Here is a 54,333-nt window from a genome sequence, read left to right on the forward strand (position 1 = left end):
CCCCCGAGCGGCGGGCGCGGCGGGCCGCCAGCAGGCTCAGCTCGCGGAACATCTGGCGCTGGGGCGCAGGCTGAATGCAGTCCAGCGCCGCCGTGACGTGATGCACGGCGCGGAACAGGATCTCGTTGCCCGCCGCCTGACGCGCCGACTCCGCCAGCAGGCTGGCGGTGGTGAGGTGCAGCCGGCTGCGCTCGGCGTTATCCAGCAGGGCAAAGGCCGCCTCCTGTACCCGGTCGTGAGTAAAGGCATAGCTCCCGGCGCTGAGGGTGATCAGCTGCGCCGTCACCGCCGGGTGCAGGGCATAGCGGATCTCCGCAACCGACATCGCCACCACCCGGCAGACCATCTCCAGCTCACCGCTGCCGCCGAGGCAGGCGATGCTGCCCAGCAGCAGCTGGGTCTCTTTCGGCATCTCCTCCAGCTGCTGCAGTACCAGCGTGACCACGTTTTCGGTGTAGTGCCGGGTGCGGATAGCGTGCAGATCGTAGTGCCACTTATCCTGATATTTGTTGTGCGTTACCAGCCCGTCGTCGACGATGCGGCGGAAGAACTCATGGACAAACAGCGGGTTGCCGCCGGTTTTTTCGTGGATCAGCCCGGCCAGATCGAGGGTGCTGGCCGAGCGGGTATGGAAGATATCCGCCAGCCAGCGCGACACCGCCTTCACCGACAGCGGCTCCGGGCGCAGTTCGGTGGTATTGCTTGAGGCCAGATGCAGGCTCGCCAGCTGATGATGCAGAGCGCCGTCCGGCAGCGAGCAGGCATCCCGGTGCGCCACCACCATCAGCAGCGGCACGGCGCTGGCGTGGGTCAGCAGGTACTCGAGGATTTGCAGGCTGGCGGGGTCGATCCAGTGGATATCGTCCAGCAGCAGCACCAGCGGGCAGCCCGCGCTGGCGAAGGCTTTCACCAGCGCCAGCACCATATGGCTGAAGCGCGCCCGGGCGTCGATGGAGAAAGTGTCGCTGGCGACGCGCGGCTTGTTCTCCAGCAGCAGCCGCAGCTCCGGCACCAGGCTGACGGCCAGGGATTCGTAGCCCTCCAGCTCGCGCGACAGGCGGATCTTCCACTGGGATACCTCCTCCGCCGACAGCCCCAGCAGATGCAGCACCAGGTTACGAAACGCCGAGGTGAGCGCCGCGTAGGGCAGCGTGGGGGAGAACTGATCCACCTTGCCCACCGCCAGCAGCACGCTGCGGTGTTGCAGGGCCTTCAGCCCCGAGGCGATCAGCGAGGATTTACCGATCCCCGACGGGCCGCTAATCGCCACAAATCCGGCGATGGCATCGCGATTAACCCGCTCAAAGGCGTGGAGCAGATCCGCTGCCTGCGGATGGGCGGTGTAGAGCGTGTCGGTGAGATGAAACGCCGGGGAGCGATCCTGCAAGCCGGGGGTAAAGGCGGCGATCTCCCCGTCATCGCTCAGGGTCGCCTGGCAGCGGCGCAGATCGGCAATCAGGCCATCGACGGTCTGATAGCGGTTCTCCGGTTTTTTCGCCAGCAGCTTGAGGACGATAGTCGAGAGCATGGCAGGCACGCCGGAACAGACCGCGCCGGGCGCGCGGGGTTCGGAGGCGATATGGTAGTGCGCCCACTTGCCCTGATCCTCACCCCCCAGCTCAAACGGCAGGCTGCCGGTAAGCAGCTCGTAAAGCACCACGCCGAGGCTGTAGAGATCGCTGCGGCTATCCACCGCGCGATGGGTGCGGGTGGTGTGCTCCGGCGACATGTAGGCGGGGGTGCCGCCCACCACCGCCAGCCGGGATTGCTGGATCTCTTCCGAGGTGCCGGACGACAGGCCAAAGCCCCCCAGCCGACAGCGGTTGTCATCGTGAATAAAGATGTTGCCGGGCTTGATATCCCCGTGCACCAGGTTGCGCAGATGCATCAGGCGCAGGGGCAGGCTGATGCGGATCGCCAGCTCAAGAAAGCTCTGGATGCAGGCCATCGGCGCGCCAACGATGCGCGTCAGCAGCACAAACGAAAAGGGGGCATAAACCAGTGCAAAGCGCCCGTGGTACTGCGTGCTGGCCACCGGGCGGATGGCCCAGTCGTCGCTCAGGTACTCCCGCAGGGCAAACTCGTTGCGCAGCAGGCGCGTTGCGCTGGCCTCTTCTTCATCGCTCACCCCGGTGGCGATAATAAACGACCCGCCGGAAGTGGGCAGGCGGGCATTCAGCCAGCAGAGGCTCCCCTCCTGCCCTAACGGGGTAAAAATGACGTCTTCTTTAAGCACAAAAGCCCGCCCTTCCGCTAAATTTTCGGGGGCAGGCCAGCGTGCAGGCAGCGATGGGTTGTTCATCCACGTTCCTTCTTTTTCTTAATTAATGGTTCTCGTGGGATCGGTTGTGCAGGTGTTGTCAGGTGGCGAGCGCGCGCTGAATGTGCGCCAGCAGCACATCGACATTAATCGGTTTGCGCAAAAAAACAACAGCGCCATGTTCAACAGCGTAGCGTTGGATGTTTTCATCCGCATGACCGGAGATAAAAATAAGCGGCGGCGGCGAGGGGGCGATAAGGTGCAGTTTGTCGAGCATCTCGAGACCGGTCATCCCCCGCAGGCGGATGTCGGCGATCACCAGCGCCGCGTCTGTCAGCGCGGTGGGGTGGCTGAGAAACCCCTCCGCCGAGTCGAAGGCTTCTGTGGCGTAGCCCTCCGACTGCAGCAGGTTGCTTAACCCGCTGCGAACAGACCGTTCATCATCAATGATGGCTATGCGCTGCGGCATGCTCTCTTTCCTCAAACGAAACGTGATTAACCCTCGCGGCCGTCACCGGGACGGGGTGGAGGCGGTGTACCGCTGATTTTGGGGACGCATTCGTGACGAAACCACGCCATCGTCAGCTGACGGCGGAACAGACGGCGGCCAATCGGGATCAGCTGTTCGCCCACCAGCATGCCAAACAGCCCCAACAGGGCGACAACCGGCGGCGCGGGCGAGTGTACATCAATTGCGGCATAAATCACCCCTGCCAGAATTCCACAGCTCAGTGAAACGACCCAGGCTTTCATGATGACGCTCCTGTGGAGAGGGTGACGGGCGCTTTCTGCGCGGTGTCGTCAGCATGCAGAAAATGGCGGGTGGCCTGCTCACCGGCCAGCATCCCCAGCAGGCCAATCAGCGCCAGCGCGGGCGGGGCCGGAGAACGGACTTTCAGCAGCGCGTACAGCAGGCCGATTAATACGCCTGCCGCGAGGGAAATTAACCCAGTACTCATGGTGGACTCCAGAGAGGTCAGCGGCAGGCCGGATGAGGGCCCAGCCCACCGCTGCAAACTTAGCGAACCGGGGCCGGTACCGGCGCCAGGGTTTCGTGCTCGCTCGTCTGGCGAGACGGGGCTTTGTGCACCATGGTGTAGGCATAATCCACGCCCATGCCGTAGGCACCGGAGTGCTCACGCACGATATCCATCACCGCGTTGTAGGTCTCTTTGTGCGCCCAGTCACGCTGCCACTCCAGCAACACCTGCTGCCAGGTCACCGGGACCACGCCAGCCTGGATCATGCGCTGCATGGCGAAGTCGTGGGCCTCTTTCGAGGTGCCGCCGGAGGCGTCAGCCACCATGTAGATCTCGTAGTCGCCTTCCAGCATGGCGCACAGGGCGAAGGTGTTGTTGCACACTTCGGTCCACAGGCCGGACACCACCACTTTCTTCCTGCCGTTGGCCTTCAGGGCGTCACGCACTTTCTGGTCATCCCAGGAGTTCATGGAGGTGCGCTCAAGAATGTCTTTGCCCGGGAAGACGTCCAGCAGCTCCGGGAAGGTGTTGCCGGAGAAGCTCTGGGTTTCAACGGTGGTGATGATGGTTGGGATGTTGAACACGTTGGCCGCTTTCGCCAGCCCCACCACGTTGTTTTTCAGCACCTGACGGTCGATAGACTGCACGCCAAACGCCATCTGCGGCTGCTGGTCGATGAAGATCATCTGACAGTTATCGGGGGTTAACACTTCGAGTTTTGCGTTAGACATAATGGTATCCAGTGAGGTGAACAGGTGAAATTCATTTGCATCCTATGTCCCTCTGGCCCGGGAAGTAATTATCTCTTCGTATAATTAACCTTTCGTATAGTTATACGCGGGTATAGTTATACTTTGGTATAGCTATCCCTTTGTATAACTGGTTTTTTTAGGTAACCGGTTCCAATAATCCTGACATTTCCCCTCTCAGTCAGGAGCAGTTATGACTTCCTCTGCCAAAGCAGATTTGATTCTGGTAAATGGCCAGTTTCATACCGTCGATCGTGAAAATCCCCTCGCCGAAGCGGTGGCCGTGCGTGACGGCAAATTCCTTGCCGTCGGCACCGTTGCCGAGGTGATGCAGTACCACGACGAGGCCACCAACGTCGTGGATCTCAAAGGCCACACCGCCATCCCCGGCCTCAACGACTCGCACCTGCACCTGATCCGCGGCGGGCTGAACTACAACCTCGAACTGCGCTGGGAGGGGGTGCCGTCGCTTGCGGACGCCCTGCGGATGTTAAAAGAGCAGGCCCTGCGCACCCCGTCACCCCAGTGGGTGCGGGTGGTAGGCGGCTGGAGCGAGTTCCAGTTCGCCGAGCGCCGCATGCCGACCCTGGACGAGATCAACGCCGCCGCGCCGGAGACCCCGGTCTTTATCCTGCACCTGTACGACCGCGCCCTGCTCAACCGCGCGGCGCTGAAGGTGGTGGGCTACACCAAAGACACGCCGAACCCGCCGGGCGGTGAGATCCAGCGCGACGCCAACGGCAACCCGACCGGGATGCTGATCGCCCGTCCGAACGCCATGATCCTCTACGCCACCCTCGCCAAAGGGCCAAAACTGCCGCTGGAGCAGCAGGTGAACTCCACCCGCCAGTTTATGCGCGAGCTGAACCGTCTGGGCTTAACCAGCGCCATCGACGCGGGGGGCGGTTTCCAGAACTACCCGGAAGACTACGAGGTGATCGCCGAGCTGCACGACAAAAAGCAGATGACCATCCGCATCGCCTACAACCTGTTTACCCAGCGCCCCGGCCACGAGCTGGACGATTTCGAGAAGTGGACCGACATGCTCAAGCCGGGCCAGGGGACCGACTTCTTCCGTCATAACGGCGCGGGCGAGATGCTGGTGTTCTCCGCCGCCGACTTCGAAGATTTCCTCGAGCCGCGCCCGGATCTGGCCCCCGGCATGGAGGACGAGCTGGAGCGCGTGGTGCGCCATCTGGTGGAGCATCGCTGGCCGTTCCGTCTGCACGCTACCTACGACGAGTCCATCAGCCGGATGCTGGACGTCTTCGAGAAGGTGAACCGCGAGATCCCGTTCGACGGCCTGCACTGGTTCTTTGACCACGCCGAGACCGTCACCCAGCGCAACATCGACCGCATCAAGGCCCTGGGCGGCGGTATCGCCGTGCAGCACCGCATGGCCTTCCAGGGCGAGTACTTCGCCGAGCGTTACGGGATGGAGGCGGTGCGCCACACCCCGCCGGTCACCCGCATGCTCGAGACCGGCGTGCCGGTAGGACTGGGCACCGACGCCACCCGCGTGGCGAGCTACAACCCGTGGACCGCGCTCTACTGGCTGGTCTCTGGCCGTACCGTCGGCGGAATGCAGATGTACGATCACAGCGCCCGTCTGGATCGCGACACCGCCCTGATGCTCTGGACCCAGGGCAGCGCGTGGTTCTCGAACGAGCAGAGCCAGAAAGGCCAGATCAAAAAGGGCCAGCTCGCGGATCTCGCGGTGCTGAGCAAAGATTTCTTCCGCGTGCCGGAAGAGGAGATCAAGGGCATCGAGTCGGTGCTGACGGTAGTGGACGGCAACATCGTCTACGCCGCAGGCAGCTTTGGCCCGCTGGCCCCGCCTGCCATCCCGGTATTGCCGGAGTGGTCGCCGGTGGTCAAGGTGCCGGGTCATTACCGCGCCGCGCCGCCGCAGGCTGCCCGCGTGGGGATGAGCGCCGTACACCACTGCAGCGGCCCGTGCGGGGTGCACAACCACGCGCACGACTTTGCCCGCACGGCAGAGATGCCGGTGGCCGACGATAACGCCTTCTGGGGAGCGCTGGGCTGCAGCTGCTTCGCGTTCTGATCGTGATGAACTCAACCCAACCTAACCTGCCCCGGATTGACCTGGGGCTGTTCTTCCTGCGGATCGCCGGCAGCCTGCTGCTGTTGTACGTGCATGGCCTGCCGAAGGTGCTGCACTTCAGCGAAGAGCTGACGCGGATCGAAGATCCCTTTGGCTTCGGGCCGTACTTCAGCCTGATCCCGGCGATCGTCGCCGAGGTGATCTGCCCGATCCTGATCCTCTTCGGCGTGGCGACCCGGCTGGCCTGCGTGCCGATCATCGCCGTGCTGCTGGTGGCGATGCTGGTGGTGCATCCGGGCTGGTCGATTGCCGAAGGTCAGTTTGGCTGGCTGCTGCTGATTATCTTTACCACCCTTGCGATCACCGGCCCCGGCGCGTGGCGGGTCCGCTCGCGTGCCACGGAGAGATTCGCATGACCCAGGTAACCGACGCGCACGTGGAGCATCCGCCTGCTCCGACGATGTCCACCTGGCAGCCGCTGCACCAGCGGGTATTCCGCATGCTGTGGATCGCCACGGTGGTGTCCAACGTTGGCTCGTGGATGAGCGACGTGGGGATCAACTGGAGCATGCTGACCCTCAGCGCCGATCCGCTGGATATCGCTCTGGTGCAGGCGGCGAGCAGCCTGCCGATGTTCCTCTTCGCTCTGCCCTCCGGGGTGATGGCGGATATCGTCGATCGGCGTAAATACCTGCTCTTCTCCCAGGTGTGGATGTTTATTGCCGCCGCGGGGCTGGCGATCCTCTCCTTTACCGGGCACGTCACCCCGACGGTGCTGCTGGCCGCGGCCTTTCTGCTGAGCGTCGGCAGCGCCATGAGCTCGCCGCCGTTCCAGGCGGTGGTGCCGGATCTGGTGAGCAAGGCGGAGCTGGGCGCGGCGGTGGCGCTGAACTCGCTGGGGATCAACATCAGTCGCGCCATCGGCCCGGCGCTGGGGGGCTTTTTGCTCTCGCTGGCCGGCCCCTGGATGGTGTTCCTGCTCAACGCCCTGTCGGTGCTGGGCGTGGCCTGGGTGCTGTGGCGCTGGAAGCCTGCGGCCTCGGTGCAGCGCCTGCCGCCGGAGCACTTCTTCTCGGCGGTGCGCGCCGGGGTGCGCTACGTTCACGCCGCACCGGTGCTGCGTAACGTGTTGATCCGCACCGTGGCGTTCTTCGTCTTCGCCAGCGCGGGCTGGGCGCTGCTGCCGCTGGTGGCGCGTCGGGAGCTGGGCCTCGGCCCGGCGGGGTACGGCATCATGCTGGCCTGCATCGGGCTGGGGGCGATTGCCGGGGCGGTGCTGCTGCCGCGTCTGCGCCAGCGCCTGAACGCCGACCGGCTGATGGTGGCGGCGAGCCTGGTCTTTGCCCTCACCATGCTGGCCCTGGCCTTTGTGCGTCACTTCTGGGTGCTGAACCTGTTTGAGTTTTTCACCGGCTTTGCGTGGATCGCGGTGCTCTCGACCCTCAATCTTGGGGCACAGCGCAGCGCCGCACGCTGGGTGAAGGCCCGGGCGCTGGCGGTCTATCTGACGGTGTTTTTCGGTTCGATGACCGCAGGCAGCGCCCTCTGGGGCCAGATTGCCTCCCACGTGAACACCGCCACCTCACTCTGCGTGGCGACGATTGGGATGCTGCTGGCCAGCGCCACGGTGCTACGCTGGAAGCTGGAGAAAGATCCCAACCTGAACCTCGATACCAGCGGCCTGATTGCCGACGACGCGCGGGAGAGCATCCCCAACGAGCGCGGCCCGGTGCTGGTCTCCTGCGAGTATATGATTGATCCTGAAGCGGTAAGCGATTTCCTGCAGGCGGTCCACGAGCTGCGCCGGGTGCGCCGCCGCGCGGGCGCCATCAGCTGGGCGGTATATGAAGATATCGACCAGCCGGGTCTCTGGGTTGAGACCTTCCTGATGGGCTCCTGGGTGGAGCACCTCCGCCTGCAGGAGCGCCACACCATGAATGACCACCTGCTGCAAAGCCGCGTGCTGGCTTTTCATCAGGGCGATGCACCCCCGGCGACCCGCTATCTGGTGGCGCCGGTTTAAAACCTAAAACAACACTTTGAGGAAGAGACTATGGCGACGATTAAAGCGAAAGATGGCACGCAGATTTACTACAAAGACTGGGGTGCGGGTAAACCGGTGCTGTTCAGCCACGGCTGGCCGCTGGATGCCGATATGTGGGACAGCCAGCTTAACTATTTGGCCGAGCGCGGTTTTCGCGCTATCGCCTTCGACCGCCGCGGCTTTGGCCGTTCGGATCAGCCGTGGAATGGCTATGACTACGACACCTTTGCCTCGGACATCAACGACCTGATCGCCGCGCTGGATCTGCGCGACGTGACGCTGGTGGGCTTCTCGATGGGCGGCGGCGACGTGAGCCGTTATATTGGCACCTACGGTACCGATCGCGTGGCCGGTCTGGCGCTGCTGGGTGCGGTAACGCCGATCTTTGGCAAATCCGACTCTTACCCGCAGGGCGTGGATCAGTCCGTCTTCTCCGGTATTCGCGACGGGCTGCTGAAAGATCGCGCCCAGTTCATCAGCGATTTCGCTACTCCGTTCTACGGCATCAACGCCGGGCAGACGGTGTCCGAAGGCGCGCTGACCCAGACCCTGAACATCGCCCTGCTGGCGTCGCTGAAAGGGACTATCGACTGCGTGACCGCCTTTGCCGAAACCGACTTCCGCCAGGATATGGCGAAAGTCGACGTCCCGACGCTGGTGATCCACGGCAGCAACGACCAGATCGTGCCGTTCGACACCACCGGTAAAGTGGCGGCAGAGCTGATTAGCCATGCGGAACTGAAGGTGTATGACAATGCACCGCACGGCTTTGCGCTAACGCATCAGGACCAGCTGAACGAAGACCTGCTGGCCTTTGTGAAGTCGCTGTAAGGCGTTGCCCGGGGAGCGTGGCTCCCCGGTTATTCTTTTTTCCTGTCGCGTTCACACTCGTCGTTGCCGACAATACTTTTCTTCTCCTTCTCCCCTTACACTCAACTCCCTGAATACATTGCCCGGAAAGTGAAATGAACAGCACTGTCTTTGACGCATTCCGTTGCCTTAATCTGCTGGCGACAGGGAGTCGTGCTTTTGGTATTCGTGAGATTGGCCGTGAGATGGGGCTGGATCCGGCGAAAGTCTCCCGTCTGATGCAAACGCTACTGGCGCTGGAGATGGTGCAGCAGGACGCCAGGCGCAAGTACAGCCTGGGGATGGGCATCCATCGCCTCTCGGCGAACGCGATCCATAATTCGGCGTTTTATACCGCCGTGCTGGAGATGCTGGAGGAGACCGGCAGCCACTCGGTGTCGATTGTTGTGGGGGTATTAAGCGGCAAAAACGTGGTGTATCTCATTCATACCCGCGGCGGCAAAAGCATCGCCAGAGCCATCGGAAACTACGAATCTTTTCCGGTGCATGACTCGGTGATTGGCATCAAACTGCTGTCGGCCATGAGTGACGAAGAGATCGTGGCTCGCCTCGGCGTACACGATTATCAGCTGCTCAAACGCGATATCGAAGAGGCCCGGCGCCATCAGGTGTTTGGTAAAACCTTTAACGAAACGGATTACCGGATGGCCTGCATTATTCCGGGCATGCAGGCCGCCATCGCCCTGTCGAACATCCAGGGCGATAAGCTGGACATCGACAAACTACGCCATTTTCTGATCTCTGCCGCGCGCAAAATTAGCGGCTCCGCGCTCCCGCCCCTCTAGCAGCTGCGCGCAGCGCTCCGCCGTGGTGGCGACCGGCTGCCCGGGGCGATAGAGCGCACTGCCGATCCCCACGCTGTCGTAGTAGCGCAAATAATCGGCGGCGTTATTGACGTCCACGCCCCCCACCGCCGAAAAGCGCACCGGCGCGGACAGCGGGCCCTTGATCAGTTGCGGATAGTTTTCCGGCAGGGCGCTGGCCGGGAAAATCTTCAGCACGTCGGCCCCCGCCTCGCAGGCGCTGAAAATCTCGCTGGGCGTCATTACCCCTGCGCACACCCCCAGTCCCTGGCGTTTTGCCGCGTGGATCACCCGCAGATCGAGGTTGGGGGTGAGGATAAATTGCCCCCCGGCGGCGGCGCAGAGATCGACATGCTCTGGCATTAACACCGTGCCTGCGCCCACCGTCACCCCCTCGCCAAAGGCATCACGCAGCCGTTGCAGGCTGATGATCCACTCCGGTGAGTTGGTGGTGATCTCGACCGTGGTGATGCCATGATCGCGCAGGCAGGCCACCTGCTCCACGCAATCGGCAGGGGTGATGCCACGTAAAATCGCGATAATCCCGGCGCTAGCCATCATGTCGGAATACCTCATTGAGCCCGGCAATCAGCGCGGTTTCCGCCTCCAGGGTGGAACAGGGCAACCCGATGTGCTCGCAGGCCTGCTGGTAGAGGGGAAGCAAGGCGCGGCTGCCGATAAAACAGACGCGCGCATTTCCCGGGTGACCGCGCAGGATCTCGTGTCCAATCAGCAGGCCGGAGAGCCAGCTGGCGGCGCTGGCCGGGTCGAGATCCCCCAGAATGTACCGCCCGCGACAGCGGAACAGCTCGCTCACCAGCTCGCCCTGCCCGGCCTCGATCGATTGCGCCACGGCAACGCCCTCGCTGAAGGCGCTGGCGGAGGTCACCTGAGGGGGGAGCCCTTTACCCACCACCGAATGATTTAACACCAGGTGATAGAGCTCGCCGGTCATCAGGGTGCGCAGGCCCGTCACGCGCTGCTGCTGGCGGCCAATGGTCATCCATTTGCTGTGGGTGCCCACGGCGGCAAAGGTGCAGGCATCCGTCAGGGCAATGGCCCCGGCTAGCTGCATCTCTTCGCCACGGCAGACTTCGTTAGCCAGCGGATCGCAGATACCGGGTCGCAAGGTCAGCGGGTTGCTAAGGATGCCGGGCAATTCGCGGCCCTTACCCAGCAGGTCACGGAAGCTCAGCGGCAACGCCATGTAGCCCGCATCGGCAATACCAATATTGCTGCCAATCATGCCGCACAGCAACACGGGGAGGTGCGGGTCCCAGGCATCTTCCAGCCGCAGCAGCTGCTTACGCAGGATCGACGGCAATTCAGCGCGCTCGCAGGTCGCCACGCCGCAGGTGTCCTGCACGGTGCGGATCACCTGGCCGTCACGCACGCCGATCGCCCGAAAATTGCTGGTACCCCAGTCAACGGCAATGTAATTCATATCCGCGATCCAAACACCGCCAGCGGCAGCGCGTCGGTGAGATCCTGCAACTCGTCGCGGGTGACCGCGTCCAGCCGTTTGGCCGGTTCGCGCACCACGTCGGTGGTGAAGATCCCCGCCCGGTGCAGCACGGTTTTGTGGATCGCCACGCCGATACCCGGCTGCACGCCATAGCGCAGGAAGGGAAGATAGCGATAAAAGAGCGACTGCGCTTCCCGCGGGTTATGCTGCCAGGCCTGCAAAATCATGTTGATGACGTCCGGGAATTCGCAGGCGGGCATGGTGCCGATCACGCCGCGACGGAGCTCTTCGTAGAGAAAACCGGCATTCAGGCCGCCGAACAGCCCGACGCTGTCGCCCAGCGCCTGCTTCAGGGCGGTGATTTTCAGCGTGGTGGGCGGTTGCTCCACTTTGATGTACTTAATAGCCGGAAACGACTGGCACAGCGTGACCAGCGTGGCCACCGGGATGTTGACCCCGGTCATCAGCGGCGCGTCCTGAATCATGATGTCGATATCGCAGGCCGCGCAGATATCCCGGTAAAAATTGACGATCTCCTCCGGGCCGGGTTTCACCACAGACGGCGGATTGACCATCGCCACCTGAGCCCCCCAGCGCTGTATCCGGGCGATATCTTCTATCGCCACCGCAGAGGCGGCCCCCCCGGCGGCGGCCACCAGCGGCAGATCGCCGGTGAGGTTTTTCACGCAGGCGAACAGCGCCTCTTTTTCGCCCAGGGTCAGGGCATAGCCTTCAGAGGCATTGCCGAACAGCGCCAGGCCATCGATGCCCTGTTGCAGAAGGAATTTCACCAGCCGCTCAATCGAGGCGAAATCCACTTCGCCCGCTGCATCAAACGCGGTGGCCAGAATCGGTACGTTGCCTTTTAACATGTTGCCTCCATGACGGCGTCTTCATTGATTTCAATACCCAGCCCCGGCCCCTGCGGCAGCTGGTACGCCCCCTGCTGGCAGATGAGCGGCGTGGTGAGAAGTTGGTTAGCAATCTCAAAGACCGGAGGCTGATACTCCAGCATGTAGAGATTGGGGATGGCGGCGGCGACGTGCAGCGACGCGGCGATACAGGGCGCAAGACCGACGCTGAGATGCGGGGCGACCTTCAGGTTCCAGGTCTCCGCCAGTGAGGCGATATGCATCAGCTCGCTGATGCCAGTGCGGCCCACGTCCGGCTGCAGAATGTCCGCCGCCCGCTGCTCGATAAAGGGTTTGAACTGGTAGCGGGTGCGCTCGGTTTCGCCCAACGCAATCGCCACCGGGCTTTTGGCCCGCAGCTCACGGTGCCCTGCCACGTCTTCCGGCAACAGCGGCGCTTCGAGAAAACCGACGCCGTATTCGCGCAACGCCGTCGCCAGCTCGGCGGCTTCTGCCACGCTGTAATTCCAGTGGGCATCGAGGAAGATTTGCGCCTCTTCGCCCAGGGTTTCACGTATGGCCTTCACGTTGGCAATGTCTTCCCGCACGCCATAGCCCAGCGCCAGCTTGACGGCATTAAAGCCCTTCTCCTGCCAGCGTTTCGCCAGCTGACAGCGGGCGGGCAGATCCGGCTCGGGCAGCCCGGAAACATAACAGGGGATCGTCTGGCGATAAGCGCCGCCCAGCAGTTGCCACACCGGCTGGCCCAGCAGCTTGCCTTTGAGATCCCACAGGGCGATATCCACGGCGGCAAGGGCATCGATATGGTAGCCGGTGATATGGCCGCGATCGCGCATGGCATCGTACATGCGGGCGTTCAGCACCCCGCTTGAAAAAGGCGATTGCCCGATCAGCAGCGGTGCGAAGAGCTGGGTGATGAGCTCCGCAATGACCTGCGGAACCACCGGGGCCAGCGCTTCACCCCAGCCTACGCAGCCGTCGTCGGTGGTAATTTTGACCAGGCAGGTCTCCATTTTGCGCGAGTAGACGCAGCGGTACTCCGGGCGATAGTAGTAATCGCTGTCATGCCCCTCGACGCTTCCCCCGAGATAGGCCTGCTTTGGGGTGATCTTCAGCGGAAAGCATTCAACGTGACGTATTTTCATAACAACTCCGGGAACGGTTAATCCAGCACCTTGCCGGCGGTCTCTTTGGCCAGCCACACGGCAATGAATGAGATAAGCGCGGTGATCATCACGTACCACGCCGGGGAAAGCGGATCGCCGGTTAGCGAGATCAGGCTGGCGGATGCCAGCGGCGTGACGCCGCCGAAAATCGCCACGGTCAGGTTGTAGGCGATGGCGATGCTGCCGTAGCGAATGGCGGTCGGGAACAGTTCAACCATCGCCGCGCCGCAGCCGCCGTTAAACATGGCGACAAAGATGCCCAGCATGCTCATGGCCGCGATGGAGGACCCTACCGATCCCTGGCTCATCACCAGCATGGCCGGGTAAGTGAGCAGGATGAAGCCCCCGCAGCCCATCAGCATCAGCGGGCGGCGTCCCCAGATATCGGAGAGATAGCCGGTGAGCGGCATACAGACCGCGACGCTCAGTAATCCGAGCGTGGTAATGAGATAGGCGTCGGTTTTGCTGTAGTGCAAATGGGTCGAGAGATAGCCCGGCATAAAGGACTGCAGCACCCAGCTGCTGACCGCTTTGACCACCACGAAGCCGGTGCAGAACAACAAGGCGCGTGAAGAGGTGGAGAGCGATTTGCGCAGGGGCGCTTTCTCCAGCTTGCCGGTCTGTTTCAGCTTTTTAAATTCGCTGGAGTCTTCCATATTTCGGCGCATATATAGCCCGCCTAACCCCAGTGGGGCCGCCAGCAGGAACGGAATGCGCCAGCCCCAGTCGTTCATGGCGCTTTCGCCGAGCGTGTGGGTGAGAAACAGCACCAGCCCGGAGCCACAGACGAAGGCCATAAAACTGAAGTTTTCACTCCAGCAGGTGAGCGTGGCGCGCCGGTTGGGTTTGGCGCTTTCGGCCAGATAGGTAATGACGCCTGAGCTTTCACCGCCAGCGGCAAAGCCCTGCACCAGACGGGTAATCACCAACAGCACCGGGGCGAGTATCCCTACCTGGTGCCAGGTCGGCAAAATGCCCATCACGAAGGTGGAGCAGGAGGTGATGACGATGACGGTCACCAGCACCTTGCGCCGCCCTAACCGATCGCCCATCGAGCCAAAGAAGAGCCCGCCCAGCGGACGCATCAGAAAGCCAGAGCCGAAGACCGCGAAGGATTTCAGCAGCCCGATGACCGGATCGCCGCTGGCGAAGAAGTTGGTGGCGATAATCGCCGCCAGAGTGCCGTACAGCCCGAAATCAAACCACTCGATAAAATGCCCGATGCCCGCCGAGAGCATCATTTTGGTTCTGCTTTGGGCGGGCGCTTGCTGCCCGGCTGGGGCGTAATCACCTGCGAATTCAGAGTCGGTATTAGCCATATAACCTCCTGTGGTCAGGAAAGGTGTCAACAAATGTGACGTGATTGTTATAAAGCTGAGTGTAAGGAATCCGCAGAGGCTGACGAGCGCAGGATCGGGATGCGTGAGGGGAATCAAAGAAGCGTTGAGAGAAATGTTTCACATAGTGAAACAGCGGTTAAAACACTGACGCCTGCTGAGCAGGCGTCAGGCTTTTTTTAGTTTGCCGTCGCCGGGCGATCCAGCCGCTCCTCATCGTGTTCATCCACCGTGCCACTCTGGCGCTCCGCCAGCAGCCGACAAATCTCCGCATGCTTCTCCTCGGTGAAGGTAAAGCGCGACATCACCCCGAGGCGGATCAGCGAGCCTATCGCCGGCAACAGGCAGATGCCGAAGAACAGCCCCGACAGCACGCTGTCGCTCTGGGTTTGCGCCTGCGGCACATAGTCAATCAGGGTCAAAAACACGCCAATTAACCCGCCCCCCACTGCCACCGACATCTTGCCGGTAAAGGTCTGCCCGGAGAAGGTAATGGCCGCGCAGCGCTTGTGGGTGTGATACTCGGCATACTCAATGGTGTCGGCAATCATCGACGAGGTGAGGATGTTGGTCATCATCACGAACAGGGTGCTAAGGCCGAGCAGGATAAACAGCAGCGCCGTGTGCTGATAGCCGACAAACCACATCACCACGCGCACCGCGATATCCAGCCCGCACAGGATCATAAACAGCTTTCGCTTCTGCATCCGGCGCGTCAGCATCGGGGCAATCAGACACACCACCGCCGCCACAATCCCCATAATGCCAATCGCCATCTGCAGGCCGCCATCGCCCATGTTGTAGATAAAGAAGTAGATGTAGATGCCGCCCGCGACGTTATGAAACACGCAGAAAAAGAACGAGATCAGGATGACAAACAGCGGCTTGTTCTGACGCAGGTTGTGGAAGGTATCGCGCATCGTCACCTTTTCCGGGCTTGGCGGCACGCGCTCCTTGATCTGCATAAAGCCGTTGAGCATCAGCGGCAGGCCGACCAGCATCATCACCAGGGCCGCCATAAAGTAGCCTTTGTCGTTGCTGTGCTGGGCGAAGAAGGCCGCCAGCTTCGGAAAGAAGATGTTGGCGCAGGCAATCCCGGCGTTCACCCCCAGCATCGCCGCCGTCACCGCGCGGGTGCGCTGGCCGGAGTCGTTGGTCATCACCGAGGACATCGACCAGAACGGGATATCCGAGATGGCATACAGCGTTCCCCACAGAATGTACGTCACTCCGGCGTAGAGGATTTTGGTGGTCATGTCCGCTTCGATTTTATAGAACGACAGCAGAGTGACGCCGGTGATCAGCAGCGGGGCGATCAGCATAAAGTGACGAAACTTGCCGAAACGGCTGTTAATGGTGTCCATAATGCTGGCAAACAGCGGATCGTGAACCGCGTCCCATGCCCGGGCAATCAGAAAGATGGTGCTCGCCGCCAGGGCGGAGATCCCCAGCACGTCGGTGTAAAAATAGTTAATAAACGAACCCACTAAACCAAAGCTAAAACACTGACCTAAACCATAGCCAAAGTAAGACCACAACTCGCGAGACGGTATTTTCATTGTCATTGCCATAGTGCGTACCTGGTTGCCCGGCGGCTGACCGCCGGGTCGTTATTATTAGCCCTGCACGGTCAGGGCAATTTTACGAAGCTTTTGCAGCAGCGCGATTTCAGTGCGTGAGAACGGAATGCCGTTCTCCTCGAACACATCGTGGAACCACAGACGGCAGTAGTCGGCGGACTCTTTCATCACCACCGGCCACGGCAGCCAGGTCTGGGTTTTACCGCGCACCAGCCCCCACTGATAGGGTGCGACTTTCGCCATATACATCAGCGGCAGCTGCTCTTCGATGGTGCCGCCCACGTGGCGCGCCAGCCATTCGGTACAGAAGATCGGGCGGCCCAGCGTCTGCAGCTGCTGGATAATCGCCGTCATGCGGCCAGTGTTGGTGTAGGCGTGGTAGCTCACCACGTCTGACAGTTCCAGCGCGGTTTGATCCAGCGGGTGCTGATAAAAGGTCTCGCCCTCCTCTTCCGCAGGCAGACGCCACGCGCAGACCGTGAGCGGTTGGACAGGGTCCTCGTCACGCGCCCACTGGAAGGCCAGCTTCATCAGATCATGCGCGAAGGCCTCCAGTTTTGCGTCGTACAGCACCTCTTCGGTCCCGGTAGCAAAAATCCCGCGGTTGCCCGGCTCGTTGTAGAGATCCCACAGCAGCACGCGGCTATCGTCGCGGAACTGGCGGATAACATCGCGGATATAGCACTCAATCTGCGGCCAGCAGGCTGGATCGCAAACCTTGTCGCGCCCCGGACTTGCGGCCGCCTGACTGTTATGTTTCCCCGCCACGGGCGATTTTTGCGGCCCGAGATAGGGTTCATCCCCGGAAAAGCCGCAGTCGTCCATTAACGTCAGCATGGTGCTGAAGCCGTGCCTGTCGGCGATGGTCAGGAAGCGATCGATGCGCGCCATCAGGCCATCGCGGTCGTGCTCCCAGACGATAAACGGCAGGTTAATGCGCAGCGTGTTATACCCTGCATCCGCCGCCCAGCCCAGCTCGCGGTCGATGGTACTGGCATCGAAGGTCTCTTTCTGCCAGATATCGGTCCAGTTCACCGCCGTTGACGGCAAATAGTTAAACCCGCACAGCCAGCCCTGCTGCTGATACCACGCCTGCGCCTGCGGCTTGCTCCATTGCTCTTTCATCGTTGTTCCTCTTACTGATAATGTTTAGCTAATAAATATTAGCCGCAGCGGGAATGCGCAAATTGAGATGTGCAGAAAAGCGACCGCACTCACAAAGATCGCGCCTGCCCGAAGAAGAAACGTGATCGGCGGCGCTAAAGCGGGCAGTTAAGGTATGATGCGATGTCGCAAGAGGGAGAGAACGGATGAAGCGGAAAAACAAAGTCACGATGAATGATATTGCGCGTACGGCTGGCGTGTCGCAGGCGACCGTTTCCCTGGTACTCAATCAGTCCCGCAACATCAAGCTCAGCGACGAGACCCGCCAGCGGGTGATCGGCGTGGCGACCGAGCTGGGCTATGACCGCCTGCCCGCGATCCATGCCCCGCGCAACCAGGAGGAGATTGCCCTGCTGGTCAGCTCCCTGCAGAGCTACGATCCCTTTATCGATGCCATCAGTCAGGCGCGGGAAGCAGCCTGGCGCAACGAAGCGCTGCTCACCGTTTATGATTACGGCGACGACGTAGAGCTGGCCCTGAACATCATTCGCCAGCTGGAGAAGCGCAACTGCGTGGGGATTATTCTCGCCTCCCCCGTCACCACCCTGGTGGATATGACCGATTTTCAGGACTGCACCCGCATTCCGCTGGTGCTGCTGAACCAACGCGACCCGGCATCGCCGCTGCTGCCGTCATTTATCCCGGACGACTTCGCCAACGCTTTTCAGGTGACGAAACATCTTATCGCCTGCGGCGCGACGCGCATTGCCCACATCACCGGGGAAAACTGGATGGAGGCTTCCCGCCAGCGGCTGGCAGGCTACCAGGCCGCGTTGCAGCAGGCCGGACTGCCCTGCGACGACGCTCTGGTTCGCCAGACCAACTGGCAGTTCAGCGAGTCTTTTACCGCCACCAGGGCGCTGCTGGAACTGGACGCGCGCCCGGACGCCATCTTCTGCGCCAGCGACTGGCTGGCGATTGGCTGCTATCAGGCATTGACGGTCGGCGGGGTGACGATCCCGGACGATATGCTGCTGGCCGGCTACGACGACCAGAAGATTTCTGAGCAGCTCACCCCGTCGCTCACCAGTATTCAGCTACCTTACAGCGAGCTGGGCCGGCTGGCCGTGGAGTATTTGTGCAATCAGGAAGATGCCGCCACGCACGTGACCCTGGCGGGCAGGCTGAAGGTGCGGGCATCAAGCTCGCGTTAATTTTGCTCTGAGGTAAAAACCATTCCCGCATAGGGCTTCTGCCGACACGCCGCCAGCCGCCAGAGCCAGAGATCGCCGCAGGTGAGATAAGCCCCGGTGTGCCATTCGGCATGCAGGCGCAAACCGAGGAGATCGCGCCAGAAAGCGATGCTGGCCGGCAGGTTGCTGACGGCGAGGGTCAGATGGTTAAGGGCGTTGAGCATGGGGCTGGTCCTGAGTATTTGTTAACCTCACTTCTTTAGCATGTTTATCGACGTATAAACAGAAGTGCCGAGTGGCGCTGCGCTAACCCGGCCTACAAAAGCCTGCGATATTTCAATCGCGTGCATTCCCCGTAGGCCCGTGCAAGCGCAGCGCCGCCGGGCAATGCCGGTTACCCTTTTTTAGCCCAGGCGGCACGCATGACAGGAATAAATACCGGCGGGATAATGCCCATTTTGGGTAACGGCGTAGCGATCTCCACGCCCGGCGCAACCGCAAACCACTCCGTATTAAAAGGCAGTTTTTGCAGCCGATTAAGATCAAATTTTGTCGGCCAGCTTAGCCCCGCCGTTTCAAGGTGACTATCAATGACAAACTCGCCTTTGTAGACAGATTCCGTGCGGGATGTGCCGTAGACGATCAGGACGGCATGGAGATCCGGGAAGACATTCAAAATAAGGCCGGGGCGCGCTTTTGGCCCCGGATGCCCCAGATCCTCATGTTGAGGAAACTTACACCAGATAATGTCACCGATTGCCGGTAACGGGTTGTAATTATGGGTCATAAGCGTCCTGCTTATTTAAATAATGGAGAGTCCAGATCGTCCTCTGTAATGTCGAGGCCTGACAGTTTTTTGACGGCGGCGTGCTGTGTTTCGGTCAGTGGGCCATCGTCCTGTTGGTAGGCTGGCAGCACCTCTTTAGCGAGGTTGCGTAACGCTTTGTGGACTAACTCGGTCTGATTCAGGGATAGCTCTGCCATCAGACGGGCAAAGGTGTCCTCGCTGACGCCAAATTCGTTATCAACCGAACGGAGCTGGAACAGGAATTTTTTCGGCGCAGTGCGTGTTGGGGTGGGCATGATTAACCTCTCTTCTTTACAGCTATATGCAAAGTATATAGGGAGGCAGAAAAATGATCCATATAGAATGTATATATCCATACCGGCGGCAACATCACCTGATATTGCCGCCGGATAATATTAGTGCTTCACCATCACATGCCGCACTACGGTGTAATCCTCCAGCCCGTACATCGACATATCTTTGCCGTAGCCGGAGAGCTTCTGCCCGCCGTGCGGCATTTCGCTTACCAGCATAAAGTGGGTGTTCACCCAGGTGCAGCCGTATTGTAAGCGGGCGCTCATGCGGTGCGCGCGGCCCACGTCCTGGGTCCAGACCGACGAGGCCAGGCCGTACCGGGAGTCGTTGGCCCACTCCAGCACCTGCTCTTCGTCGTCGAACACGCTGACGCTCACCACCGGGCCGAAGACCTCACGCTGGACAATCTCGTCCTCCTGCTTCGCCCCGGCCAGCAGGGTCGGCTGGAAGTAATACCCGTTGCCGCCCGCCACGTTGCCGCCGGTCACCACGTGGATATGCGGCAGGGCTTTGGCGCGTTCTACCGCCTCGCTGACGCGGGTCAGATGGGCGGCGGAGCTGACCGGCCCGAGCTCGGTGGTCTCATCCTCCGGGGCTCCCATTTTCAGGCTGGCGACGGCGACGCCCAGTTTTTCCACCAGCGCGTTATAGACCTCTTTTTGGGCATAGATCCGGCAGGCCGCGGTGCAATCCTGCCCGGCGTTGTAGAAGCCAAAGGTGCGCACGCCCTCGACCACCGCGTCGATATCAGCGTCGTTAAAAACAATCACTGGCGCTTTGCCGCCCAGCTCCATATGGGTGCGCTTAATCGACGGCGCGGTATGGGAAATGATGTGCTCCCCGGTGGCGATGGATCCGGTCAGGGAGACCATCCGCACCTTGTCGTGGCCGGTCAGCGGGTCGCCGACGGTTTTACCCCGACCAAACAGGACGTTAATTACCCCGGCCGGGAAGATATCTTTGGCCAGCTCGGCCAGCTTGAGGGCGGTCAGCGGGGTGATCTCCGACGGCTTGAGCACCACGCAGTTCCCCGCCGCCAGCGCCGGGCCCAGCTTCCACGCCGCCATCATCAGCGGGTAGTTCCAGGGGGCGATGGAGGCCACCACGCCCACCGGATCGCGGCGGATCATCGAGGTGTGCCCTTCCATGTACTCTCCGGCGGCGAGGCCGTTCAGGCAGCGGGTGGCACCCGCAAAGAAGCGGAACACATCGACAATGGCCGGGATCTCGTCGTTCAGCACGCAGTGCAGCGGTTTGCCGCAGTTCAGCGACTCCAGTCGGGCGAAGGTGTCAGCGTTCTGCTCAATCACATCCGCCAGCTTCAGCAGGCATTCGGCGCGCGCTTTCGGCGTGGTCTGGCCCCACTGCCGGAAGGCGCGATCGGCGGCCTGCACCGCGGCATCCACCTGCTCCGGGCTGGCTTCGGCAATTTCCAGCAGCACCTCGCCGGTAGCCGGGTTATAGACGGGCTGCTTCTCACCTGAACCCGCAATCAGTTCGCCATTGATCAATAAGTTGTCTTGCATAGCCGACTCCATTGTTTTTATGTTCCGGGAAATTACAGAGGTTGTCCGGCGTTCAGCCGTTTTGCATGTTCAATCGCGTCATTTTCCGGCGCGTTGGAGCGCCCGAACGGACGGGCCAGCGCCATGTAAATCAGACCGGAGATCACCACTACCGCCAGCCCCACCAGCACCGTCCAGCGGTCGATAAAGCTCGCGCTCTCGGCCGGTTGCGCCAGCAGCCAGATGCCGCACAGGCCGTAGGCCAGCGCCAGGATATTGACCAGCATCCCCCAGCCGCCGACGCTCCACTCCCCGGCCGGTTTCCAGCCCTTCAGCCGCTGGCGCAGCGCCGCCAGCACCACCATCTGGAAGGAGATGTAGATGCCGATAACCGCAAAGGCGGTGATGCGCGCCAGGTTATCCGGCTGGAAGTAGACCCACACGCAGATGAGCACCGGCAGCAGGCAGCTGACGATCATCGCGTTGTCCGGGACGCTGTTTTTCGACAGCTTCGACATCCAGGCACTACCCGGCAGCATCTGGTCGCGGGAGAAGGAGAAAATCAGGCGGCTCAGCGCGGCCTGCAGCGACAGGATGCACGACAGCATGGCGATCACCGCGATGATGATAAACACCGTGGCACCGGTCTCGCCGAGGGCTTCGTTGAGGATCGCCGGGATCGGATCGGCAATTTTACCGTTGACGATATTCATCAGATTCGGGGAGGCCAGCAGGTAGCCGAGGATCGATACCATCGCCGAGATAGCACCAAAGACGATGCTGAGGATCATCGCCAGCGGGATCTTCTTGCTCGGGTTTTTCACCTCTTCCGCCACGTTGCCGCAGGCTTCAAAGCCGAAGAACATAAACAGGCCGATCAGCGCCGCGGCCATAAACGCCGGCTGGTAGCTGCCGTCTTTGGCAATTACGCCCATCGAGTCGAAGACCACCGAGAAGGGCTGCGCGCGGTGGAACAGCAGCAGGTAGATCCCCAGCGCAATCACGCTGACGATCTCACACCAGAAGCCAATGCGGGCGACCCGGGCGAGGTTTTTGGTCCCCGACATGTTGATGGCCATCATCATCAGCAGCAGCACCACCGAGGTGATCAGCATGTTGCCAGCCGAGGTCTCAAAGCCGAACAACGACCCGACGAAGGTGGCGGTGTATTCCGCCACCGAGGTGATGGTCACCACCAGCGCCCAGAGGTAGATCCAGGCGGCGATCCACGCATATTTGCGGCCCCACAGGCGGCGCGCCCAGGGATAGAGACCGCCGGTAATCGGGTACTGCGACGCCACTTCGCCAAACACCAGCGCCACCAGCAGCTGCCCGCAGGCGACAATCGGGATCCACCAGATCGCCGGAGGCCCCGCCAGCGTCACCGCCAGCGCAAACAGGGAGTAGACCGCCGTCAGCGGCGAGAGGTAGGTGAACCCGAGCGAAAAGTTAGAGATAAGGCCGATGGAGCGGTGAAATTGCTGTGTATTATCGCTATGAATTGCTTCACTTTTCTTGCCAGAAGTCTGTTCCATACGTTTATTCTCTGTGATGGGTTGAGTCGCAGGTAACACGAAACAAGGTATAGAAGAGCGCCTGAAGGCCGTACAGCATCGACTTCGCGATTTGTTAATATTTGTATGGATATGTCACGTTTTTGTTAAGGTTAACCCCCCTTTTCCGTGAGCCGCATCACTTCAGGTTTTTAAGATCCCGCCCTGGACACGCATTTTCCCCGCCATTTCGCCCGTTTTCATGCCTTCATCACAAAATTCAAACATTCCGATCTGAACAAGCCCATTTCGTCAAAATGTAGATATTTTTAATTTATGGCTACGAAATGCACTGCACTGTTCCCTGAATACTTTCTGAGAGGATTGATTCTGATGAATGCACTTACCGCCGTAAAACAGCCCGACGAGGCGTTGTCCCGGACCATCACCGGTTTCAGCATCACGACATCCGTGCAGTCTCCGCGTTTGCTGGAGCTGACCTTCTCAGCGGAGGTCACCCAGCAGTTCCTGCGGGAGGTGGAGCAGTGGCCCATTCAGGCCCTGGAGTACAAATCCTTCCTGCGCTTTCGGGTGGCGAAGATCCTCGATGACCTGTGCGGCAACCAGCTCCAGCCCCTGCTGCTGAACACCCTGCTCAGCCGCGACCAGGGCGCGCTGCTGATCGACGCCGAGGGGGTGGATAACGTCACCCAGGCCGATGAGATGGTGAAAATCGCCACCGCCGTCGCGCATCTGATCGGGCGCTCCAATTACGACGCCATGAGCGGCCAGTACTACGCCCGCTTTACGGTGAAAAACGTCGATAACTCCGACAGCTACCTGCGCCAGCCGCATCGCGTGCTGGAGCTGCACAACGACGGCACCTTCGTCGACGAAGTGACCGACTACGTGCTGATGATGAAGATCGACGAGCAGAACATGCAGGGCGGCAACTCCCTGCTGCTGCACCTCGACGACTGGGAAGCGCTGGATAAATTCTTCAGCCATCCGCTGGCCCGTCGTCCGCTGCGCTGGACGGCACCGCCGAGCAAAAACGTCGCCGCCGATGTCTTCCACCCGGTGTTTGACGTCGACCAGCAGGGCCGCCCGGTGATGCGCTATATCGACCAGTTCGTCCAGCCGAAGGATTTTGAAGAGGGCGTCTGGCTGAGCGAACTTTCTGACGCGCTGGAGAGCAGCAAAAAAATCGTCTCCATTCCGGTACCTGTGGGTAAATTCCTGCTGATCAACAATATGTTCTGGCTGCACGGCCGGGATCGCTTTACCCCGCACCCGGATCTGCGCCGGGAGCTGATGCGCCAGCGCGGGTATATCAGCTACGCCACCACCCACTATCAGACTCATCAGTAGGGATGGCGCGGATGTATGACTTCGTGATTATCGGCGGCGGCATTATCGGCATGTCGACCGCCATGCAGCTGATTGATCTCTACCCGGACGCCCGCATCGCGCTGCTGGAGAAGGAGGCGGGCCCGGCCTGCCACCAGACCGGGCACAACAGCGGGGTGATTCACGCCGGGGTCTATTACACCCCCGGCAGCCTGAAGGCGCAGTTCTGCCTGGCGGGCAACCGGGCGACCAAAGCCTTCTGCGATCAAAACAACATCCGCTACGACACCTGCGGCAAGATGCTGGTGGCTACCTCTCCGCTGGAGATGGAGCGCATGCGGGCTCTGTGGGACCGTACCGCCGCCAACGGCATCGAGCGCGAATGGCTCAGCGCCGCCGAGCTGCGCGAGCGCGAGCCCAACATCACCGGGCTGGGCGGGATTTTTGTCCCCTCCAGCGGCATCGTCAGCTATCGCGAGGTAGCGGCGGCGATGGCAAGCCGCTTCCAGGCGAAGGGCGGCGAAGTGATCTATCGCGCCGAGGTCAACGCCCTGCAAGAGCACGCCGACCGGGTGGTGATCCACACCCATGACGGACGCGAATTTACCGCCACCACCTTAATCAGCTGCTCCGGGCTGATGGCCGACCGGCTGGTGAAAATGCTCGGCATCGACCCCGGGTTTATTATCTGCCCGTTCCGCGGGGAGTATTTCCGCCTCGCGCCGGAGCACAATCAGATCGTCAACCACCTGATCTACCCGATCCCCGACCCGGCGATGCCGTTTCTCGGGGTGCATCTCACCCGGATGATCGACGGCAGCGTGACGGTGGGGCCGAACGCGGTGCTGGCCTTCAAGCGTGAGGGCTACCGCAAGGGCGATTTCTCCCTCTCCGATATGCTGGAAATTATGGGCTCAACGGGCATCCGCCGGGTATTGCAGAACAACCTGCGCTCGGGCCTGGGCGAGATGAAAAACTCCCTGTGTAAAAGCGGCTATCTGAAGCGGGTGCAAAAATATTGCCCGAGCCTGACGGTGAAAGATCTGCATCCCTGGCCTGCGGGTGTGAGGGCGCAGGCAGTTTCGCCAGAAGGTAAGCTGATCGACGACTTTTTATTTGTCACCACGCCGCGCACCATCCATACCTGTAATGCTCCCTCCCCGGCGGCGACCTCGGCGATCCCCATCGGGGCGCATATTGTGAGCAAGGTTCAGACTCTGCTCGCCAGCCAGCACAACCCCGGGCGTTCGCTGCGGGCTGCCGGTAGTGTGGAGACCTTACATGCCGCGTTTACCCGTTAATCATTCTGAGACAGGAAGCCATCATGCAACTCAACGATCCCAGCTTATTCCGCCAGCAGGCTTATATAGAAGGAGAGTGGCGCGACGCCCACCGTGGAGAGACCCTTGCCGTGACCAACCCGGCGAACGGCCAGACCCTGGGCAGCGTGCCGAAAATGGGCACCGACGAGACCCGCGAGGCAATAGAAGCCGCGAACCGCGCCCTGCCCGCCTGGCGAGCGCTCACTGCCAAAGAGCGCGCCAATATTCTGCGCCGCTGGTTCGATTTGATAATGGCCAACCAGGACGACCTCGCCCGGCTGATGACCCTCGAGCAGGGCAAACCGCTGGCGGAATCCAAAGGTGAAATTAGCTACGCCGCCTCCTTTATCGAGTGGTTCGCCGAAGAGGGGAAACGCGTCTACGGCGACACCATTCCGGGCCATCAGGCGGACAAGCGTTTAATCGTGATTAAGCAGCCGATTGGCGTGACGGCGGCCATCACCCCGTGGAACTTCCCGGCGGCGATGATCACCCGCAAGGCCGGCCCGGCTCTGGCGGCAGGCTGCACCATGGTCCTCAAACCCGCCAGCCAGACCCCCTACTCCGCGCTGGCGCTGGCCGAACTGGCGCAACGCGCCGGGATCCCGACAGGCGTGTTTAACGTAGTCACCGGTTCAGCGTCCGACATCGGCAACGAGCTGACCAGCAACCCGCTGGTGCGCAAGCTCTCCTTTACCGGCTCGACCGAGATTGGCCGCCAGCTGATGGCCCAGTGCGCGAAGGACATCAAAAAGGTCTCGCTGGAGCTGGGCGGCAACGCGCCTTTTATTGTCTTTGACGATGCCGACCTCGATAAAGCCGTGGAAGGGGCGCTGGCCTCGAAGTTCCGCAACGCCGGGCAGACCTGCGTCTGCGCTAACCGCCTGTACGTGCAGGACGGCGTCTACGATCGCTTTGCCGAAAAACTCCAGCAGGCGGTGGATAAGATGCAGATCGGCGACGGCCTGACCCAGGGCGTCACCATCGGGCCGCTGATCGACAGCAAGGCGGTCGACAAGGTCGAAGAACACATTGCCGACGCGCTGGAGAAAGGCGCGCGGGTGATTACCGGCGGATCGCTGCATAAACTCGGCGGCAACTTCTTCCAACCGACTATTCTGGTAGATGTACCCGGTGATGCCAAAGTGGCAAAAGAAGAGACCTTCGGCCCGCTGGCGCCGCTGTTCCGCTTTAAAGATGAAGCGGACGTGATCCAGATGGCGAACGACACCGAGTTCGGCCTCGCCGCCTACTTCTATGCCCGCGATTTGAGCCGCGTGTTCCGCGTCGGCGAGGCGCTGGAGTACGGCATCGTCGGGATCAACACCGGGATTATCTCCAACGAAGTGGCCCCGTTCGGCGGCATTAAAGCCTCCGGCCTGGGTCGGGAAGGTTCCAAGTACGGCATCGAAGATTACTTAGAAATCAAATATATGTGCATCGGCCTTTAATTCAGGAGCATCCAATGAGCACCAACAAAGAGTTAATGCAGCGTCGTAGCAATGCCGTACCCCGCGGCGTGGGTCAGATCCACCCTGTCTTTGCCGCCCGGGCCGAGAACTGCCGGGTGTGGGACGTCGAAGGCCGTGAGTATCTTGATTTCGCCGGGGGGATTGCGGTGCTCAACACCGGGCACCTGCACCCGGAGGTGGTCAGCGCCGTGGAAGCGCAGCTGAAAAAGCTGTCGCACACCTGCTTCCAGGTGCTGGCCTATGAACCCTATCTGGAGCTTTGCGAAACCCTGAACCAGAAAGTGCCGGGCGATTTCCCGAAAAAGACCCTGCTGGTGACCACCGGCTCCGAAGCCGTCGAGAACGCGGTGAAGATTGCCCGCGCGGCCACCAAACGCAACGGCACCATCGCCTTTACCGGGGCCTATCATGGCCGCACCCACTACACCCTGTCGCTCACCGGGAAAGTAAACCCTTACTCAGCGGGCATGGGGCTGATGCCGGGCCACGTCTATCGCGCGCTCTATCCGTGCGCCCTGCACGGCATCAGCGATGACGACGCCATCGCCAGCATCCATCGCATCTTCAAGAACGACGCCGCGCCGGAAGATATCGCCGCCATCGTGATCGAGCCGGTGCAGGGTGAAGGCGGGTTCTACGCCACCTCCCCGGCCTTTATGCAGCGCCTGCGCGACCTGTGCGACGAGCACGGCATCATGCTGATCGCCGATGAAGTGCAGAGCGGCGCGGGCCGCACCGGCACCTTCTTCGCCATGGAGCAGATGGGCGTGGCGGCGGATATCACCACCTTCGCCAAATCCATTGCCGGCGGCTTCCCGCTGGCGGGCGTCACCGGACGCGCCGAAGTGATGGATGCCATCGCCCCGGGCGGACTGGGCGGCACCTACGCCGGGAGCCCGATCGCCTGCGCCGCCGCGCTGGCGGTGATCAAGGTCTTCGAGCAGGAAGATCTGCTGGGTAAAGCCAACAAGCTGGGTAACACCCTGCGCGAAGGCCTGCTGGCGATTGCCGAAAAACATCCGGAGATCGGCGACGTTCGCGGCCTGGGGGCGATGATTGCCATCGAGCTGTTTGAAGAGGGCGACCACCATAAGCCGAACGCCGTGCTGACGGCGCAGATTGTGGCCCGGGCGCGGGACAAAGGGCTGATCCTGCTCTCCTGTGGCCCGTACTACAACGTGCTGCGCATCCTGGTGCCGCTGACCGTGGAAGAGGCGCAGCTTAAGCAGGGGCTGGCGATTATCGCCGAGTGTTTTGACGAGGCGAAGCAGGGTTAATCTTTACGCCCGGTGCAGGCCGGGCCGTATTCAAGGAGCGCGACCATGACCATCATTTCCCAGGCAACGGCCATCGACGGCTACCGCTGGCTGAAGAACGACATTATCCGCGGGGTGTATCACCCGGATGAGAAGCTGCGAATGAGCCTGCTGACCTCCCGGTATGAACTGGGCGTCGGCCCGCTGCGCGAAGCGCTGTCGCAGCTGGTTGCCGAGGGGCTGGTCACGGTCATTAACCAGAAAGGCTACCGGGTGGCCCCCATGTCCGAACAGGAGCTGCTCGATATCTTTGATGCGCGCGCCAATATGGAGGCGATGCTGGTGCGCCTCGCCATCGAACGCGGCGGCGAAGAGTGGGAAGCCGACCTCCTCGCCCGGATGCATCTGCTGAACAAGCTGGAATCCCGCGACGCCAGCGAGACGATGCTGGACGAGTGGGACCAGCGCCATCAGGCGTTTCATACGGCGATGGTAGCGGGGTGCGGTTCGCAGTATTTGATGCAGATGCGGGAGAGGTTGTTTGATCTGGCGGCGCGGTATCGGTATGTATGGCTGCGGAAGACGGTGCTGTCGGTGGCGATGTTAGAAGAGAAGCACGTGGAGCATCAGAGGTTGATGGACGCGGTGCTGGCGCGGGATGGGGTGCTGGCGGGGGAACTGATGTATCAGCATTTGCTGACGCCGATTCCGATTATAAGGGGGGCGATGGGGGTGGGTCTGGCGACCTGAAGAGGGAAATGCATCTTAAAACAGGCACTATCCATTTAGTGCCCGTTTTAAGGTGCAATGTATGCATATTTACTACGAAATGTTTAATATCCCCGATTGTAGTTAAGCCATATAAATTAATTAAAAATATCATTTTGTATTCGTCGTTATTAATATTTTAAAAGCACTCTAATCGCGCTTATTACGTTTTATATTACTCTGGACTTATTTTTATTTACTGGTTAGATTTACAGGTGTTATTTAACGCAATACGGGCATGCGCCAACATGCCCGTATCGCTCATCACAATCACTATTTACTGAGAATAGTAACCATGACTGATATCGATTGTATTGCAGAATCACTGCAACCAGAAGTATTTGAAGCTGAGGACCGCGTATTTACCGTGAGTTATGCGACGCGGTATGGAGATTATACCCGCATTCCGGCGTTTATCATGAAAGGCCTGTGGCTCAATGAAGCCGGGTTCAGCACCGGAACGAAGGTGGACGTGAAGGTGATGAAGGGTTGCATGATCCTGACGTCCCGGCAGGGAGAGCCGGAGATAGAGACGCTGATGCGTGAGGTGAGTCAACTGTCGGACCAGAAGCTACAACAGGTGATGGACTTTGTTGGGGTGATCTCCGGGAAGCTTCGAAAGGCTTAAGATAGTGATTGAATGAGAAAGGCGCCGATGGGCGCCTTTCTCGCGACAAGTTAGAAAATGCTGGTCTTCGATTCGCAGAATGGCCTTTTCTTACTGGAATTTAACGTTGGCGCTTAATGCATATCCTAATCCAGTAAAGCTAAAAGATTCTAAACCTCCACCCGCTCAAGGACCCTTCCCAGATATTCCCCAAGCTGATGTTTATGCAAATAAGCCTTAACCTCCCGCGCCCAGTTTTCTCCATCGCCAAGCAGGGCGCGACTATGGGTTGAAGCATAGAGATAGCGGGTATCATAGAGATTAATCAGCGTCTGATTTATCCCCTCAACGTTGTATGCGGGGTTTTTACGTTGCTGTAGCTCCAGCGCACGGACAATACGCTCCTGATGCTGCGGATCGGAGGGAAACTCTCTTTCATGCAGTTCACTGAGCACCAAAAACTGCGGTGGGATCCCCTCTGCAATGGCCGCCTGCAGACGATAATGACCGTCAAGGATCACAAAAGACGCCAGCCCGGCAATGTGCCGGACCAACACCGGCGGCAGTGTGCCCTCACGGCATTTTTTACGCCACCATTTCAGCCGCCCCGCATCGGTGTTTATCGGGTAACGTCCCAACAGCAAATTACCGCCCCACCACCAGTCTACGTACCTGACTTTTTGCGGATCCGCTAAATCAGGGAAGTCCTCGCCATAGAGCACCCAGTCGCAGCCCATATTTCCGGCGCTGGCTGGGGAATCAAAACGCCAGTCTGCGATGGGTACAGAGGGTTGCGCGGTGCGACTTACCGGTGCCATAGGTCTTAACAGCCAACGGCCAGCAGTCAGCAATGGCGCTGGCGATTCCATCAGCCGCCGGGCAAAGTAGCGACACCATTCGCCTGTCCATGCCTGCGCGCCCTGCGCTTTAACCGACTCCACATCTGCCGAGGTCACTGACGGTAATAGCGCCTGCTGACCGGGATGATCGGCATTAAAGACCAGCCAGACGCCGGAATGATCTTTCAACACTGTGGCCCAGAACAGCGTCTCGCCCTGAAACTGCAAGGCCATGCGCCCATGGTGGCCGCTGAGCATCTCCATGGCATGATCGGGATGCTGCTCAGCCCGGATCGTCAGCTCCAGCCCCTGCCAGCAATTGTTCCGATCCAGTAAATCTTTCCACCAGTATTGCGTCATTTTCCCTTCCCTGTGAGCGGCTTGCAGTGCATTAAAAATATAGGTGATGGTAGTGGCAGAGTAAATTTGGTCACCTGATTAAAGGCGTTGGAGTGAGATCTGCAAAGGCTTCGGGAGGCTGAAAATCAGATGAATAAACAAGGCGCAGATGAGTGCCTTTTTTGTTATGCCGTAAGCCGCTCGCTACAATTTAAAACGAACGGGATCACATCATCGCCAGAATGCGCTTTTTCTTTTCAGCATCCATTTTCATCCAGTTCAGAAGTAGCGATGCCAGGTCGTCATCTTCGGTATAAAAGTAGGCCAGAGGGACTTCAAGAACGGCGGAAAGCTGCTGTACCACTTCAATGTTTGCCTGATGGACGCCCTTTTCGTACCGATTAATGCGTGTACTCGCGGCAAACTCATCGATACCCGCAAGGATACCGAGACGTTTTTGAGAGAGTCCCTTCGCCAGGCGCACTTCTTTGAGGCGCTGACTAAAGATTTGACTGTGAGTAGTGAGTTCATTCATAGCTACGATAATCGTAGTTATTGCGCCTCCCGGATACTACGTAAAACGTAGCTCTACGATTTCCCTTCTTTCATACATAAACGTTACACAAAAATTCGATCCTCTTTCCAAAGTTACGTAAAACGTAGTATTTAACGTTCATCTTACGCTACGAATAACGTAGTATTTTGTGCAGTGATAGCTGACAAAAGGAGATGTAAATGAACCAGGAATGGCACAAGGCTGACATCATCGCGTCGTTAAGAAAGAAAGGTATTTCCCTTGCTGCACTCTCGCGTAAGGCGGGATTGAGTTCTTCTACTTTAGCCAATGCACTTGAGAGACCATGGCCTAAAGGAGAACTCATTATCGCTGCTGCGATTGGCGTGCCGCCGGAGGAGATCTGGCCGAGTCGGTATTACAAGGATGGGGAGCTTGTGGATCGTCGTTTACTGATGAGGAAGAGAGTGCCACGTCAAGGAGTTACGTCAAATCTTACGTAATCATTTAACAATTTGTGTTTTAAAGAGATAAGGATTTCAATCTTTCGGGCTTTTTACGTAAAATAAAACGTAATTGCGCCTTAAAACAGGGACTCGAACATGGCAAACTTTGATGCAGATTATTGCTACTCTTTCCCCGCCGTAAGGGGTATCCAGGCTGGGCGACCATTCTACATCGCTACCTGCCCTATGCGCATCATACCGAAGATTTTTAGTTTCGATGAAACTGACGTTCCACCAGAACTGCGGGCTCAGCGCATCCTGAACAAATCCCGCATCCCGGAAATGGTTCGTTACTTGCTGGAAAACCCTAAAGACTACGTGTTTTCTGCATTAACCGCCTCCATCGCTGTTGATGTTCAGTTTGATGAGTTCTCTGGTTCAAATAACCTTGGAACACTACGCGTACCAATGGACGCTCAGATCCTCATCAACGATGGTCAGCATCGTCGCAAAGCTATTGAAGACGCGCTATCAGAGCGGCCAGAGCTGGGACAAGACAATATCCCGGTGCTGTTCTTCGTTGATGAAGGTTTAAGACGTAGCCAACAAATGTTTGCTGACCTGAACAAATACGCGATTCGCCCTAGTCCTTCGCTATCTGCGCTCTACGATCATCGCGATGTGAGTTCGAACCTGGCTCGCTACCTTGCTATGTCCATCGAGCCATTTATTGGGCTCACTGAGCTTGAGAAATCAAGCATCAGTACATTATCCAATAAGCTATTTACGCTAAGTAGCATCAAGCAGGCTACGCGCGCATTGTTGGGTAAAGACCCTAAACTGGATAGCATTGAAGAAAACACACATGTCGCCACATTGTACTGGCAGGCCGTTTTCCAGGTCATGCCAGACTGGCAGCTGGCTGCGAGGAAAGAGGTTTCTCCTGCACAGTTACGACAAGATTACGTACATGCTCACGGTATCGGCTTGCAGGCATTAGGACTGCTGGGCCGCTCGTTATTGTCAGAAGAGCCAGAACAATGGCAACAAAAAATCAGTAAGCTGAAGACCTTCGACTGGCGTAAAAGCAATCCTGAAATGGTTAAGCGTGCTATGCAGCATGGCAAGTTGAGTAAGACCGGCACCGCCATTCAGCTCACCTGTAATGCACTCAAGCATGCATTGTCACTCCCGCTCACTCCTGAAGAACAGGAGCTTGAAGCTCAAATGGTTGTCTCATGAGTAAACTAACGCAGGCCTTCGATCTGGCCGACTATGAAGATTTTATTAACCAGGAACAATTTGCCGGGCGCTCACTGGCAGAATTCGTTGCTGAAGTTCAACGGGTATATTGCGCTGATAAACGTCCATGGGTGATCGGCTATAGCGGCGGTAAAGACTCATCTGCCGTCATTACGCTGGTGTATCTTGCCCTGCTTGGTCTTCCACCAGAATTACGTACAAAAGATATCTATTTAGTATCCTCAGACACGCTGGTAGAAACGCCAGTTGTTGTAGACCTTATCAAAAAAACCATGGTGCAGATTGAAGCCGGTGCTAAGCGAGACGGCCTACCCATTACGCAGCATGCGGTTACACCAAAAACCACGGAGACCTTTTGGGCCAATTTATTAGGTAAAGGTTATCCAGCCCCAACCCGCAGTTTCCGTTGGTGTACCGAACGTATGAAAATCAATCCGGTGAGTGATTTTATCAAAGATAAGATCAGCCAGTTTGATGAAGTGATCGTTGTGCTTGGGTCACGCAGTAGCGAGAGTGCGTCACGTGCGCAGGTCATCGCTAAACATAAAATAGATGGCTCACGGCTGGCACGCCATACCACGCTTTCTAACGCCTTCATTTACACCCCGATTGATACCTGGGATGTTGAGGACGTCTGGAAATTACTGCGTGGTGCTTTCAAATATGCACCTGATGATATTGATGAGTGGGAAAGCCCTTGGGGTGGGAATAACCGTCCCTTGTGGACACTCTATATGGATTCCTCTGCACAGGGTGAATGTCCGCTCGTGATCGATGACAGTACGCCTTCATGCGGAAACTCCCGCTTTGGTTGCTGGACATGCACCGTTGTGACAAAAGACAAAGCAATGGAGAGCCTGATCCAGAACGGCGAAGAGTGGATGTCGCCACTGCTTAAGTATCGCGACCTGTTGGCGTTTACGACCGATCCAGCGAATAAAGATACTTACCGTAACTATAAACGCCGTACCGGCAAAGTGAGTTACCAGTATGCAAAAGACGGCGAAGAGCTTACTGCTGAACGTAAACATGTGCCCGGTCCCTACTGGCTTAAATACCGCCAGCAATGGTTAAAGGACTTGCTGACCATTGAGCGAGATATGAATGCGCAGGGTCACACAATCACTTTAATTACTGAGCCTGAACTGCATGCTATCCGTCAGGAGTGGCTGAAGGATCCAAACGAACCAGATTGGTACGACTCTCTGCCTGGTATCTATCGCGAGGTTTACGGTAAAGATCTGAATTGGGTCATTGACGATCAATCTCGCTTTGACGCCAGCGATGCAGAGCTGCTTGAGCAGATTGCACAAGGTTTTGATGTTGTGCCTGAGATGGTCATGAAACTGATTGAGCTTGAAGTCTCAATGGAAGGGCTTAGCCGTCGTCAGGGGATTTTCGATAAACTTGGAACGATCCTCAAGCAAGACTGGGGTAGCCTTGAAGAAATCAAGCAACAACAGGAAACATTGCAGAAACGCAGTGAAAGAGATGTTCATCAGGAAGAAGTTAACAAACTAGAAAGCGAACTACAGATTTTACAGCGCAGAATTGCCGACGTAAGTGAACCAAGTCTGCTTACCAGTGAGGATAAAGAACGTGTTAATTAAACAGCTGGTATTGCGTAATTTTCGGGTTTTCAACGGAACCCATGTTATCGATCTCGCGCCTAAAAAGCGGCAACACGACGATAATCCACGTCCGATTGTCTTATTCGGCGGATTAAACGGTGCGGGGAAAACGTCAATCCTGTCAGCAATCCGCCTGGCTTTGTACGGTAGGCTGGCGTTTGGCTCGACAACTCAGCAACAAGAGTATGTAGAAGAACTCAGCTCACTGATTCATAACGGCTCATCTTCGGGTGAAAAGCCCGATGAGGCGTCGATCGAACTCATCTTTACGTACAATAAAGGTGGTCAGGAAGCTGAATTCACTGTTACGCGTACCTGGCAAAAAGGAAAGCGAGATAAGCTAGCACTTCAACAGGATGGCAAGCTGATTCAAGGGCTGGGATACGATCAATGTCAGGGTTTTTTGAATGAACTGATCCCACATGGGATTGCTGATTTGTTCTTTTTCGATGGCGAGAAAATTGCTGAACTGGCTGAGGACGAATCTGGCAATATTCTTCGTACCGCTGTACGTCGCTTGCTGGGGTTAGATCTTATCGAGAAACTGCGTAATGATTTGATGATCTTCGTGAAGCGCCAGCAATCAGGTCAACTGGCTGAATCCCAACAGCAGAAATTGGCCGCGCTTGAGCAACAAATTAAAGAGTTTGCTTTCAAAACGGAGCAGATTCTTGAAAAGGCAGATTTTGCAAAATTGCGCATCGATTTAATCTCTAAAGAGATTGTACAGCATGAAGCCCTTCTGAACGCGCAAGGCGGTGCCTTTGCTCAAACGAAAGCTCAGGAGAAACAGAAGGTTGATACGCTTCTAAAAGAAAAGGATCGTCTGGAAAAAGCACTTCGTCACGAGTGCGACAGCTCATTACCTTATGCTCTGGCTCCTAAGACTCTAAGTCGCTTGCTTGAGCAGATTAGTGATGAGATGCAAATCAAACAGGCTAATAGCTTTGAGAAGGAATTAAACCAATTCCTTACGCAACTCAAGAGTGACATTTCGTTCCGTTCTGGGAGTACTGGAAAGATTGCAGCTGAAGCTATAGAAGACAACCTTAAAGAATACCTGGCAGGCAAACCTAAAGGTGAGTTGCTGTTTGATATTTCCGAGCGTGAAGCCGGGATGATCCAACAATCCATCGAACATGACAGTAAAAAAGCATGGCAGCGTTTCGTCCTGTACCGAAATGAGCTGGCTGAGGTAGAAGAGCAATTAGAGCAAGCCGCTGCAAACATCGCTCGTGCGCCAGAAGATGACCAGCTAATGGATATATTTGAAAAACTCCGCGAGCTGGATCGCCAACGTGAAGCCAAACGCCAAGAATATCGCACACTGCTGGAAGAAGCCAAACAGACGAAACAGCAGCAACTAGACTGCGCGCGTCAGGTTCAAAAGGCACATGATGCAGCTCGCAACCAGCATAGTTTCAATAGCGCATTCAATAACGCGCAAGAGACAATTAATCTGCTTGATCGTTATAGCGAGCTGTTAACTCAGGCAAGGGTAAAAACACTTTCAGCTAACTTTGAAGTTGCTTACCGTAAGCTAGCTCGTAAAGAAGATTTGCAGCTTAATGCTCATATAAATCCTGAGACATTTGATGTTGAGTTGGTGGATGAGAATAATACGGTCATCAATCGTAAGTTACTTTCTGCGGGTGAAAAGCAAATCTATGCGATAGCTATTCTTGAGGCTTTGGCTAAAACTTCAGGTCGTGACCTGCCTGTGATTATTGATACACCACTTGGGCGTTTAGATTCTCAACATAGAGATAAGCTAATTAATCATTATTTCCCTTATGCCAGTCACCAGGTTGTATTGCTGTCTACGGACACTGAAGTAGATGAGCGTTATTTCGTTGATCAGCTTAGAGATGACATCTCTCATGCTTATGAGATTGTGTTTAATGCACATACAAAGTCATCTGCTTTGAAAGCTGGGTATTTCTGGGAATTAACTAAGGAGGCAATTTGATGCTCCCGAATCGAATGCAGCTAAGTCGGCAGACTGAAGAACAGCTTAAGAGGTTGAAGGGTTATACAGGGATAACACCTAATATTGCCGCTCGGTTAGCTTTTTTCCGCTCTGTCGAAAGTGGGTTTCGCTTTTCAACAGACCGAGATAAGAAAAAGCTCGATGGCTCCTTAGTGTTGGATAAAATGACATGGTTGGGTGAAACACTTCAGACAACAGAATTGATGCTAAAGATGCTTTATCCACATATAGAACAAAAAGACCTGATCAAAGCATGGGCCGCACATGTTGAGGATGGGATTGCTGCATTACGCAATCATCGAGGCCTTAGTGATTTGGCTAAGTCCATCTGATGCAATAAGGGCCTGATAATACCAGGCCCTTTATTTCTATCTATTAAATTAGTTCGCTAACAACTCCCAGAATGCTTTATCACGCATCATGGATAACTTTTTATCTCCATCAATATAGAGACTAAAATGCTTATCCAGTTTACGAATCGTTTCCATCAACTGTTCTTGTTCCCCCTTATCATCTTTATTAAAGATAGCCTTAATATCGGCATTTTTAATTTCAGCGACACGGTGCACTACCCAAGTCAGAATGTAAGATCCATAATTGTTTTCCCCTGTTTTAAAGTGACTTAAGTCTTGAGTAGAAAGGATCACACCCACTCCATACTCACGCCCTTCTTTGAGTATTTTACGTAAACTAGGGAAATCCTGAGACATGAAGTTATCGGCCTCGTCCACCAAAATCATTTTGGTGATCTGTCGATAATCTCCATCAATCATGGGCTTGCCACGCTTTTGCATCTGCGAATAGAAAAGATCCAATGTTAGCGCAACAACCAAGTTTTGGATCTGTGGGGAATAGCCAGCAAGCTCAATTACCGTCACACCATCAAGCAACTCATAAAGGGAACTGACTGATTCCGGCGAGGTTTCGAAAATTTCGTAAGTTGCCAAAGAATCGAGCGCTGCATATAGAGAATCCTCTTCTACCTTTTCTTGTTCAAGGTAGAGATCCCATACTTGTGACAATGTTGGTGCGGGTCTTGACCAGGTTGTTTTATCGGATTTGCTAATCCCAGCTAGCTCATAAGCATCGAGGATCAATTTACGCAGTCGCAACTGCTGCTTTGGCCCCAATCCAAAAGCTTTGGCCAGTGTTTCAGCAAATCCAGTCGCTGTGTGCACAGGAAGCATCGGCATATCCCCATAAAGCGATAATGGGTTATAGGGAAGCCGGTGTAATCTTAGTCGTTTACTTTGATTGGCCTCGCTAAATGCGTCATCAACGTAATCTGACTTGTAATCGAAAATCAGCAGGCCAATAGTAGCGGAATTGACATTTTTTACCTGTTGACGCATTAATTGCGTTATCAATGATTTAGTAAATTGTGTCTTTCCGGTACCCATCGTACCGATAATGCCAGTATTCGTGTTCATAAAGCGGGCTGTATTCGTCGGCTCCCAGTAAAGTGGAGTTTGCCCCATACCTATAGTTTTATGGCCAAACAAAATACGCAGCGGTTCTGTGGAGCTAATCACAGTATTTTCAACATCAATAGTCTCATCGTCAGGTTCTTCATCATCCTCACCTTTTTCCCCAGCCTTCAAAAGATATTTTTTATCTATATGACAGGCGGTTACCAATTGGTCTAAAGATTCTCCAACCGATGCCTGAATTAAACTCGTCAGCAGGGCATAAGGTAACTCAATCTGCAATATCCCACTTTCAGTCATCTTATATTGAGGTACGAAAAAACTCTCACTATTAATATGGGCAACAACAAAACCCTCAGCATAATCTGGCACCTTCGCCAAAGAATACTCGCCTTTCAACCACCATTCGCGACTGGACATCAAACAAGTTAAGTATTCAGGATTCATTACCTGATAAAGGCAGAGCTTATCGACCTGCATCAGAACCTGACGAATGAAAAGACCACGATACAGACGAGATGCGAGTGTATTCGGCCCCAATACTTCTTCAGTCAAATAGCGCTTTAACTCTAGTGCCTGCTGACCGGCATAATTGAAATCGGGTTTAACTCCAGTTTTAACTTCAAGAGGAAGTAAATAAAGTTCCTTCCCCTTAAAGCCGACAAATAGTACGTCATCCGAAATAGCCCCTTTGCGATAGCCATGCACATGGCGAGAAAACTCGCTATCGCTCATTTTGAGGCCTACATTGCCAGAAACACGGATCATCTCAGCTACTGACAATGGCACCCAGCAAATATCAGATTGATGTAGCAAAGTAGAAATAAATTTATAAGCGCCAATTATTCCATTTTTATCCTTCCTCTCTTTATCATTTGATGTGAGCATTTTAAGTAGCCACTCACCATTGAAGGCGTTGAATTCAGAGAGTAAAGAGTCACCCTTACCATGCCCCTCTTTTTGCAGCAAACGTTTAAAGAGATCAACTTGTTTAGTTACAGTAATAGCGTCATACCCTGAGGCACTGGTGTACTGATCCGAGTAGTGGATAAGCACAACATCTTGCTGGCTGGTGAAAAAGTCGAGAGTAACTTTTGGATCGATTATGGTGGTCCAGAGGGCACTATCGTAAGACCGCGTTAACAGTTCCTTGAAATCAGCGCTGACTGCAAGCCCCAGACTCGTTTCAAGATATTGAGCATTACTCTGGCTGGCCGGCTGCCATAAATTTCCCAACATACGTGCCAGACGAAGAGATTGTGAGGATTGATAATTAACACCACGCAGACCAAATGCGGTGAAATAAGCGCCACCTTGCGTCTCTGCTGCCTCACCAGCGATCAGTCCATCACAAAGGACGCCGCTAAGACTTTCATCGATCTTGATAGGACGGCATTCTACTGGGTCCTGATTACGGAAAAAGGCAAGATGGGCATAGGCAAAGCTACTATTTGCATTAGGTAGAGTGAACTTACTATAAGTCAGTCGGCTGCGGATAATGTCGATAAGCATATCAGCTTCAGCCCGTAAAGCTGCGGTATTAAGACCGAGCCAAATCTTCAAATCATCATAAGCGGCTGTTTCTGCGAAGCGATCAAAGTCGTTATATTGGATCTTTTCGTCATAGAAATTGACATGAATGGCGATTGCATGTTCTTTATGAATCTTAAAATGTTCAATAAGCCCTAAGAAAAATTCAGCTGCCGTCGCCTGATTAATGGCATTAACGATAAGGGTGCTTTTTTCACCAGCACTGAACAGACGGGCATAGGCTTGGGTAAACTCTTCTAACTTATCACGTACTAATCTTTTGATATAGCTATAGCTTTCCTGCTTCTGTGGCACCACATCAAGCCAAAAGCAGTTTTCACGTACAGGCAGAAGATGGGCATAACCTGAGTCATTATCATATACAAAAGGTAAAAGCCCAGAAGCAACTAGTCGCTCTCGAGTTACTTCAGGCAAATCTGCAAAACTGCTTTTACCATCCTCATTGCGATCCGCTTTTATAGCAGAAACTAACTGCTGATAATAAGATAATACCAAAGGATGAAGCGGACTTATTCTTTGCCAATCATCTTTTCGGCAGAGTCCTATGCGCATCAATTTTTTGTATTTTATATCTAATACAACATTAGTTGGAATTTCTAGTAAGATAGCCTCGTATGCATCCAACACGCTTTGCACCAGGCTGCAATAACTATCCCCCCAAGCAACTAAACTGGGCAGCGTATTGTTGCTATTCAGATAATCATACAGAGCACAATATGCATTATACAAGTTCGGAAATGCATTATTTATTTCCGAAAGAGCTAGAGTATCATCACCCAGACCGATATAAAGCACCTGGTCATCCAACATTGAAGCTTCAAAGTTCAGTAATTGCTGGCGTACTCCTACCACACCACTTTCGTTATTATCGAAAATGATCTTTCCTTTAGCACGCAGATATTCGGCATTGATATCATCTCTGAATAATTTACCAAAACGGTCTTGATCAAATAGTAAAGGTACGCATATGCTCTCATCAGCAGCAGGTCCTTCAATATTCACTGGTAAAACATATTCACCACTTTTCAAATCGAACTGAGTCTGCTCACTAAGCTCAACCAAAGCTTCAAAATCAACCCATCCCACACTATTACAATCAACCTCGTTGTCATCTTCACCAAGGTATACATATGACTGATGCATCGGGTTGATTCTTAATTTATTCTCTTCCAGCATCAGGGTTAGCCACTTTTTACCCGATTCAACCCGGAAACGATGCAGTACTTCATCAAAATAAAAATGGCCTTGTTCCACGATTAAACAGCGAAATTTGTACTCTTCAGAGCGATTATCTCGCTTGAGCTCAAGACTGAAGAAGGTAGGCTCTCCCGTAAAAGGTAAACTTGCTTTCGCCCAGCAACGTTTGCCGCCACTACGATTCACCGAGTACTTAATATGTTTACTAAGTACATTATTATGCATCAACTTGAATTGGCTTTCGTCCAGATCATTGCCAATGAATGTGAAAGAAAGAGCAAATTCACTCACCCCAGGTTGTAGCTGGATAATAATGCTAAGATCTCGTTCACCAGCTTTGCTTTGGCTTTTGGATCTTTTATGTAAAACACCGCTATCTACTACAATATCTTCCAGTATTAATTTTTGTGCTTTATTAGATTCAATTTCTTTTAAATAGACTTCAAAATCTAACTTACGCCAACTGTCATCTTTGAAATTCTGGCGGATAAATTTAGAACTAAATTCTTTTAGAACGCTTTCAAGTTGATCTACATCGTAATGTTCGACTGAATCTTCAATTTCACGGCGTAATTTACGGTTAGATTGAAGACGTTTACTTATTTGTGCCTTGTTACAGCTCCAGCTCAAAATGGCAGGATCATCAAATAACTGAAGTTCATCAAAATCAAGTTCACCATCTTCAGCCAAAGCACTAAAGAGAGGAGCAAAACCAAAAACTGTCGCCCCTTCCGCCACGATCATCGCCAATTGCTCATCAAGTAAACAAGCCGACAGCTCTTTGTGTCCGCTATTGATATCAATAAGGTCTGCTAAGCGTTGAGAAAGACTGTCTGGGTGCCAAACTGAATTTTTTGCCCCAAGATCAAAAGCACTGTTGATCAAAGTATCAAGCATACTGTTATGGATGATAAGTAACGCTGTCTTTTCGAACTCACCGCTACGCCCAGCCACAAGATCACGCAGCCTAGAAATATAGTTTTCGGTAAAACCGCCTTCATCACTATGTAGAACAGGCAGCACTTTAATTCCATTGCAAAGAATAAATGGCAACGCGAGACCATCATTTATAACAAGTGGTTCCTCCACTGTAAAATCGATCAGCGCTTGATAAAGAGCCGATCCGTTTGCAGCGCTAGGTGATTTAAATTGGTAACGGGAGCCAGCTTGAATATGCTCAGTGACCCACTCGATAAAATGCTCAACCAGAAAATGTTCAAAGGGTCTTACGGACATATACTGCATCTCCACTATCACTCATTCGTTCAACATTGCCCATGCGTTCATAGAAACTTACCAACACTTGCAAGGATTGGTTATCAAGATAAAAACCACGTTGCTCAAAACCTTTGCGTAATTCATGCAAACGAAGCTTGTCTGCCTTACCAATTGTCAAATTAGTAAGCAGGAGTATCTGGTCTTGATTCAGAACCAGTGTACGCCCCGCATTTCCACGTACCTGCACAAAATCACTAAAAATTCTCTTATGGACTTCTTTTATATAATTCTTATTTATACCAGAACGAGTTGTTTTAGGATCACGAAATTGCTCAAGAGCTAATTCTTTAAGTTGTTCAAAGGCAGCTTCAACACTGCTCACTGGCAATCGAGGAGTAAGCTTTCGCATGCCGATGAAATCTTGTAAATATTTATTAAAATCCTCAAGTAATTTAGCATGATTATCATATTTTAAACAATCTTGATAAACCTGCCACAAAGGCCTTTTCTTATTAGAATCATTAAATTGAAATACATCGAGAGCTGATAGCAACGGAAAGACCCGATCTGAAGCAGCGGCTAGCAGTTTATACCCTGAACGTTTCACCGAAGTGCGTTCTGAGCTTGCTTTTTCCGAATCTAAAATGAAATATAAGCGTTTACTTTTTGGTTCATTTTGCCAATCAGTGACATTCAACGCCAACTGAGCACAGTAGGAAAAAGAATATAATTTAAGCGTTCCTGGCAATGCCTGTAAAAGATATTGTGGATGTGAAGCTAAAAATATAACATCTTCTTTAAACGTTTTATTTAAAAATGGTAAATAAGGTTGCTCATCATTTTGAACACCACTACCTGGTTTCAGCTTAGATGTTAAGACAGACAATAATTCTTTTTCAACAAAATTGAGACTATCTTCAAGCGGTTCTTCTAGAAAGAAGTCACCTAAAAGGCCAGAAAATAATTTACATAATCTTAAATCTTGGGCCGCAAGATCAGCACGGCCGTTTTGTTTCCCCTTAGCCTTGAACAGCAAGAAAAGAGGAGAGATTTTGAATAAGGAATCATTTGATAAATAAGTTCTTTCAAGTACAGGCCAAAATTCAGGAGCATCAAGTTTTTTTGTGAATACCGATTTACAATCTTCTTTAAATTGCTCGAATTCATATGTAGTAATATGCTGACGCAAGGCAAGACTTAATACAACTCCCGTCACAGTTTCCCAATCAAATTCATTACCTTTATTGCGAACAGGCCAATAGTTTGTAACCTTATTGTTGGCGACTGGGGTTAATCCAGCAGGGATGGGGTAATGAGACATTCTTAAATTTCTCCCTCTACAATAATTTTTTTGCCATCGGCTTCTACACGATAACTTTTGCCGCCCTCGTAATAGTTTAGAACGTTACTTTTCTTCGCAACAGCACGTATCTGATCAATCATTTCATCAAGCAAGATAATTGCATTTTTATCATACTTATTTGGTCTATAGCCCTTATTGAGCTTACATAGAAGTTCAAATAAATTCAGATTTATACTCATTGGTTTAAGAGGCTGGTCATCAACTTTAAGATAAGCGCTGAAATAATCGTTTTTTTGTACATGCTTTAACTGTATAGCATCGTAATCTGCTTTTAGTGTAACAGGTGCAGTAACATGACATTGCCCAAATTGACCCAGCGATAATTCTCGCATTGAAAGTCCAGAGGCAGTACGATTTGCATAAGCGAAAACGGCAGGAATGAGTTCCCTAACGTAAAAGTTACGCAACTCTTGTTGGTTTTCGCTATTTCCAAGGTACTGGCTATGTTGCAGCCATACTGATGAATAATAGTCGAGCAAACGCTCTTCAAAATCTTTTTTAAACTGATGGTGATAGTTATTACCTAATTCACAATCTTTTATCAAATAAAAAAGGCGTAATAAAGAAGCCGCTTGCCCCGAGGTTTCCCGAGGCGTAGCAAATGTAACACCAATAGTAGTTAACTCAGTCATAAATGTATCCAGTTCAACGTCTGGTAACTTCAATTCATAACGAAGAACAAACTGGTCTATAATCTGAGTATGTATTAAAGCAGGATCAAATTCAGCAATACGTTGAATTAGCTCATTATCTTTTGCGAGGTACAAGTTATCAAAGAGATAATTATCCCCGACTAAAAGTTGATACAGCAAGTCTAACAAAGCTCGAGTAGTAATGAACTGATCTTTAATCAATCGTGTTTTGAACAAGGTAGTTATAATGATTTCTTGTACCTGTTCATTAGCAAGCAATCTGAAATTAGTAGTGATATGAGTGTCACGTTTACGGAGCTCATCGCCACGAGCGATCATATGAAATAAATTTTCTTCTATTGGTTGCGTCAGCTGTTTAAACAATTTTCGCATAAAGCTCGAATAGCTTCCCCCACTGTCGTGAAAGCGGAACTTGGGGTATGATTCAAAATCCAGAAAATGATAATGGCCTACTGAACGAATCCCGCCATCCAAGAAGCGTTCGATCACAGATCGTAAATCACTGTGTCTCTCCGCCCCCTCTTTTGCGAAGTTAGCCAGCATGCCAATATTGATGCCGACAACTAGGGGGGGATGACCTTCTCCGGCTCGATCAAAGAGCTCATTCAATGCTTCAATAGCGGACTGATCGGGTGAAAAGCTATGTGTTGCATCTAAATGAAAAGTATACCGATTTTTATACTTTTCGTAGTATCTGGATAATATTTCCGATTTGCCATCGCCACTACTACCACACAAAAACACACATTCACCTGGTTGCAGCGTGCTCAGCCGCCCCCTGAAATCACTTTCGATTTCAGGTTCGACGTAGAGATAGTCTTTGAGGTCATCGTAAATATCACGAGGACGATCGGTGGTTGTTTTTACCGAAAAAGATGAAGATTTTGCTAAGACCCCAAGGGCCTTTCTAAGAGGGATTGAACTCACAATGTGGCCTTATTATTTACATATTACTCGATAATAATTCATCGAATATATGCGTGACTACAAGAATAAAAAGTCATCTTCCGACTCCTTGACCTTAGTCATACTTCACATTCATTGAAGAAATCCAGATACAACCAAGCACGAATATAGACGAGACATACTCTCTCACCTTATCGATATGACTAACAGCCAGAGTATGGGTTTGTAAGAATGCAAAACTTAGAAAGTTGATGCAACTACCAAATTCCAGACACAAAAAAAGCCGCCCTTAAGCGACTTAATTTTTGCATCTTTTGGTGCCGAAGGCCGGACTCGAACCGGCACGTATTTCTACGGTTGATTTTGAATCAACTGCGTCTACCGATTTCGCCACTTCGGCACTGAAGGGGATGCGGAAACGTTGTGGATTATACCTGTCGCGCGCCGCCATGCAAGCGGCGACGCGCTAAACCGCGCTAAGTGCCCAAAAAACCAGCGCCGCCCTCAATCCTGCTCGGTCACCGCCATCCGAATCACCCTCGCCGCCTTCTGCTGCGGCAGTGCCAACACCTTCCCCCACATCGCCTGCACCATGTCGCAGGTGAGCTTCTCTTTGCCCACCGCGTTCTCCGGCATCACCAGCAGCTGAATATCCTGCCCGTAGTCATCAGCCAGCGCGTCCATAATCGGCCTCACATCCTCCACCGCGGCAGCATGTTCCTCCGGGGTCACGGTGTGGCGATCTTTACCCCAGCCCGCGCGCATCATGTCGGCATCGGCCTGCAGGCGGCGCTGCATCATATCTTTATCCAGCACCCGCATCGGATTGACGCCGCCCTTCACGGCAGGGAATAAGAAGCGGAAACAGGCATCGTCACTCACCTTCTGAATGGCGGCGGTCTGCTCCATGTTGATCGTCATCCAGGCCACCGCATTGGCGTCGGGGGCATATTGCAGGCGCGACATCTGTAGCTCGAGGATCTGCGGCTGGACCACGTCGATGATCTCCTGCTCAGACTCCCCCGCGTTCTGCATGGTGAGGATCTGCTCGCGGATGCGTGCCACAAATCGGGGGTCCTGCTCTTTCAGCACCTGCCAGGAGGGCATGGCGTTAAGGACGGTATCAAGTCGATGTTCGGGGGTGTTTTGCTGACGCTGCTTGTCGTAATAAACCCAGAATGCCACCGCGGCGGAGATCACCGCTACCACTGCTATACGAGTCCACGCTCTTCTCATCGTTACGCATCCTTGATCCTTTAGCTATGCCGGTTTACACCGGCACGCCGCTATGGAAGCGAAACGCATTGTCCGGTGATGAGATCAGTGTGGCTTCTATTTCGCCAAAAAGCTGTATGCGGGGAGAGATATCGTTGTCGCTGACCTGTTGGGCAAGCGTCAGATAGTCCTGATAGTGCCGCGCCTCAGAGCGCAGCAGCGACAGGTAAAACTTCTGCAAATCGTCATCGAGGAACGGGGCCAGCGCGGCAAAGCGTTCGCAGGAGCGCGCTTCGATATAGGCGCCGCAGATCAGCTTGTCGATGAGCGTCAGCGGCTCGTGGGTACGCACGGCGGTCAGCATCCCTTTGGCGTAGCGGCTGGCGGTGATTTTGACGTAGGGGATGTTGCGGGACAGCATCGCCTCGCGCACCTGCCAGAAGTGGTGCAGCTCCTCTTTAATCAGCAGCACCATGCGGTCGATAAGCGCCTGACTCCAGGGGTCGTCGGTCTTCGGCATCACGCTTTTGCCAATCTGCTTATGCAGGGCGACAAAATCAGGTTCCGGGCCTTCGCGGAAGGTAAAAGCTTCGTAGGGCTTGAGCCACTCGAGCAGCGCGTCGGCCCCGCTCTCGTCGGCAACGTATTTTCGCACTAATAACAGCGCGGTCTGGGCGGCTTTGAGTTCGCACACCATATGGTCGGTGAGCAGCAGCGGCAGGTTAGCCGGGTCGCGGGCTTTATCAATCCATGCTTGCGGGGTCGGGCACTGGAGGAAGTTTAAAACAGGGGCGAGTATCTGCGGGTAATCCATTTTCTGCCTTAAAATAGCGGCAGCCGAAGCTGCCGCGATAACACTTAGTGACGCACGCCGTCGTCGTCTTCATCAACGAAATCTTCGTCGTCGTCTTCGTCACCCTCTTCGCCGTTCGGATCTTCGAAGTAGGTGCCCCAGCCGTCGTATTCCACTTCAAAACGTTCGGCCAGGTCCATCAGCTGTTCAACCTGGGCGTCGATCAGCTCGGCCTTCAGCGCGCCTTCGCTCAGGATGTCGCAGCAGATGACGGTGTCGCCCTCTTCCACTTCCAGCTCTTCTGGCTCGGTCACTTCGTAACCCAGACGGAAGGCTTCAACCGCCAGCTTTTCCAGCGCTTCGAAATCATCCGCAGAGAAATGGTGCTCGATGGTGTACAGCGCATCCGGATCGCTGCCGTCTTCCAGCAGTTCTTCAATAATCAGTCGCGTCTCTTCGCGCTGTTCTTCCAGCAGTTCTGGGTTTGCCATGGCTCGTTCCTCTTTAAAGTGCGGCAGATACTTCTATTTTCACACACGGATGTGTTTGCCTCCACCTTTGTAAGAAAGATTTGTGAAACGGGGTTGCAAGTGAATATTGATACAGATAAAGTGAATTTTAATTCAATAAGTGGCCTTTGCCATGTGAGGATAAAATGTCTGAACTGTATAAAAAACACTTCCTGAAATTGCTCGATTTTACCCCTGCACAGCTCACCTCCCTGCTTGCCCTCTCGGCACAGCTGAAATCCGATAAGAAAAAAGGGACTGAAGTACAGAAGCTTACTGGCAAAAACATCGCGCTCATCTTCGAAAAAGACTCAACTCGCACCCGATGCTCTTTCGAAGTTGCCGCATTTGACCAGGGCGCACGCGTCACTTATCTCGGGCCGAGCGGCAGCCAGATTGGGCATAAAGAATCAATTAAAGATACCGCCCGCGTGCTGGGCCGGATGTACGACGGCATCCAGTATCGTGGACATGGACAAGAAGTGGTCGAAACCCTGGCGGAATTTGCCGGCGTGCCGGTGTGGAACGGGCTGACCAACGAGTTCCATCCGACCCAGCTGCTGGCGGACCTGCTCACCATGCAGGAGCATCTGCCGGGCAAGGCCTTCAACGAGATGGTGCTGGTCTATACTGGCGACGCGCGTAACAACATGGGCAACTCGATGCTGGAAGCGGCGGCGCTCACCGGGCTGGATCTGCGTCTGGTGGCCCCGAAAGCCTGCTGGCCGGAAGAGAGTCTGGTGGCGGAGTGCAGCGCTCTGGCAGAGAAGAACGGCGGCAAAATCACCCTCACCGAAGATGTGGCCGCGGGCGTGAAGGGCGCAGACTTTATCTATACCGACGTGTGGGTGTCGATGGGCGAAGCCAAAGAGAAGTGGGCGGAGCGCATTGCGCTGCTGCGTGGCTATCAGGTAAACAGCCAGATGATGGCGCTGACCGGTAACCCGGACGTGAAGTTCCTGCACTGTCTGCCAGCGTTCCACGACGACCAGACCACGCTGGGCAAGCAGATGGCGAAGGAGTTCGATCTGCACGGCGGGATGGAAGTGACGGACGAGGTATTTGAGTCGGCGGCCAGCGTGGTATTTGATCAGGCAGAGAACCGCATGCACACCATTAAAGCGGTGATGGTCGCCACCCTGGGTGAATAACGCCTGCTTTTAAAATGACGGGAGGGTTATCGCCCTCCTGCTCTTCATATTATCCGTTCGGGATATTATCTAATTGCCGCACCCGCACCTTGCCGTAGGGGCATTTTTTAAAAATACATTTTGTCGGGGCATCGCACGTCGTGCTTTCCGGTTCCCGATGGCCGGGGCAGCTGGACATCTTGTGCATCACGCGCCACAGGGTGTGGCTGTATTTATCGATTTGCAGAATATTAATATCGCATGGCTCGTCGTTAATAAATAAACGATTATAAATGACCTTTATCCGATCGCCGGGTTTAAAAAGCTGTTCGCCGTTATACCACAGAATATATTTATGATTATGCTGAGTCAGAATTTTTGAAAATAACGTCCCGGTGGCCGGACTGGCAATAGTGCCTAAAGAAACCCAAGTTTTAGAAGCAGTCATCAAAATACCTTTTAAACGAGCCATAAAAAATGCGGAAAGCCATACGGTTAATGAGTGTAAAAGAACAATGAAAATGTGAGTAATAGGCGCAGCCTATCTTTTTAATCAGAATCCATAAGCATCAGATATGACTTAAGTCAAATTTCATCGCCTTTATTGCCCATGCCGATATTGAGATCGGCTGAGGCTCCAGCTCCCGGGTCGATTGATTTTTCAGCGTAAACAGGGTACGTTTTGCCCTTAATTCCTGCGCGGATGTGCCGATCTTATGCCTATTATTCAATCTGTTGAACGTGCCTTACAGATCCTCGATCTGTTTAACGAACAGGCGACGGAACTCAAAATCACCGACATCAGTAAACAGATGGGCCTGAGCAAGAGCACCCTTCACTCGCTGCTTAAAACCCTGCAGCTGCACGGCTATATCGATCAGAATCCGGAGAACGGTAAATATCGCCCGGGCATGAAGCTGGTCGAGCGCGGTCACTTCGTGGTGAGTACCATGGATATTCGCCAGAAGGCGAAGCACTGGCTGACGGAGCTGTCGGAGCGCACCGGGCAGACCACCCATCTGGGCATTCTGGACGGGCGCGAAGGGGTCTATATCGAGAAGATTGAAGGCAAGCTGGCGGCCATCGCCTACTCGCGCATTGGCCGTCGCCTGCCGGTGCATGCCACCGCCATCGGCAAAGTGCTGATCGCCTGGCTGAGCGATGCCGAGCTGAACACCCTGCTGGAGGGTTATCAGTACACCACCTTTACTCCCGCGACCCTGGCCTCACGCGAGGCGCTGCTGGCCGCGCTGGCGCAAACCCGCGAGCAGGGTTATGCCCTCGACAGCGAAGAGAACGAGCAGGGGGTGCGCTGCGTGTCGGTCCCGGTGCGCAACCATGAATCCCGGGTGATCGCCGCCCTGAGCCTGTCGACCCTGACCTCCCGCGTCAGCGATGAGGAGCTGACCCACTTCCGCGAGCAGCTGCAGGAGGCCGGGCGCCAGCTCTCACGCGCCCTGGGCTACCCGGCCTGAGCCGTTATACCGGCTCGTAGGTGAAGTAGTCGAAGTCGGCGTGGCAGCCGTCGCCGCTGATGTCCTCGCAGTGCAGCCCGACAAACGCGCCGGTAAAGAAGCCACGCCCGCCGATATAGTCATCTGACAGTTTCCACGCCTCGTACGTGACCGGCACGGTGTGCCACGTCTCGCCGTCAAACGAGTAGCTGTAGCGGTAGACCAGCTTATCCACGTCCACGCGCAGCCAGATGCTCTCTGCGCTCTCCGGCACCGGGATGGGCTGCTCGTGCAGCGGCCACGACGGCACGTTGTGATCCAGCTGGATCACCTTAATGGTTCTGCCCTGCCCCTCCTCGTAATCGACAAAGCAGTAACTCCAGTTTTTGCTGTTGTAGTAGCAGGTCAGGCCCGCGCTCTGCTGGAAGTGACGGGGCGCGAACGCCATTCGCGTTTCGGCGCGGAAGGCAAAGTGCTGCCAGCGGCGCGCCACGGTGGACTGGGTAAAGGTCGAGTTGAGGGAGTCGTTGCCGTACAGGCGTAAAAAGCCCGGACGAACGCGCAGGGAGCCGAGGCTATCGTCGAACGGAATGCGCAGGGTTTGCAGCTCCGGGTCGAGGCGCTCGCCGTCGAAATCGTCCCGCCAGTCGGGCTGCGCCACGGATGCGCTCTCGATCATCTGCGGGCCTGGCACCCTCAGCTGGGCGTGTTTGCCCCCTTCCACGTACGGCCAGCCGTCGCGCCATTCGATGCGTGCGATCCCCGTTTCACGTCCCAGCGAGCAGTATCCGCGCCCGCCGGACGCCAGCAGCGGGATCCCCGGCAGACGCTGGGGGCGGCTGGTGAGATAAGCCATATACCACTCGCCGGTGTGGGTCTGGAGCAGCGAGCCGTGGCCGCTTTTTTGCAGCGGGTTCTCCGGCAGATGCCAGCTGGTCATCATGGAGACTTCCGGGTGCAGCTCATACGGGCCGTCCAGCGTTTTTGCGCGCAGCACCACCACCGCGTGCTCGTAGCTGGTGCCCCCTTCGGCGACCATTAAATAGTACCAGCCGTCTTTTTGGTAAATATGCGCCCCTTCGGTGTAGCCCAGCGGCGTGCCGGTGAAGAGGGTTTTACGCTCCGGCGACAGGGTACACGTCTGCGGATCATATTCCTGCATCACGATGGTGTTATGCGGGTTGCTGTGATGCCGTGGTCCCCATGGGCGATAGAGGTAGTATTTGCGGCCATCGTCGTCGTGGAACAGGGAGGGATCGAACCCACCGTTGCCCATCGGGATCGGCTCACTCCACGGGCCCTCGATGGAGGGGGCGGTCACCAGGAAGTTGCGCCCGTTTTTCCACGGCGAATCGACAATTTTCACATCGGTGTAGAGCAGCCAGAACTGCCCGTCGGCGTAGCTCAGGCACGGGGCCCAGATGCCGCCGGAATCCGGGTTACCCTTCATGTCCAGCATCGACACGCGATCCAGCGGGGTGCTCACCAGCCGCCAGTTTTTCAGGTCCCGGGAGTGGTAAATACGCACGCCGGGGAACCACTCAAAGGTCGAGGTGGCGATGTAGTAATCCTCGCCCTGACGGCACATCGACGGGTCCGGGTTGAAGCCGGTCAGAATCGGGTTGGTAATGGTGTACATAGTGCCTCCTTCTTAATGAGATGCCGCCGTCGCCGCGGCAGGGATATCTTCGCCCTGCGTCGCACGATGCTTAAGCAGCTGCTGGCTGATGGCTTCCACCCGCGCATCCGAGAGCTTATAGAACGACAGCATGGTGAACATGCCCACGTAGAGCACCACCGGCACCACGCAGAACAGAATTTTGATGGTGGTTAACACCTCCACCGGCTGGACGCTGTTACCGGCGGAGTAGTTGACGTACGCGAGGATCCACCCCACCACCGCGCCACCAATCGCCAGGCCGATCTTCAGGCTGAACAGATAGGTGGAGAACACCAGCCCGTCCAGACGGCGGCCGCTGCGGCTCTCTTCGTAATCCACCACGTCGGAGGCCATCAGCCACTGCAGCGGCGTGGTGGTGTTAAAGACAAACAGGAACAGGATGTTGAGGGCGAAGATCAGGGCCATATGTTCGGCCGGGGTGAAGAAAATCAGCAGGCTGATCAGGGAGTAGATGACGATAATCCACTTGAAGGCCTTCACGCGGTCAAAACGGCCCAGCAGGCGGGAGGAGCAGAGCGAGCCGAACATGGTGGCGATGCTGCCGTACAGCAGAAACTGGGTCGCCATTTCCGGATGGTCCATCACGTATTTCACGAAGTAGAGCGTCGCCCCGCCGCGCACCACGTTGGAACAGGTGGCCATCATCTTGAAGGCGCACATGATGCGCCACTGGCTGTTGCCGAGCAGCAGCTTGAGATCTTTTGATACCGACGATCCCGGCTGCACCTCAAAGGTGTAGCGCTCTTTGGTGGTGAAGAAGCAGACGTACAGCAGCACCACGCCGCAGAGCCCCAGCACGCACATCGCGCCAAAGTAGCCGAGCTGTTCGTTGCCTCTACCAATGATCCCCACCAGTGGCAGGGCAATGCCGCTGATCGCCAGCGATCCCGCCGCGGCGAGGAAGAAACGCCACGACTGCAGAGCATGGCGCTCTTTTGGATCGGCGGTGATCACCCCCGGCATGGCGCAGTAAGGCACGTTGACGAAGGTGTAGACCAGGGTCAGCAGGATGTAGGTGACGCAGGCGTAAAGTATTTTGCCGTTGGCGGAGAAATCCGGCGTGTAGAACGTCAGCATACAGACGATGCCAAACGGGATCGCCCCCCACAGCAGGAACGGGCGGAACTGGCCGTGACGGGTGCGGGTGCGGTCCACCAGCAGCCCCATCAGCGGGTCGGTGACCGCATCCAGCACGCGGGAGACTAAAAACAGCGTGCCCATGATCCCGGCGGAGAGGCCAAACACATCGGTGTAGAAATAGGCCAGCAGGAACATGGTCGCCTGCCAGACAAAGCCGCAGGCGGTATCACCCAGCCCGTAGCCAATTTTATCTTTCATGGTTAATTGCATCATCAGTAATACACCCTTATTTCGTGTGCTGAATTCACAACATTGTGTTAATAGAGTGTAATGAGCTGTTCAATTAACCAGCAATGGTCATATCTTATTTATGAATTACGTAATTTTGCTTTTGTGACACCACACGATATATTTTAAATCATTGTTTGTATTAACAAATTACAGACATGAAAAATCCGCCCGCGGAATATTTTCCGCAGACGGTTTTGCACAAGAAATAATTAAATGCCGAGCGCTTTTTTGCCGGCGTTTATTACCTCAATAATTTTATCGGTGTCATAAATACAGCCTTTCCAGGTTCCGCCGCTTACCGACTGTAATGCCGCCCACAGGCGGGTATCGTCGGGTAAAAAATCGTGGGCGTGCAGTTCCGGGTGCGGCTCACGACGCGCCAGCGCCATCGCGCCCTCCTCCGGGGTCAGCGCATTTTCCGGGGTGCCGATAAAGTTGACGCTGCCGGTCAGAGAAAGGCGATCCACCGCAATCTCGATGATGTCGTTATCGCGCAGTTTACCAATCGGCCCACCGGCCAGCGCTTCGGGCGCCACATGGCCAAAACAGGCCCCGGTGGAGACGCCCGAAAAGCGGGCATCGGTGATCAGCGATACCGTTTTCCCCCAGGAGACATGCTTGAGCGCCGAGGTCAGCTGGTAGGTCTCTTCCATCCCGGTGCCGGAGGGCCCGCCGCCGATCACCACCATGATGTCGCCCTGTTCGATCTCGCCGCTTTTGATCGCCTTGATCGCCCGGGCTTCCGAGACAAACACCCGCGCCCGGCCGGTGTGACGATAAACGCCATCCTCGCCCACCACCGACGGGTCGATGGCCGTGGCCTTGATCACCGATCCTTCCGGGGCGATGTTACCCACCGGGAACGCCACCGTGGAGGTGAGCCCGCGGGCTTTAGCGCGCTCCGGTGGCAGGATCACGTCGTCCGGATCGACGCCGTCCTGCTCGCGCAGGCACTGGCGGAAGCGCTCCCGGCGTTGCGAGGCCTGCCACCAGTCGAGGTTTTCCCCGACGGTCTGGCCGGTCACCGTCATGGCGTCCAGATGCAGCAGGCCGAGATCGCGCAGATGGAGCATCACCTCCGGCACGCCGCCCGCGAGGAACGCCCGCACCGTCGGGTGATAATCCGGCCCGTTCGGCAATACGCTGACCAGCCGCGGCACCTTCCGGTTGATCCGCGTCCAGTGCTCGACGTCCGGGATCGTGCAGCCCGCCGCGTGGGCGATGGCCGGGATATGCAGCAGCAGGTTGGTGGAGCCGCCGAACGCGGCATGGATCACCATCGCGTTCTCAATGGCTTTGTCGGTGAGGATATCGCGGGTGGTGATGCCGCGGTTGTCCAGCTCGACCACCGCCCGCGCGGACTGGCGGGAGATCTCCAGCCACACGTCCTGCCCCGACGGGGCCAGCGCCGAATGCGGCAGCGCCAGGCCCAGCGCTTCGGCCACCACCTGGGAGGTGCCTGAAGCGCTGGGCCTGGCGC

At 55.5% G+C, this 54,333-nt stretch carries 48 protein-coding genes, 1 tRNA gene and 1 pseudogene; 20 read left to right on the top strand and 30 right to left on the bottom strand.

The genetic code is table 11. From position 1 onward, the window contains the following. The 5 genes from V7Q49_RS22310 to V7Q49_RS22330 form a co-directional block, all read right to left on the bottom strand. Nucleotides 1-2,302, bottom strand: a 2,302-nt coding sequence (locus V7Q49_RS22310; RefSeq protein ID WP_333855316.1) for an ATP-binding protein, incomplete at its 3' end; no start/stop codon positions are given. 58 nt (nucleotides 2,303-2,360) lie between these two features. After that, nucleotides 2,361-2,729, bottom strand: a complete 369-nt coding sequence (locus V7Q49_RS22315; protein ID WP_333855318.1) for a response regulator — start codon at nucleotides 2,727-2,729, stop codon at nucleotides 2,361-2,363. Between the two features lie 26 nt (nucleotides 2,730-2,755). After that, a complete protein-coding gene (locus V7Q49_RS22320; RefSeq protein WP_333855320.1) occupies nucleotides 2,756-3,013 on the bottom strand; it encodes a DUF1427 family protein in 258 nt (85 codons plus the stop codon). Further along, entirely contained in the window at nucleotides 3,010-3,219 is a 210-nt protein-coding gene (locus V7Q49_RS22325; RefSeq protein ID WP_032616311.1) for a DUF1427 family protein, read from the bottom strand. The genes V7Q49_RS22320 and V7Q49_RS22325 overlap by 4 nt, the downstream gene beginning before the upstream one ends. Nucleotides 3,220-3,278: 59 nt before the next feature. Next, nucleotides 3,279-3,971, bottom strand: a complete 693-nt coding sequence (locus V7Q49_RS22330; protein WP_333855322.1) for a hydrolase — start codon at nucleotides 3,969-3,971, stop codon at nucleotides 3,279-3,281. Nucleotides 3,972-4,182: 211 nt separating this feature from the next. On the opposite strand from V7Q49_RS22330, the gene V7Q49_RS22335 reads away from it, so the two are divergent. The 5 genes from V7Q49_RS22335 to V7Q49_RS22355 all read left to right on the top strand — a co-directional run bounded on the left by V7Q49_RS22335 (nucleotide 4,183) and on the right by V7Q49_RS22355 (nucleotide 9,753). Next, entirely contained in the window at nucleotides 4,183-6,054 is a 1,872-nt protein-coding gene (locus V7Q49_RS22335) for an amidohydrolase (RefSeq protein ID WP_333855324.1), read from the top strand. A 5-nt stretch (nucleotides 6,055-6,059) separates the two neighbouring features. Next, the gene (locus V7Q49_RS22340) at nucleotides 6,060-6,470 is read left to right on the top strand and encodes a DoxX family protein (protein ID WP_333855402.1); all 411 of its coding nucleotides are present in this window, start codon (nucleotides 6,060-6,062) and stop codon (nucleotides 6,468-6,470) included. Next, a complete protein-coding gene (locus V7Q49_RS22345; protein WP_333855326.1) occupies nucleotides 6,467-8,077 on the top strand; it encodes an MFS transporter in 1,611 nt (536 codons plus the stop codon). Before V7Q49_RS22340 ends, V7Q49_RS22345 begins: the two co-directional genes overlap by 4 nt. Before the next feature lie 30 nt (nucleotides 8,078-8,107). After that, on the top strand, nucleotides 8,108-8,929 hold the full coding sequence (locus V7Q49_RS22350; RefSeq protein ID WP_333855328.1) for an alpha/beta fold hydrolase: 822 nt from the start codon (nucleotides 8,108-8,110) through the stop codon (nucleotides 8,927-8,929). A 134-nt stretch (nucleotides 8,930-9,063) separates the two neighbouring features. Continuing rightward, the gene (locus V7Q49_RS22355; RefSeq protein WP_333855329.1) at nucleotides 9,064-9,753 is read left to right on the top strand and encodes a helix-turn-helix domain-containing protein; all 690 of its coding nucleotides are present in this window, start codon (nucleotides 9,064-9,066) and stop codon (nucleotides 9,751-9,753) included. On the opposite strand, the gene V7Q49_RS22360 is transcribed toward V7Q49_RS22355, so the two are convergent. From V7Q49_RS22360 to V7Q49_RS22390, 7 genes are all read right to left on the bottom strand, one after another. Beyond that, nucleotides 9,691-10,332: a 2-dehydro-3-deoxyphosphogluconate aldolase gene (locus V7Q49_RS22360; RefSeq protein ID WP_333855332.1), complete on the bottom strand. Its 642-nt coding sequence runs from the start codon at nucleotides 10,330-10,332 to the stop codon at nucleotides 9,691-9,693. The genes V7Q49_RS22355 and V7Q49_RS22360 overlap by 63 nt on opposite strands. Next, the gene (locus V7Q49_RS22365) at nucleotides 10,322-11,215 is read right to left on the bottom strand and encodes a 2-dehydro-3-deoxygalactonokinase (protein WP_333855334.1); all 894 of its coding nucleotides are present in this window, start codon (nucleotides 11,213-11,215) and stop codon (nucleotides 10,322-10,324) included. The genes V7Q49_RS22360 and V7Q49_RS22365 overlap by 11 nt, the downstream gene beginning before the upstream one ends. Continuing rightward, entirely contained in the window at nucleotides 11,212-12,108 is an 897-nt protein-coding gene (locus V7Q49_RS22370; protein ID WP_333855336.1) for a dihydrodipicolinate synthase family protein, read from the bottom strand. The genes V7Q49_RS22365 and V7Q49_RS22370 overlap by 4 nt, the downstream gene beginning before the upstream one ends. Next, the gene (locus tag V7Q49_RS22375; protein WP_333855338.1) at nucleotides 12,102-13,253 is read right to left on the bottom strand and encodes a mandelate racemase/muconate lactonizing enzyme family protein; all 1,152 of its coding nucleotides are present in this window, start codon (nucleotides 13,251-13,253) and stop codon (nucleotides 12,102-12,104) included. Before V7Q49_RS22375 ends, V7Q49_RS22370 begins: the two co-directional genes overlap by 7 nt. 17 nt (nucleotides 13,254-13,270) lie before the next feature. Further along, the gene (locus V7Q49_RS22380) at nucleotides 13,271-14,512 is read right to left on the bottom strand and encodes an MFS transporter (protein WP_442913094.1); all 1,242 of its coding nucleotides are present in this window, start codon (nucleotides 14,510-14,512) and stop codon (nucleotides 13,271-13,273) included. Nucleotides 14,513-14,790: 278 nt separating this feature from the next. Beyond that, a complete protein-coding gene (locus V7Q49_RS22385) occupies nucleotides 14,791-16,182 on the bottom strand; it encodes an MFS transporter (RefSeq protein WP_333855340.1) in 1,392 nt (463 codons plus the stop codon). A gap of 45 nt (nucleotides 16,183-16,227) precedes the next feature. Then, complete coding sequence (locus V7Q49_RS22390; protein ID WP_333855342.1) at nucleotides 16,228-17,316, bottom strand: cellulase family glycosylhydrolase; 1,089 nt, start codon at nucleotides 17,314-17,316, stop codon at nucleotides 16,228-16,230. Between the two features lie 185 nt (nucleotides 17,317-17,501). On the opposite strand from V7Q49_RS22390, the gene V7Q49_RS22395 reads away from it, so the two are divergent. Beyond that, nucleotides 17,502-18,509, top strand: coding sequence for a LacI family DNA-binding transcriptional regulator (locus V7Q49_RS22395; RefSeq protein WP_333855343.1), 1,008 nt, complete (start codon nucleotides 17,502-17,504; stop codon nucleotides 18,507-18,509). A gap of 62 nt (nucleotides 18,510-18,571) precedes the next feature. Here V7Q49_RS22395 and V7Q49_RS22400 read toward each other — a convergent pair. The 5 genes and pseudogenes from V7Q49_RS22400 to V7Q49_RS22420 all read right to left on the bottom strand — a co-directional run. Then, nucleotides 18,572-18,712 (bottom strand): annotated as a pseudogene (locus V7Q49_RS22400) (VOC family protein); the annotation flags it as partial. Between the two features lie 170 nt (nucleotides 18,713-18,882). Continuing rightward, nucleotides 18,883-19,275, bottom strand: coding sequence for a type II toxin-antitoxin system PemK/MazF family toxin (locus V7Q49_RS22405; protein ID WP_333855345.1), 393 nt, complete (start codon nucleotides 19,273-19,275; stop codon nucleotides 18,883-18,885). Between the two features lie 11 nt (nucleotides 19,276-19,286). Further along, nucleotides 19,287-19,571 (bottom strand): hypothetical protein, encoded by a 285-nt coding sequence (locus V7Q49_RS22410; RefSeq protein WP_333855347.1) that lies wholly within the window; start codon nucleotides 19,569-19,571, stop codon nucleotides 19,287-19,289. 120 nt (nucleotides 19,572-19,691) lie between these two features. Next, entirely contained in the window at nucleotides 19,692-21,116 is a 1,425-nt protein-coding gene (gene patD / locus V7Q49_RS22415) for an aminobutyraldehyde dehydrogenase (protein WP_333855348.1), read from the bottom strand. A 32-nt stretch (nucleotides 21,117-21,148) separates the two neighbouring features. Next, entirely contained in the window at nucleotides 21,149-22,630 is a 1,482-nt protein-coding gene (locus tag V7Q49_RS22420) for an APC family permease (RefSeq protein ID WP_333855350.1), read from the bottom strand. A 351-nt stretch (nucleotides 22,631-22,981) separates the two neighbouring features. Between V7Q49_RS22420 and glaH the strand changes: the two genes are divergently transcribed. The 6 genes from glaH to symE all read left to right on the top strand — a co-directional run bounded on the left by glaH (nucleotide 22,982) and on the right by symE (nucleotide 29,384). Then, nucleotides 22,982-23,959: a glutarate dioxygenase GlaH gene (gene glaH / locus V7Q49_RS22425; protein WP_333855353.1), complete on the top strand. Its 978-nt coding sequence runs from the start codon at nucleotides 22,982-22,984 to the stop codon at nucleotides 23,957-23,959. A gap of 11 nt (nucleotides 23,960-23,970) precedes the next feature. Then, a complete protein-coding gene (gene lhgO / locus V7Q49_RS22430; RefSeq protein ID WP_333855355.1) occupies nucleotides 23,971-25,239 on the top strand; it encodes an L-2-hydroxyglutarate oxidase in 1,269 nt (422 codons plus the stop codon). 23 nt (nucleotides 25,240-25,262) lie between these two features. Beyond that, entirely contained in the window at nucleotides 25,263-26,711 is a 1,449-nt protein-coding gene (gabD, locus tag V7Q49_RS22435) for an NADP-dependent succinate-semialdehyde dehydrogenase (RefSeq protein WP_333855357.1), read from the top strand. A gap of 14 nt (nucleotides 26,712-26,725) precedes the next feature. Continuing rightward, nucleotides 26,726-28,009 (top strand): 4-aminobutyrate--2-oxoglutarate transaminase, encoded by a 1,284-nt coding sequence (gene gabT / locus V7Q49_RS22440; RefSeq protein ID WP_333855359.1) that lies wholly within the window; start codon nucleotides 26,726-26,728, stop codon nucleotides 28,007-28,009. Between the two features lie 45 nt (nucleotides 28,010-28,054). Further along, nucleotides 28,055-28,738 (top strand): DNA-binding transcriptional regulator CsiR, encoded by a 684-nt coding sequence (gene csiR, locus V7Q49_RS22445; protein WP_333855361.1) that lies wholly within the window; start codon nucleotides 28,055-28,057, stop codon nucleotides 28,736-28,738. A gap of 313 nt (nucleotides 28,739-29,051) precedes the next feature. Next, nucleotides 29,052-29,384, top strand: a complete 333-nt coding sequence (gene symE / locus V7Q49_RS22450; protein WP_333855363.1) for an endoribonuclease SymE — start codon at nucleotides 29,052-29,054, stop codon at nucleotides 29,382-29,384. A 149-nt stretch (nucleotides 29,385-29,533) separates the two neighbouring features. Here symE and V7Q49_RS22455 read toward each other — a convergent pair whose 3' ends face one another. Then, nucleotides 29,534-30,562 carry a hypothetical protein gene (locus V7Q49_RS22455; RefSeq protein WP_333855365.1) on the bottom strand — a complete coding sequence of 343 codons (1,029 nt, stop codon included), beginning with the start codon at nucleotides 30,560-30,562 and terminating at the stop codon, nucleotides 29,534-29,536. Nucleotides 30,563-30,767: 205 nt separating this feature from the next. Next, on the bottom strand, nucleotides 30,768-31,076 hold the full coding sequence (locus tag V7Q49_RS22460; protein ID WP_333855367.1) for a helix-turn-helix domain-containing protein: 309 nt from the start codon (nucleotides 31,074-31,076) through the stop codon (nucleotides 30,768-30,770). Between the two features lie 200 nt (nucleotides 31,077-31,276). Between V7Q49_RS22460 and V7Q49_RS22465 the strand changes: the two genes are divergently transcribed. The 5 genes from V7Q49_RS22465 to dndE all read left to right on the top strand — a co-directional run bounded on the left by V7Q49_RS22465 (nucleotide 31,277) and on the right by dndE (nucleotide 36,717). Next, complete coding sequence (locus V7Q49_RS22465; protein ID WP_333855369.1) at nucleotides 31,277-31,558, top strand: helix-turn-helix domain-containing protein; 282 nt, start codon at nucleotides 31,277-31,279, stop codon at nucleotides 31,556-31,558. A gap of 99 nt (nucleotides 31,559-31,657) precedes the next feature. Then, a complete protein-coding gene (gene dndB, locus V7Q49_RS22470) occupies nucleotides 31,658-32,743 on the top strand; it encodes a DNA sulfur modification protein DndB (RefSeq protein WP_333855370.1) in 1,086 nt (361 codons plus the stop codon). After that, the gene (gene dndC / locus V7Q49_RS22475) at nucleotides 32,740-34,374 is read left to right on the top strand and encodes a DNA phosphorothioation system sulfurtransferase DndC (RefSeq protein WP_333855371.1); all 1,635 of its coding nucleotides are present in this window, start codon (nucleotides 32,740-32,742) and stop codon (nucleotides 34,372-34,374) included. The genes dndB and dndC overlap by 4 nt, the downstream gene beginning before the upstream one ends. Next, entirely contained in the window at nucleotides 34,364-36,364 is a 2,001-nt protein-coding gene (gene dndD, locus V7Q49_RS22480) for a DNA sulfur modification protein DndD (RefSeq protein WP_333855373.1), read from the top strand. Before dndC ends, dndD begins: the two co-directional genes overlap by 11 nt. Continuing rightward, nucleotides 36,364-36,717 carry a DNA sulfur modification protein DndE gene (gene dndE, locus V7Q49_RS22485; RefSeq protein ID WP_333855375.1) on the top strand — a complete coding sequence of 118 codons (354 nt, stop codon included), beginning with the start codon at nucleotides 36,364-36,366 and terminating at the stop codon, nucleotides 36,715-36,717. The genes dndD and dndE overlap by 1 nt, the downstream gene beginning before the upstream one ends. A 48-nt stretch (nucleotides 36,718-36,765) precedes the next feature. Here the strand turns inward: dndE and dptH are convergent, their stop codons facing one another. From dptH to rraB, 7 genes are all read right to left on the bottom strand, one after another. Beyond that, nucleotides 36,766-41,796 carry a DNA phosphorothioation-dependent restriction protein DptH gene (gene dptH / locus V7Q49_RS22490; RefSeq protein WP_333855377.1) on the bottom strand — a complete coding sequence of 1,677 codons (5,031 nt, stop codon included), beginning with the start codon at nucleotides 41,794-41,796 and terminating at the stop codon, nucleotides 36,766-36,768. Continuing rightward, entirely contained in the window at nucleotides 41,777-43,099 is a 1,323-nt protein-coding gene (gene dptG / locus V7Q49_RS22495) for a DNA phosphorothioation-dependent restriction protein DptG (RefSeq protein WP_333855379.1), read from the bottom strand. Before dptG ends, dptH begins: the two co-directional genes overlap by 20 nt. 2 nt (nucleotides 43,100-43,101) lie before the next feature. Beyond that, entirely contained in the window at nucleotides 43,102-44,721 is a 1,620-nt protein-coding gene (dptF, locus tag V7Q49_RS22500) for a DNA phosphorothioation-dependent restriction protein DptF (protein ID WP_333855381.1), read from the bottom strand. A 294-nt stretch (nucleotides 44,722-45,015) separates the two neighbouring features. Then, nucleotides 45,016-45,100, bottom strand: a tRNA-Leu gene (locus V7Q49_RS22505). Between the two features lie 104 nt (nucleotides 45,101-45,204). Continuing rightward, entirely contained in the window at nucleotides 45,205-45,936 is a 732-nt protein-coding gene (locus V7Q49_RS22510) for a topoisomerase II (protein WP_333855383.1), read from the bottom strand. Between the two features lie 34 nt (nucleotides 45,937-45,970). Next, the gene (miaE, locus tag V7Q49_RS22515; RefSeq protein WP_333855386.1) at nucleotides 45,971-46,729 is read right to left on the bottom strand and encodes a tRNA isopentenyl-2-thiomethyl-A-37 hydroxylase MiaE; all 759 of its coding nucleotides are present in this window, start codon (nucleotides 46,727-46,729) and stop codon (nucleotides 45,971-45,973) included. A gap of 44 nt (nucleotides 46,730-46,773) precedes the next feature. Continuing rightward, complete coding sequence (rraB, locus tag V7Q49_RS22520; protein ID WP_032616269.1) at nucleotides 46,774-47,199, bottom strand: ribonuclease E inhibitor RraB; 426 nt, start codon at nucleotides 47,197-47,199, stop codon at nucleotides 46,774-46,776. Here rraB and argL point away from each other — a divergent pair. Continuing rightward, entirely contained in the window at nucleotides 47,089-47,394 is a 306-nt protein-coding gene (gene argL / locus V7Q49_RS23610) for a putative translational regulatory protein ArgL (RefSeq protein ID WP_442913093.1), read from the top strand. The genes rraB and argL overlap by 111 nt on opposite strands. Further along, nucleotides 47,364-48,368, top strand: coding sequence for an ornithine carbamoyltransferase (gene argF, locus V7Q49_RS22525; protein WP_333855390.1), 1,005 nt, complete (start codon nucleotides 47,364-47,366; stop codon nucleotides 48,366-48,368). The genes argL and argF overlap by 31 nt, the downstream gene beginning before the upstream one ends. Nucleotides 48,369-48,417: 49 nt before the next feature. Here the strand turns inward: argF and V7Q49_RS22530 are convergent, their stop codons facing one another. Then, nucleotides 48,418-48,819: a hypothetical protein gene (locus V7Q49_RS22530; protein ID WP_333855392.1), complete on the bottom strand. Its 402-nt coding sequence runs from the start codon at nucleotides 48,817-48,819 to the stop codon at nucleotides 48,418-48,420. 244 nt (nucleotides 48,820-49,063) lie between these two features. Here V7Q49_RS22530 and V7Q49_RS22535 point away from each other — a divergent pair, with 244 nt between their 5' ends. Continuing rightward, the gene (locus tag V7Q49_RS22535) at nucleotides 49,064-49,822 is read left to right on the top strand and encodes an IclR family transcriptional regulator (protein WP_333855394.1); all 759 of its coding nucleotides are present in this window, start codon (nucleotides 49,064-49,066) and stop codon (nucleotides 49,820-49,822) included. Between the two features lie 4 nt (nucleotides 49,823-49,826). Here the strand turns inward: V7Q49_RS22535 and V7Q49_RS22540 are convergent, their stop codons facing one another. The 3 genes from V7Q49_RS22540 to V7Q49_RS22550 all read right to left on the bottom strand — a co-directional run. Next, the gene (locus V7Q49_RS22540; RefSeq protein WP_333855396.1) at nucleotides 49,827-51,440 is read right to left on the bottom strand and encodes a glycoside hydrolase family 43 protein; all 1,614 of its coding nucleotides are present in this window, start codon (nucleotides 51,438-51,440) and stop codon (nucleotides 49,827-49,829) included. 12 nt (nucleotides 51,441-51,452) lie between these two features. Then, nucleotides 51,453-52,835, bottom strand: a complete 1,383-nt coding sequence (locus V7Q49_RS22545) for an MFS transporter (protein WP_333855398.1) — start codon at nucleotides 52,833-52,835, stop codon at nucleotides 51,453-51,455. Between the two features lie 227 nt (nucleotides 52,836-53,062). Beyond that, nucleotides 53,063-54,333, bottom strand: a 1,271-nt coding sequence (locus tag V7Q49_RS22550) for a dihydroxy-acid dehydratase domain-containing protein (RefSeq protein WP_333855400.1), incomplete at its 5' end; no start/stop codon positions are given.

It is taken from the genome of Leclercia sp., from assembly GCF_036780805.1.
Lineage (GTDB): Bacteria > Pseudomonadota > Gammaproteobacteria > Enterobacterales > Enterobacteriaceae > Enterobacter.

Coding starts and splice junctions, on each gene's coding strand:
- V7Q49_RS22315 (WP_333855318.1), bottom strand. CDS start 2,729: ATGCCGCAGCGCATAGCCATCATTGATGATGAACGGTCTGTTCGCAGC.
- V7Q49_RS22320 (WP_333855320.1), bottom strand. CDS start 3,013: ATGAAAGCCTGGGTCGTTTCACTGAGCTGTGGAATTCTGGCAGGGGTG.
- V7Q49_RS22325 (WP_032616311.1), bottom strand. CDS start 3,219: ATGAGTACTGGGTTAATTTCCCTCGCGGCAGGCGTATTAATCGGCCTG.
- V7Q49_RS22330 (WP_333855322.1), bottom strand. CDS start 3,971: ATGTCTAACGCAAAACTCGAAGTGTTAACCCCCGATAACTGTCAGATG.
- V7Q49_RS22335 (WP_333855324.1), top strand. CDS start 4,183: ATGACTTCCTCTGCCAAAGCAGATTTGATTCTGGTAAATGGCCAGTTT.
- V7Q49_RS22340 (WP_333855402.1), top strand. CDS start 6,060: ATGAACTCAACCCAACCTAACCTGCCCCGGATTGACCTGGGGCTGTTC.
- V7Q49_RS22345 (WP_333855326.1), top strand. CDS start 6,467: ATGACCCAGGTAACCGACGCGCACGTGGAGCATCCGCCTGCTCCGACG.
- V7Q49_RS22350 (WP_333855328.1), top strand. CDS start 8,108: ATGGCGACGATTAAAGCGAAAGATGGCACGCAGATTTACTACAAAGAC.
- V7Q49_RS22355 (WP_333855329.1), top strand. CDS start 9,064: ATGAACAGCACTGTCTTTGACGCATTCCGTTGCCTTAATCTGCTGGCG.
- V7Q49_RS22360 (WP_333855332.1), bottom strand. CDS start 10,332: ATGATGGCTAGCGCCGGGATTATCGCGATTTTACGTGGCATCACCCCT.
- V7Q49_RS22365 (WP_333855334.1), bottom strand. CDS start 11,215: ATGAATTACATTGCCGTTGACTGGGGTACCAGCAATTTTCGGGCGATC.
- V7Q49_RS22370 (WP_333855336.1), bottom strand. CDS start 12,108: ATGTTAAAAGGCAACGTACCGATTCTGGCCACCGCGTTTGATGCAGCG.
- V7Q49_RS22375 (WP_333855338.1), bottom strand. CDS start 13,253: ATGAAAATACGTCACGTTGAATGCTTTCCGCTGAAGATCACCCCAAAG.
- V7Q49_RS22380 (WP_442913094.1), bottom strand. CDS start 14,512: ATGCTCTCGGCGGGCATCGGGCATTTTATCGAGTGGTTTGATTTCGGG.
- V7Q49_RS22385 (WP_333855340.1), bottom strand. CDS start 16,182: ATGGCAATGACAATGAAAATACCGTCTCGCGAGTTGTGGTCTTACTTT.
- V7Q49_RS22390 (WP_333855342.1), bottom strand. CDS start 17,316: ATGAAAGAGCAATGGAGCAAGCCGCAGGCGCAGGCGTGGTATCAGCAG.
- V7Q49_RS22395 (WP_333855343.1), top strand. CDS start 17,502: ATGAAGCGGAAAAACAAAGTCACGATGAATGATATTGCGCGTACGGCT.
- V7Q49_RS22405 (WP_333855345.1), bottom strand. CDS start 19,275: ATGACCCATAATTACAACCCGTTACCGGCAATCGGTGACATTATCTGG.
- V7Q49_RS22410 (WP_333855347.1), bottom strand. CDS start 19,571: ATGCCCACCCCAACACGCACTGCGCCGAAAAAATTCCTGTTCCAGCTC.
- patD (WP_333855348.1), bottom strand. CDS start 21,116: ATGCAAGACAACTTATTGATCAATGGCGAACTGATTGCGGGTTCAGGT.
- V7Q49_RS22420 (WP_333855350.1), bottom strand. CDS start 22,630: ATGGAACAGACTTCTGGCAAGAAAAGTGAAGCAATTCATAGCGATAAT.
- glaH (WP_333855353.1), top strand. CDS start 22,982: ATGAATGCACTTACCGCCGTAAAACAGCCCGACGAGGCGTTGTCCCGG.
- lhgO (WP_333855355.1), top strand. CDS start 23,971: ATGTATGACTTCGTGATTATCGGCGGCGGCATTATCGGCATGTCGACC.
- gabD (WP_333855357.1), top strand. CDS start 25,263: ATGCAACTCAACGATCCCAGCTTATTCCGCCAGCAGGCTTATATAGAA.
- gabT (WP_333855359.1), top strand. CDS start 26,726: ATGAGCACCAACAAAGAGTTAATGCAGCGTCGTAGCAATGCCGTACCC.
- csiR (WP_333855361.1), top strand. CDS start 28,055: ATGACCATCATTTCCCAGGCAACGGCCATCGACGGCTACCGCTGGCTG.
- symE (WP_333855363.1), top strand. CDS start 29,052: ATGACTGATATCGATTGTATTGCAGAATCACTGCAACCAGAAGTATTT.
- V7Q49_RS22455 (WP_333855365.1), bottom strand. CDS start 30,562: ATGACGCAATACTGGTGGAAAGATTTACTGGATCGGAACAATTGCTGG.
- V7Q49_RS22460 (WP_333855367.1), bottom strand. CDS start 31,076: ATGAATGAACTCACTACTCACAGTCAAATCTTTAGTCAGCGCCTCAAA.
- V7Q49_RS22465 (WP_333855369.1), top strand. CDS start 31,277: ATGAACCAGGAATGGCACAAGGCTGACATCATCGCGTCGTTAAGAAAG.
- dndB (WP_333855370.1), top strand. CDS start 31,658: ATGGCAAACTTTGATGCAGATTATTGCTACTCTTTCCCCGCCGTAAGG.
- dndC (WP_333855371.1), top strand. CDS start 32,740: ATGAGTAAACTAACGCAGGCCTTCGATCTGGCCGACTATGAAGATTTT.
- dndE (WP_333855375.1), top strand. CDS start 36,364: ATGCTCCCGAATCGAATGCAGCTAAGTCGGCAGACTGAAGAACAGCTT.
- dptH (WP_333855377.1), bottom strand. CDS start 41,796: ATGTCCGTAAGACCCTTTGAACATTTTCTGGTTGAGCATTTTATCGAG.
- dptG (WP_333855379.1), bottom strand. CDS start 43,099: ATGTCTCATTACCCCATCCCTGCTGGATTAACCCCAGTCGCCAACAAT.
- V7Q49_RS22510 (WP_333855383.1), bottom strand. CDS start 45,936: ATGAGAAGAGCGTGGACTCGTATAGCAGTGGTAGCGGTGATCTCCGCC.
- miaE (WP_333855386.1), bottom strand. CDS start 46,729: ATGGATTACCCGCAGATACTCGCCCCTGTTTTAAACTTCCTCCAGTGC.
- argL (WP_442913093.1), top strand. CDS start 47,089: ATGGTGCTCGATGGTGTACAGCGCATCCGGATCGCTGCCGTCTTCCAG.
- rraB (WP_032616269.1), bottom strand. CDS start 47,199: ATGGCAAACCCAGAACTGCTGGAAGAACAGCGCGAAGAGACGCGACTG.
- argF (WP_333855390.1), top strand. CDS start 47,364: ATGTCTGAACTGTATAAAAAACACTTCCTGAAATTGCTCGATTTTACC.
- V7Q49_RS22530 (WP_333855392.1), bottom strand. CDS start 48,819: ATGGCTCGTTTAAAAGGTATTTTGATGACTGCTTCTAAAACTTGGGTT.
- V7Q49_RS22535 (WP_333855394.1), top strand. CDS start 49,064: ATGCCTATTATTCAATCTGTTGAACGTGCCTTACAGATCCTCGATCTG.
- V7Q49_RS22540 (WP_333855396.1), bottom strand. CDS start 51,440: ATGTACACCATTACCAACCCGATTCTGACCGGCTTCAACCCGGACCCG.
- V7Q49_RS22545 (WP_333855398.1), bottom strand. CDS start 52,835: ATGATGCAATTAACCATGAAAGATAAAATTGGCTACGGGCTGGGTGAT.